The organism is Ureibacillus sp. FSL W8-0352, assembly GCF_038004345.1.
Lineage (GTDB): Bacteria > Bacillota > Bacilli > Bacillales_A > Planococcaceae > Ureibacillus > Ureibacillus thermosphaericus.
In genome coordinates this window covers 2,088,357-2,146,027 of sequence record NZ_JBBOQT010000001.1, presented here as the reverse complement: position 1 = coordinate 2,146,027, position 57,671 = coordinate 2,088,357, and the positions used below count along the sequence as shown (strand labels likewise).

The 57,671-nt window shown below is 38.3% G+C and carries 47 protein-coding genes, 3 rRNA genes and 2 riboswitches (2 of these 52 cut by a window edge); of the genes, 41 read left to right on the top strand and 9 right to left on the bottom strand.

Annotated elements, in window-relative coordinates; translation table 11 throughout:
• Positions 1–1,054, top strand: the 3' portion of a protein-coding gene (locus NST98_RS10910) for a sensor histidine kinase (RefSeq protein WP_445684042.1). It extends 74 nt beyond the left edge of the window; 1,054 of the gene's 1,128 nt are visible here — the last part of the coding sequence; its start codon lies beyond the left edge, outside the window; the stop codon is at positions 1,052–1,054.
• On the top strand, positions 1,054–1,662 hold the full coding sequence (locus NST98_RS10905; protein WP_026019112.1) for a response regulator transcription factor: 609 nt from the start codon (positions 1,054–1,056) through the stop codon (positions 1,660–1,662). Before NST98_RS10910 ends, NST98_RS10905 begins: the two co-directional genes overlap by 1 nt.
• A 52-nt stretch (positions 1,663–1,714) precedes the next feature.
• Here NST98_RS10905 and NST98_RS10900 read toward each other — a convergent pair whose 3' ends face one another.
• The 3 genes from NST98_RS10900 to NST98_RS10890 form a co-directional block, all read right to left on the bottom strand.
• Positions 1,715–2,692 (bottom strand): proline dehydrogenase family protein, encoded by a 978-nt coding sequence (locus tag NST98_RS10900; protein WP_016838951.1) that lies wholly within the window; start codon positions 2,690–2,692, stop codon positions 1,715–1,717.
• 82 nt (positions 2,693–2,774) lie between these two features.
• On the bottom strand, positions 2,775–3,548 hold the full coding sequence (locus tag NST98_RS10895) for an ABC transporter permease (protein WP_016838952.1): 774 nt from the start codon (positions 3,546–3,548) through the stop codon (positions 2,775–2,777).
• A 3-nt stretch (positions 3,549–3,551) separates the two neighbouring features.
• Positions 3,552–4,280 carry an ABC transporter ATP-binding protein gene (locus NST98_RS10890; RefSeq protein ID WP_016838953.1) on the bottom strand — a complete coding sequence of 243 codons (729 nt, stop codon included), beginning with the start codon at positions 4,278–4,280 and terminating at the stop codon, positions 3,552–3,554.
• Positions 4,281–4,506: 226 nt separating this feature from the next.
• Here NST98_RS10890 and NST98_RS10885 point away from each other — a divergent pair, with 226 nt between their 5' ends.
• From NST98_RS10885 to guaA, 7 genes are all read left to right on the top strand, one after another.
• Complete coding sequence (locus NST98_RS10885) at positions 4,507–5,967, top strand: nicotinate phosphoribosyltransferase (RefSeq protein WP_096549761.1); 1,461 nt, start codon at positions 4,507–4,509, stop codon at positions 5,965–5,967.
• Positions 5,968–5,977: 10 nt separating this feature from the next.
• Entirely contained in the window at positions 5,978–6,811 is an 834-nt protein-coding gene (gene nadE / locus NST98_RS10880) for an ammonia-dependent NAD(+) synthetase (RefSeq protein ID WP_168412405.1), read from the top strand.
• Positions 6,812–7,010: 199 nt separating this feature from the next.
• The gene (locus tag NST98_RS10875) at positions 7,011–7,358 is read left to right on the top strand and encodes a hypothetical protein (protein WP_096549759.1); all 348 of its coding nucleotides are present in this window, start codon (positions 7,011–7,013) and stop codon (positions 7,356–7,358) included.
• A gap of 370 nt (positions 7,359–7,728) precedes the next feature.
• On the top strand, positions 7,729–8,673 hold the full coding sequence (locus NST98_RS10870; protein ID WP_016838958.1) for an AAA family ATPase: 945 nt from the start codon (positions 7,729–7,731) through the stop codon (positions 8,671–8,673).
• Complete coding sequence (locus NST98_RS10865) at positions 8,670–9,854, top strand: DUF58 domain-containing protein (RefSeq protein ID WP_340715113.1); 1,185 nt, start codon at positions 8,670–8,672, stop codon at positions 9,852–9,854. The genes NST98_RS10870 and NST98_RS10865 overlap by 4 nt, the downstream gene beginning before the upstream one ends.
• The gene (locus NST98_RS10860; RefSeq protein ID WP_340715112.1) at positions 9,851–12,022 is read left to right on the top strand and encodes a transglutaminase TgpA family protein; all 2,172 of its coding nucleotides are present in this window, start codon (positions 9,851–9,853) and stop codon (positions 12,020–12,022) included. Before NST98_RS10865 ends, NST98_RS10860 begins: the two co-directional genes overlap by 4 nt.
• A gap of 67 nt (positions 12,023–12,089) precedes the next feature.
• Positions 12,090–13,637, top strand: coding sequence for a glutamine-hydrolyzing GMP synthase (gene guaA / locus NST98_RS10855; RefSeq protein ID WP_340715111.1), 1,548 nt, complete (start codon positions 12,090–12,092; stop codon positions 13,635–13,637).
• Between the two features lie 211 nt (positions 13,638–13,848).
• Here the strand turns inward: guaA and NST98_RS17330 are convergent, their stop codons facing one another.
• Positions 13,849–14,007, bottom strand: coding sequence for an S-layer homology domain-containing protein (locus NST98_RS17330; RefSeq protein ID WP_445684057.1), 159 nt, complete (start codon positions 14,005–14,007; stop codon positions 13,849–13,851).
• A gap of 439 nt (positions 14,008–14,446) precedes the next feature.
• A riboswitch (purine riboswitch) is annotated at positions 14,447–14,548 on the top strand.
• 133 nt (positions 14,549–14,681) lie between these two features.
• Here NST98_RS17330 and NST98_RS10850 point away from each other — a divergent pair.
• The 6 genes from NST98_RS10850 to NST98_RS10825 all read left to right on the top strand — a co-directional run bounded on the left by NST98_RS10850 (position 14,682) and on the right by NST98_RS10825 (position 24,470).
• Positions 14,682–16,013, top strand: coding sequence for an NCS2 family permease (locus tag NST98_RS10850; RefSeq protein ID WP_016838963.1), 1,332 nt, complete (start codon positions 14,682–14,684; stop codon positions 16,011–16,013).
• Between the two features lie 174 nt (positions 16,014–16,187).
• On the top strand, positions 16,188–16,637 hold the full coding sequence (tnpA, locus tag NST98_RS10845) for an IS200/IS605 family transposase (protein ID WP_096551201.1): 450 nt from the start codon (positions 16,188–16,190) through the stop codon (positions 16,635–16,637).
• Between the two features lie 457 nt (positions 16,638–17,094).
• Positions 17,095–18,647 (top strand): 16S ribosomal RNA (locus NST98_RS10840).
• Positions 18,648–18,951: 304 nt separating this feature from the next.
• Positions 18,952–21,878: ribosomal RNA gene (locus tag NST98_RS10835) — 23S ribosomal RNA — on the top strand.
• A gap of 48 nt (positions 21,879–21,926) precedes the next feature.
• Positions 21,927–22,042: ribosomal RNA gene (gene rrf, locus NST98_RS10830) — 5S ribosomal RNA — on the top strand.
• The 16S, 23S and 5S rRNA genes sit together here, the layout of an rRNA operon.
• Positions 22,043–22,817: 775 nt before the next feature.
• Positions 22,818–24,470: an IS1182 family transposase gene (locus tag NST98_RS10825; protein WP_340714120.1), complete on the top strand. Its 1,653-nt coding sequence runs from the start codon at positions 22,818–22,820 to the stop codon at positions 24,468–24,470.
• Positions 24,471–24,629: 159 nt separating this feature from the next.
• On the opposite strand, the gene NST98_RS10820 is transcribed toward NST98_RS10825, so the two are convergent.
• Positions 24,630–25,640, bottom strand: coding sequence for a S66 peptidase family protein (locus NST98_RS10820; protein WP_340715110.1), 1,011 nt, complete (start codon positions 25,638–25,640; stop codon positions 24,630–24,632).
• A 442-nt stretch (positions 25,641–26,082) separates the two neighbouring features.
• Here NST98_RS10820 and NST98_RS10815 point away from each other — a divergent pair, with 442 nt between their 5' ends.
• From NST98_RS10815 to purD, 13 genes are all read left to right on the top strand, one after another.
• Positions 26,083–26,304 carry an NETI motif-containing protein gene (locus NST98_RS10815; RefSeq protein ID WP_340715109.1) on the top strand — a complete coding sequence of 74 codons (222 nt, stop codon included), beginning with the start codon at positions 26,083–26,085 and terminating at the stop codon, positions 26,302–26,304.
• Positions 26,305–26,361: 57 nt separating this feature from the next.
• Positions 26,362–26,461: riboswitch (purine riboswitch) on the top strand.
• 154 nt (positions 26,462–26,615) lie between these two features.
• Positions 26,616–27,104, top strand: coding sequence for a 5-(carboxyamino)imidazole ribonucleotide mutase (gene purE / locus NST98_RS10810; RefSeq protein WP_016838771.1), 489 nt, complete (start codon positions 26,616–26,618; stop codon positions 27,102–27,104).
• Positions 27,101–28,225, top strand: a complete 1,125-nt coding sequence (gene purK / locus NST98_RS10805) for a 5-(carboxyamino)imidazole ribonucleotide synthase (RefSeq protein ID WP_016838770.1) — start codon at positions 27,101–27,103, stop codon at positions 28,223–28,225. Before purE ends, purK begins: the two co-directional genes overlap by 4 nt.
• A gap of 18 nt (positions 28,226–28,243) precedes the next feature.
• On the top strand, positions 28,244–29,542 hold the full coding sequence (gene purB, locus NST98_RS10800; protein WP_173662433.1) for an adenylosuccinate lyase: 1,299 nt from the start codon (positions 28,244–28,246) through the stop codon (positions 29,540–29,542).
• A 55-nt stretch (positions 29,543–29,597) separates the two neighbouring features.
• Positions 29,598–30,308 carry a phosphoribosylaminoimidazolesuccinocarboxamide synthase gene (gene purC / locus NST98_RS10795; protein ID WP_016838768.1) on the top strand — a complete coding sequence of 237 codons (711 nt, stop codon included), beginning with the start codon at positions 29,598–29,600 and terminating at the stop codon, positions 30,306–30,308.
• Position 30,309: 1 nt separating this feature from the next.
• Entirely contained in the window at positions 30,310–30,558 is a 249-nt protein-coding gene (purS, locus tag NST98_RS10790; protein ID WP_016838767.1) for a phosphoribosylformylglycinamidine synthase subunit PurS, read from the top strand.
• A gap of 2 nt (positions 30,559–30,560) precedes the next feature.
• Positions 30,561–31,238: a phosphoribosylformylglycinamidine synthase subunit PurQ gene (purQ, locus tag NST98_RS10785; protein ID WP_016838766.1), complete on the top strand. Its 678-nt coding sequence runs from the start codon at positions 30,561–30,563 to the stop codon at positions 31,236–31,238.
• Positions 31,231–33,456, top strand: coding sequence for a phosphoribosylformylglycinamidine synthase subunit PurL (gene purL / locus NST98_RS10780; protein WP_340715108.1), 2,226 nt, complete (start codon positions 31,231–31,233; stop codon positions 33,454–33,456). Before purQ ends, purL begins: the two co-directional genes overlap by 8 nt.
• Complete coding sequence (gene purF / locus NST98_RS10775) at positions 33,432–34,856, top strand: amidophosphoribosyltransferase (RefSeq protein WP_340715107.1); 1,425 nt, start codon at positions 33,432–33,434, stop codon at positions 34,854–34,856. Before purL ends, purF begins: the two co-directional genes overlap by 25 nt.
• A 12-nt stretch (positions 34,857–34,868) precedes the next feature.
• Positions 34,869–35,927 carry a phosphoribosylformylglycinamidine cyclo-ligase gene (gene purM, locus NST98_RS10770; RefSeq protein ID WP_340715106.1) on the top strand — a complete coding sequence of 353 codons (1,059 nt, stop codon included), beginning with the start codon at positions 34,869–34,871 and terminating at the stop codon, positions 35,925–35,927.
• Positions 35,924–36,493, top strand: coding sequence for a phosphoribosylglycinamide formyltransferase (gene purN, locus NST98_RS10765; protein ID WP_096549748.1), 570 nt, complete (start codon positions 35,924–35,926; stop codon positions 36,491–36,493). Before purM ends, purN begins: the two co-directional genes overlap by 4 nt.
• 35 nt (positions 36,494–36,528) lie before the next feature.
• Positions 36,529–38,055: a bifunctional phosphoribosylaminoimidazolecarboxamide formyltransferase/IMP cyclohydrolase gene (gene purH / locus NST98_RS10760; RefSeq protein ID WP_016838761.1), complete on the top strand. Its 1,527-nt coding sequence runs from the start codon at positions 36,529–36,531 to the stop codon at positions 38,053–38,055.
• A gap of 125 nt (positions 38,056–38,180) precedes the next feature.
• Positions 38,181–39,437 (top strand): phosphoribosylamine--glycine ligase, encoded by a 1,257-nt coding sequence (gene purD / locus NST98_RS10755; protein WP_016838760.1) that lies wholly within the window; start codon positions 38,181–38,183, stop codon positions 39,435–39,437.
• Positions 39,438–39,519: 82 nt separating this feature from the next.
• On the opposite strand, the gene NST98_RS10750 is transcribed toward purD, so the two are convergent.
• On the bottom strand, positions 39,520–39,978 hold the full coding sequence (locus NST98_RS10750) for a hypothetical protein (RefSeq protein ID WP_016838759.1): 459 nt from the start codon (positions 39,976–39,978) through the stop codon (positions 39,520–39,522).
• A 165-nt stretch (positions 39,979–40,143) separates the two neighbouring features.
• Here NST98_RS10750 and NST98_RS10745 point away from each other — a divergent pair, with 165 nt between their 5' ends.
• From NST98_RS10745 to gatB, 10 genes are all read left to right on the top strand, one after another.
• Positions 40,144–41,877, top strand: coding sequence for an adenine deaminase C-terminal domain-containing protein (locus NST98_RS10745; protein WP_339287788.1), 1,734 nt, complete (start codon positions 40,144–40,146; stop codon positions 41,875–41,877).
• Positions 41,878–41,894: 17 nt separating this feature from the next.
• A complete protein-coding gene (locus NST98_RS10740) occupies positions 41,895–42,947 on the top strand; it encodes a DUF3048 domain-containing protein (RefSeq protein WP_340715105.1) in 1,053 nt (350 codons plus the stop codon).
• A gap of 16 nt (positions 42,948–42,963) precedes the next feature.
• Complete coding sequence (locus NST98_RS10735) at positions 42,964–43,281, top strand: YerC/YecD family TrpR-related protein (protein ID WP_016838756.1); 318 nt, start codon at positions 42,964–42,966, stop codon at positions 43,279–43,281.
• Between the two features lie 269 nt (positions 43,282–43,550).
• A complete protein-coding gene (locus NST98_RS10730; protein ID WP_340715104.1) occupies positions 43,551–44,243 on the top strand; it encodes a heptaprenylglyceryl phosphate synthase in 693 nt (230 codons plus the stop codon).
• A gap of 65 nt (positions 44,244–44,308) precedes the next feature.
• Positions 44,309–46,561, top strand: a complete 2,253-nt coding sequence (gene pcrA / locus NST98_RS10725) for a DNA helicase PcrA (protein WP_340715103.1) — start codon at positions 44,309–44,311, stop codon at positions 46,559–46,561.
• A 35-nt stretch (positions 46,562–46,596) separates the two neighbouring features.
• Positions 46,597–48,600 carry an NAD-dependent DNA ligase LigA gene (gene ligA / locus NST98_RS10720; RefSeq protein WP_340715102.1) on the top strand — a complete coding sequence of 668 codons (2,004 nt, stop codon included), beginning with the start codon at positions 46,597–46,599 and terminating at the stop codon, positions 48,598–48,600.
• A 14-nt stretch (positions 48,601–48,614) separates the two neighbouring features.
• The gene (locus tag NST98_RS10715) at positions 48,615–49,763 is read left to right on the top strand and encodes a CamS family sex pheromone protein (protein WP_340715101.1); all 1,149 of its coding nucleotides are present in this window, start codon (positions 48,615–48,617) and stop codon (positions 49,761–49,763) included.
• Between the two features lie 396 nt (positions 49,764–50,159).
• A complete protein-coding gene (gene gatC / locus NST98_RS10710) occupies positions 50,160–50,453 on the top strand; it encodes an Asp-tRNA(Asn)/Glu-tRNA(Gln) amidotransferase subunit GatC (RefSeq protein ID WP_016838752.1) in 294 nt (97 codons plus the stop codon).
• A gap of 104 nt (positions 50,454–50,557) precedes the next feature.
• Positions 50,558–52,018, top strand: coding sequence for an Asp-tRNA(Asn)/Glu-tRNA(Gln) amidotransferase subunit GatA (gene gatA, locus NST98_RS10705; protein ID WP_168412277.1), 1,461 nt, complete (start codon positions 50,558–50,560; stop codon positions 52,016–52,018).
• A 2-nt stretch (positions 52,019–52,020) separates the two neighbouring features.
• Positions 52,021–53,466, top strand: coding sequence for an Asp-tRNA(Asn)/Glu-tRNA(Gln) amidotransferase subunit GatB (gatB, locus tag NST98_RS10700; RefSeq protein WP_340715100.1), 1,446 nt, complete (start codon positions 52,021–52,023; stop codon positions 53,464–53,466).
• A gap of 323 nt (positions 53,467–53,789) precedes the next feature.
• Here the strand turns inward: gatB and NST98_RS10695 are convergent, their stop codons facing one another.
• The 3 genes from NST98_RS10695 to NST98_RS10685 are packed head-to-tail and all read right to left on the bottom strand — an operon-like array spanning position 53,790 to position 54,710.
• The gene (locus tag NST98_RS10695; protein ID WP_340715099.1) at positions 53,790–54,077 is read right to left on the bottom strand and encodes a hypothetical protein; all 288 of its coding nucleotides are present in this window, start codon (positions 54,075–54,077) and stop codon (positions 53,790–53,792) included.
• A 32-nt stretch (positions 54,078–54,109) separates the two neighbouring features.
• A complete protein-coding gene (locus tag NST98_RS10690; RefSeq protein ID WP_340715098.1) occupies positions 54,110–54,382 on the bottom strand; it encodes a hypothetical protein in 273 nt (90 codons plus the stop codon).
• Positions 54,372–54,710, bottom strand: coding sequence for a PadR family transcriptional regulator (locus tag NST98_RS10685; protein ID WP_340715097.1), 339 nt, complete (start codon positions 54,708–54,710; stop codon positions 54,372–54,374). Before NST98_RS10685 ends, NST98_RS10690 begins: the two co-directional genes overlap by 11 nt.
• Before the next feature lie 215 nt (positions 54,711–54,925).
• Between NST98_RS10685 and NST98_RS10680 the strand changes: the two genes are divergently transcribed.
• The 3 genes from NST98_RS10680 to NST98_RS10670 all read left to right on the top strand — a co-directional run.
• Positions 54,926–55,489 (top strand): thioredoxin family protein, encoded by a 564-nt coding sequence (locus tag NST98_RS10680; RefSeq protein WP_096549739.1) that lies wholly within the window; start codon positions 54,926–54,928, stop codon positions 55,487–55,489.
• 142 nt (positions 55,490–55,631) lie between these two features.
• Positions 55,632–56,546 (top strand): diacylglycerol kinase, encoded by a 915-nt coding sequence (locus tag NST98_RS10675; RefSeq protein ID WP_339287793.1) that lies wholly within the window; start codon positions 55,632–55,634, stop codon positions 56,544–56,546.
• Between the two features lie 228 nt (positions 56,547–56,774).
• Positions 56,775–57,671: the 5' portion of a cytochrome ubiquinol oxidase subunit I gene (locus NST98_RS10670; RefSeq protein ID WP_340715096.1), read on the top strand. Its footprint extends 453 nt past the window's final position; 897 of the gene's 1,350 nt are visible here — the first part of the coding sequence; the start codon lies at positions 56,775–56,777; the stop codon falls past the right edge of the window.

The following is a 57,671-nucleotide window of genomic DNA, read 5'->3' as shown; positions in this document are numbered from 1 at the left end:
GCCTTTCTATTTTCTTGTTCGTACATTATCTCACATCCAGATTTTTTTCGGCGTAGTCATCATTTTACTCTATTTTTTATTTTATTATTTTTCCTTCCAGTCGAAAAACGGACTCTTATATATGTGGGTCAGCTTTGACATGGTGCTAAATATCATCATGACCTTATTTTATGGTTATGTGTATTTAGCTATATTTACCTCTTTCTTTATTGGGAATATAAAAAGTACTGTCGGATTTTATATCATGTACGGTTTACATATTGGGTTTACGATTGTGTCAATTGTTGTTGGCTATTTCATTGAATTGGAGTCTTTCCTCGACCAAACGCCATTTATTATTATCGCAGTAGTTGGGGTAGTTATTTTGCCGATTGCCATTTATAACCGAAATAAGCAGGAAAACTTGGAAGGCGAGTTAGAAAGTGCGAAAGAGAGAATTGCAGAACTTATAATCCATGAAGAAAGGCAGCGAATTGCAAGGGATTTGCATGATACATTAGGGCAAAAACTATCCATGATTGGATTAAAGAGCGACCTAGCAAGTAGGCTTGTTGAAAAAAATCCGAAAGCGGCTATTCAAGAAATTAAAGAAATACGACATACGGCGAGAATTGCATTAAAGGAAGTACGGGAGCTCGTTTCCAATATGAAAGCGGTGAAGTTGAGCGATGAATGTATACGTGTAGAGGAAATGTTACAAGCTGCTGAGATTCACTATCAGTTGATTGGGGATGTCCATAAACTGAAAATACCGATATTAGTCGAAAATGTGTTAAGCATGTGTTTAAAAGAGGCAGTAACAAATATCGTAAAGCATAGCGGTGCAAAACATTGCAAAATCGAAATTCAACAAAATGAAAATGAAGTGATGATGATGATAGAAGATGATGGGAAAGGACTCAATAAAAAAGTTGGATATGAAGGGAATGGATTAAAAGGGATACGAGAACGATTAGAATTTATTAACGGCACGTTAACTATTGAAAATAATCCAGGAGCTAAATTAACAATTACCATTCCCCTTACTATTACTCATCAGGAAGGAAGTGTATGATGATTCGAATCGTGATAGCTGAAGATCAAGGGATGCTACTTGGAGCGTTGAGCTCACTATTAAACATGGAAGATGATATGGAAGTAGTTGGGCGTGCAAAAAATGGTGAAGAAGCAGTGCGACTTGTCAATGAATTAAAACCAGATATTTGCATTATGGACATTGAAATGCCAGTAAAAACCGGTTTAGATGCTGCTGAAGAATTAAATGGAAAAACAGATTGTAAAATTATCATTTTAACGACTTTTGCAAGACCTGGTTATTTCGATCGAGCAAGAAAAGCGGGAGTAAGAGGATATTTACTAAAAGATAGTCCGATTGAAGAGTTAGTAAATGCAATTCGAGTCATTATGGAAGGAAGAAGAATTTATGCTCCAGAACTCGTTGATATTGTATATGATGAAGAAAGCGAAAATCCATTAACTGAACGAGAAAGCCAAGTGCTAGAGCTTGTTGCAGAAGGAAAAACAACAAAGGAAATTGCTGCCGAACTATATTTATCAACAGGAACTGTAAGAAACTACATTTCCACTATTTTAGATAAGCTTGGGGTTGGAAATCGAATAGAAGCCATTTCTCGCTTTAAAGAAAAAGGATGGAATAAATAAAAAATGAAGGACATAACAACGTTTTGCTTGTTATGTCCTTCATTATATTTAATTATTTATTTTTCTTTGTAACGCGGCCTAATGCAAAGGCAGCAGCCATTAAACCAATAATTGTGTTTGTCTTTTTATTGAATACTTGTCTTGTTACAAGGTTGATGTTTTGTGGACGTTCCGCAAGTCTGCGCATGAAGTATCCGTACCAGTCTGAACCAAATGGAACATAAGTACAGAAATTATAGCCTTCTTTAGCCAATTCTAACTGCATATCTTTACGGAATCCATAAAGCATCTGGAATTCGAATCTATCTTTTGGAATATTATGGTCTTTCACAAATTGTTTAACATGATTAATTACGTTATGGTCATGAGTTGCAATTGATGTAAATTTGCAATTCAACAAGCTGTATTCAATGATTTCAATAAAGTTTAAATCAATATCTTTTTTATCTTGATAAGCAACAGTTGGAGATTCTTTATAAGCACCTTTTACAATACGAAGGCGGTAATTTTTATATTTTTCCGCGTATTCATTTGATTTAAAGAAATATGCTTGAATAACAGTACCTACGTTATCATAAGTTTCTGATACTTTTTCCATTAAGTCGAATGTTGGTTGAAGTAAATCGTGAGTTTCTTGGTCAAAATTCACGTGCATATTATATTTGTGTGCAGTTCCAACAATTTCCATGATATTATCATAACAGAAATCGAAGTCAATTTTTAAACCAAGTTGAGAAGGTTTAATTGAGATATGTGCATCAACACCATGTTCATGGATAGCTTCAATTGTTTCGATAATATATTCTTTTGCTTTAATCGCTTCTGAACGTTCGTTAACAAACTCACCAAGTACATCCACAGTACAAGAAATGCCGTGAGCATTTAGCTCTTTAATACTTTCAATAACTTCAGGGATATTTGTACCAGCAACAACGCTTTGTGCACCGAGTTTTAAACCGTATTTTTGTGCGGCTTTATTTAAAAGTTGATTTTCTGATAATGCGATGAAAAAATCTCGTAAAACTGGCATAGATGATCTCCTCTTTTCATATAAGTTGTAGTTTAAGTTCATTATATCACACAAGAATTATAATACTTTCAGTTAATACTTGTTAATCATTATTTTTTTGTGACAAGTTATGTGTGATAAATTGCATTCGTTCATTAAATAACGTTGGATAACTTAAGAAACCAATTAAAATGCTGGACAAAGTCGCTGTTGTAAGTAAGCCAAATAAAATTAATAGTTGGAATTGCACTGCTTGCACTGGATCGGCACCACCGATAATCTGACCGCTCATCATTCCGGGTAGTTGTACTAAGCCAATCGTTTTTTGACTTTCAATGGTAGGGATTACGCTTGTTTTAATAGCATTTATCAATTGATTGTGAATGGCTTGCTTAGGAGTGCCACCAAGAGATAATATCAGTTCTATGATTTCTACATTTGCCTCAATTTCTGCTGTAAACCGGTTTAAAAATAAAATGGACAACACCATGGAATTTCCTAGCAACATCCCGCTGATTGGAATAATGTATTGGGCGGTAGGCGGAATAATTTGAAAACCAATCAAAATCCCTTGAGTCACTATTTCAATAACAATCAACGTAAAAGCAATTTTCCATGTAATTCCTTTGATATTTTTTCCTTTTTTACGGGCGTTTAGTGTAGCTACCGTGATCATCAATAGCACCATTAAAATAATATAAAAAAAACTCTCGGAATCAAAGACAAATTTTAATACATAACCGACAAAAAATAGTTGGATAACAGATCGAACGGTTGCGATGATTGTGTCCTTTTCCAAACCTAATTTTAATGTTTTGGAAAGGATGAGTGGGATGAGTACAAACGCAAGAGTCAATGCGAGGGAAGTATATGTCATGTTTTACGCCTTCCCCTCTACGAATTGTTGAATTCGTTTGTTTGTACTATGATCAAGCAAGCTGCTTTCTCCACTTTCAACGAGCTCCCCACCCATCATCACCCAAGTATAGTCACCAACTCTTTTTGCCTGCCCCAAGTTATGTGTGATCCAAATGATTGTCACGTTATATTTCCTATTAATGCTTAATATTAGTTGTTCAATTTCATTTGTTGATGTTGGGTCGAGAGCGGATGTGATTTCATCTAATAAGAGTATTTTTGGTTGGTTCATTAATGTTCTAGCAATCGAAACTTTTTGTTTTTGTCCACCAGATAAATTATGGACATCTCTGTATAAAATATTCATATCTAATGAAACGTCTTCTAAGGTTGAGATCGCTTTCTTTTCCGATAACAATTTGTTTTGTAAAGTCATTGGTAAAGCTAAATTATCATATACTGTTCCTCTAATTAAAGGAGCATTTTGAAGGGCAATTCCAACATATTGACGCAAGGAAGTCGGGCTGAACTCATTAATATTCTTGCCATCAATTATAATATCCCCTGATGTTGGTGAAATTAATCCATTGCACATTTTCAGAACGGTAGTTTTTCCTGCTCCAGATGGACCTACGATCGTTGTAATTTTTCCCTTGTAAAAATCGCCGGTAACATCTTTTAATATGAAAGAACTATTTTTTTCGTAATGAACGTGTTCAAAATGAATGGTAACTTCCAAAGGTTGCGTCATAACAATCTCCTATCCAAAATATTGATAAGGGTTAATAAGTGAAAAGCGAAGATGATAAGGTCATTATAACTTTTATATAGAACAAATGAGAAATAATTACAAATTGTACATGTGTTATTACAATAAGGATGTTTATAATAATTAAATATAATTTATTTAAAATTTCGATTAGAATAATGGAATAGTGTATACTAGGACTAATGAATAATGGAAGAAGGAGTTCCTAATGAAAGAAATATATAAGGATGATTCATTAACTTTGCACACAGATTTATATCAAATCAATATGGTGGAATGTTATTGGGCAGACGGTATTCATGATAGAAAAGCTGTATTTGAAATTTTTTTCAGAAAACTTCCTTTTGGGAATGGATATGCCATCTTTGCAGGGCTTGAACGGATTATTGAATACTTAAAGAATTTCCGTTTCACTGAAACAGATTTGGCCTATTTACGAGAGTTAGGATATGATGAAGAATTTCTTAATTATTTAAGTTCTTTACGTTTTACAGGTTCCATGTATTCAGTAGTTGAAGGGGAAGTTGTTTTTGCTAATGAACCGATTGTTCGCATCGAAGCTCCCCTAGCAGAAGCTCAACTAATAGAAACAGCCCTACTAAACATTATTAATTTTCAAACATTAATTGCAACAAAAGCGAGCCGTATAAAGCAAATTGTAAAGGAAGAAGCTGCTGCAGAATTTGGTGCTCGCCGTGCACAAGAGATGGATGCAGCTATTTGGGGAGCACGGGCTGCAGTCATTGGCGGTTTTGAATCAACTTCCAATGTTCGTGCAGGGAAAATATTTAATATACCTGTATCTGGTACCCATGCTCATGCGTTTGTCCAAGCTTATAAAAATGAATACGATGCTTTTAAAGCCTATGCAAGACGTCATAAAGATTGTGTATTTTTAGTAGACACTTACAACACGTTAAAATCAGGCGTACCAAATGCAATACGTGTAGCTAAAGAATTAGAAGGGCAAATCAATTTCGTAGGAATTCGTCTTGATAGCGGTGACATTGCCTTTTTATCAAAAGAAGCGAGACGTATGCTAGATGAAGCTGGCTTTACTAATACGAAAATTATTGCATCCAATAATTTAGATGAATACACCATCCTAAACTTAAAAGCTCAAGGGGCTAAAGTGGATTCTTGGGGAATTGGAACGAAACTCATAACTGCCTACGATCAGCCGGCATTAGGTGCTGTATATAAAATGGTCGCGATTGAGAATGAGCTAGGTGAGATGGAAGATACATTAAAAATTACTTCAAATGCTGAAAAAGTAACGACACCAGGATTAAAAAGAGTGTTTCGCATTGTGAATAAAGAAAACGGAAAAGCAGAAGGGGACTATATTACAATGGCGGATGAAAACCCGCAAGAAGAGAAGCGTTTAAAAATGTTCCACCCTGTGCATACGTTTATTTCAAAATTTGTTACAAACTTCGAAGCGAGAGAATTACATAAACAAATCATCGATGAAGGTGCCATCGTATATGAAAGTCCTTCAGTGATGGAAATGCAACAATATGCAAAGGAAAGTCTAGAATTATTATGGGATGAATATAAACGCTCTCTGAATCCTGAAGAATATCCTGTTGACCTTAGCCAAAAATGTTGGGATAACAAAATGCAAAAGATTCAAGAAATTCGCGATGCGATTGAAAATATCGAATAATTTAGGGGGGATGCTCTTGGAAAGTTTACAAAAACAAATTATTGAAGAGTTGCGTGTACTTCCAAAAATAGATCCAGCAGAAGAAGTTCGAAAATCCATTGATTTTTTGAAGGAATATGCAAAGAAACATCCGTTTGTTAAAGGATTTGTCATCGCAATTAGCGGTGGGCAAGATTCAACACTAGTTGGAAAACTGACTCAAATCGCAGTGGATGAGTTAAATGCTGAAATTGGCGAGCAAATCTATTCTTGTTACGCGGTTCGCCTTCCCTACGGTGAACAAAAGGATGAACAAGATGCTCAAGATGCGTTAAAGTTTATCCAACCTACTAAAGTTATTACAGTTAATATTAAAAAGGCGGTAGACGCTAGTATTGAAGCGTTGAAAGAAGCGGGAATTATTTTGAGCGATTTTGCAAAAGGAAATGAAAAAGCACGTGAACGAATGAAAGTGCAATATTCCATTGCGATGATGACAAACTCGGTTGTTGTTGGTACGGATCATGCCGCTGAAGCAATAACAGGTTTTTACACAAAATATGGCGATGGTGGAGTCGATCTAGTTCCGATTTTCCGATTAAATAAGCGCCAAGGAAAACAGTTGCTTAAATATTTAGGGTGTCCTGAACATTTATATATGAAAACACCTACAGCCGACTTAGAAGATGAAAGACCACTATTACCAGATGAAGAAGCTCTTGGGGTTACTTATGAAATGATTGATGATTATTTAGAAGGAAAAGCTGTTCCGGAGGATGCAAAAAAAATAATTGAAGGCCACTACTTACGATCAAAACATAAACGTCATTTACCTATCACAATCTTTGATGATTTTTGGAAGTAAATGAACATCATTTTATGAAGAGAATTCGCATACATTATTTGTAGCGAATTCTTTTTTATATGCATTAAATGTATTGGAACGAAAAAATAAAAATATAAATTTAGTACAAATTTCATATTGTAAAATTTCATTTTAATCAATTTATTCCGATAATATAATAAAAAAGTTGGTAAATAAACAGGGAATGGAGGTGAGCGCATTGAGAACTTCTCGTATTCAACCTGTTGCGAGTAGCACTTATTCGAAGCAATATTTACACACAAACAATGAACAAGTATTTCGAGTGATGGATGAAGGAAGAGGAAATCATCCGTTTTCGAAGAATCCTCGAGAACAGCGGAAAAATCGAAGTAAAAGTAGTGCTGTTCAATCACGCTTATCCAATACGGTTTTAAATCGCAACGCAAAAAGAATGTTTATTGTAGGGCAACAATTTGATGGTGAATCGATGGAAAAAATGCGAAAAAGATTATTACAACATAAAGAGAAAATCAAGAGGGCAAGAAATAAGAAAGTTCTCATCCGCGCTTACCGCACTTCTATTTGAAAACAAGATATAAAATAAATGGAAGAGCAATGTTTTACAGCCAGTAACAAAGATATGAAACAATGGTGAAATTTTAGATTTGGAAGGATTTATCCATAAAGTATAAACGTTCCATCACCTCGCGTCTTTTATAAATCTTTGCTCCTTCTGTAGTTGCTATCCTTATCGCAAATGGGCCGTCTCAAAATCATTTCAGACGGTCCATTTTTTTTGTTTAATTTTTCGGTAAAAGGTGGAAACTATACTAATGTATAATCTTAACTTTTTTAAATTGTAATTAGTTGTCTTTTAACTGAAGGTTCGTTTATGCTTTATTTATGTTATTTTGTGTAAATTCTGACTTTTACACAAAGATCAGGAGGATTTATGTATGCATCCAAAAATTGAAATGATAATCAAAAATATTGAGAAAGTAATGATTGGAAAACGAGAAGTCGCAGAATTGAGCATTGTCGCATTGCTTGCTAGTGGACATGTACTGCTTGAAGATGTGCCAGGAGTAGGAAAGACAATGATGGTGCGTGCTCTTGCGAAATCCGTGAGCGCAGATTTCAAAAGAATTCAATTTACTCCTGATTTGTTACCTTCTGATGTCATTGGCGTTTCAATCTATAATCCAAAATCATTGCAATTTGAATTTAGACCAGGTCCGATTGTTGGAAATATTATTTTAGCAGATGAAATTAATAGAACTTCTCCTAAAACGCAATCGGCTTTACTTGAAAGCATGGAAGAATCATCAGTGAGCATCGATGGAGAAATGTTTGAGTTACCGAAACCGTTTTTTGTCATGGCTACACAAAACCCGATAGAATACGAAGGCACATTTCCTTTACCAGAAGCACAGTTAGATCGTTTTTTAATGAAAATTCATATGGGCTATCCAACAGCACTAGAAGAAATAGAAATTTTAAGAAGAGCTGAAAAATCAGCACCGATTCAAAATTTAGAACCAGTGATTACAATAGATGAATTGTTAGCGATACAAGACGAAGTGAAAAACGTCTATGTAGATGATTCGGTAAAAGGCTATATTGTTCAGTTGGCTAGAGCCACTAGGGAAGAACCAAATGTATATTTAGGAGTTAGTCCAAGGGGAACTCTTGCATTAATGCGAGCATGTCAAGCATATGCGAAAATACACAATCGGGATTTTGTAAAGCCTGATGATGTACAATACTTAGCTCCCTTTGTTTTCAGCCACCGCATTATTTTAAAACCGGAGGCACGCTATGAAGGATTGACGGTGGATGAAATTCTAAACAATATCATTACAAAGTCTGTCATCCCTATTAGAAGGTTTGTAGAAAAATGAGTTATTGGAACAGAATATTCAGCAAGATCGGTCGCTTTATCGTCAATATCTTATTAATTCTAATTACCTTCAGTTATGCCATGTTTCAAGGTGGGTTTGTCAGTTGGTTTTTATTTTACACATTAATTCCATTTTTGCTTTATTCCTTAGTTCTCAACTTTATTCCTGTACGCATAGAGGAAGTTAAGAGGGAAATCCACCCTACCAAACTAGTGAGAGGCGATGGAGCGTCCGTCACAATTCATTTTAAAAATAAAACATGGTTTCCATTAGCATTTGTAACAGTAAGGGAGATTGGACTGAAAGATGATATTGTTGCAAAGTCTAAAGGGTGTTCAAACATTTTTTTTGCGGGATTTAAAAGAAGCTTTCATTGGACGTATGAGATACCTGAATTAGAGCGAGGAGTTATTGAATTTTCAACATTACAATTTACTTTTACCGATTTTTTTGGTTGGACGGTACGACATAAATTTGTAGATGTAAAACAAAAGGTAATAGTATATCCAAAAATAACGGAAATGAAATATCGCCAATTCCAACGGCATATTGATCAAGGTGGAGTGTTAGCTCCTTTTGCTTTCTTGAAAGATACTACTTTGGTTTCAAGCATTAGAAATTATCAAGCTGGCGACCGGTTTTCTTGGATTCATTGGAAGTCATTTGCGAAGGATGAAACGTTAAGGACGAAAGATTTTGAAGTGCGGCAAAGCCATGAAGTAATGCTTGTGTTAGATGCTACTGTGAAAAGACATTTTGAAGAAGTGGTGGAATTAGCAGCATCAGTCTTGCAAACCATTGTAAAAAATCATGGAGAAGTATCATTTTTCATTGCAGGAGATGAACAAGTTTTTTATCCACAACTGAAACAAAGTCAATTCGGGAATATTATGAAACAACTATCGTTGGTGGAAGCGAGTGATTCAAAAAATATAGAATGGATATTAACAAGAGAGGGCAAGACACTCGATTCTTTCATGCTGCTTTTTACAGGTGAATTAACAGAGTCGTTAAGAAATTTCTTTATGAATCATTCGAAAAAGACAAAAGGAATTATTTGTTTTGTCTTGTCATCCCAACAAGAAATAGGACAAGCGAGGGAAGAGTTTTTCAACGTAACTATTATACCAATTACAAAAGAGAGGTTTAGTGATGTCTTCACGGAGGTGATAAAACCGTGAAAAATGGAGCTTATAAAACAATAGAACTTGCACTATATTACGTTCTTATTTTTTTTATATTACGGGAATGGTTGACGCCTATCATGAGCATTACAGGAATAGGGTATGTGGATTTAATCTTGTTATTTATTGCTCTGTGCCTCGCTATTAGTTTGTTCCGTTTACCAATTTTTATTTCATGGATTATGAAAATATCTTATATTTCATGGTTTATCGTTTATGTGTATAGTGATTTATCGATTTTTTCAAATGAAGGCATTCAGTTTCTGTTGAATGAATTATTGTACAATTTTGCTTTGATGTTTCAAGGAGAATTTTTTCATATAACGAACTCTTTCCAATCTATTTTATTTTTTATTCTCATTTGGATGCTTGTTTATTTAGTACATCATTGGTTAACGGTAAGAATGAATATTTTTTACTTCCTTGTGTTAACGGTAGTATTCATTGGTATTTTAGATACATTTACTGATTACGATGGGACGACGGCCATTGTTAAAGTCGTGCTGCTTGGATTATTAATGATGGTATTTTTGTTTGTGAAAAGGCTCATGTTGCAATCAGGTATATCGTTCAATTGGTATAACTATTTAAAACTTGCATTACCTGTTCTGCTGATGATAGGAATGGTTGTATTGGTAGGGGCGTTATTGCCGAAAGCATCCCCACAATGGCCAGATCCTGTTCCGTATATCAAAACTATGGCAGGACAAGGAAATGGGTTGGGCGGCCCTGTGAAAAAAATCGGTTATGATGAAGATGACTCCCAACTAGGAGGATCGTTCGTTGGGGATGATACAGTTGTTTTTATTGCTCGTGCTACGACAAAGCAATATTGGCGGGTTGAAACAAAAGATGTATACACGTCAAAAGGTTGGGAGACGTCGCATTCAGATGAATTGGCATCCATTCCACTTGGGGAGCCGATTCATCATTTTCACTCATTGCCAGTGGGACCTGATGAAAAAAGGCAATTTGCCCATATAGAACTAAGATACCCATACGATTTTATTATTCAACCGTATGGACTTATTTCCATCGATGCAAGAACAGACGTGGAAAACCCAATTCGTCTGATTGTGAATCTTGAAACGGAGAAAATATCTACAGATTATGCTGGGGAGTTTTTGTATCACGTTGAGTATAGCACTCCGGAGTATTTATATAGCGATTTGACTTCAACAATTCAACAACCCATTGATTCTAGCATTCAGGAAAAATATTTACAGTTGCCAGAATCCCTACCTCAAAGAGTCATTGATTTGGCAAAGGAAATTGTTGAGGGGAAAGAAAGTGATTATGATAAAGCTCGCGCAATCGAAAGCTATTTTCGTTTAAATGGCTTCCGCTATGAAACGGAAGGGGTGCCTGTTCCTGATGAGGGCCAAGATTACGTTGATCAATTTTTGTTTGAATCAAAAATCGGTTATTGCGACAACTTCTCAACAGCGATGGTTGTCATGCTGAGAGCGGTGGGGATTCCAGCTCGTTGGGTTAAAGGGTTTGCTGGAGGCGAAGTGATTGCAAGTGACGGTGATTTAAAAACATATGAAATTACAAACAACGATGCTCATTCTTGGGTAGAAGCATATATTCCAAAGGTTGGATGGGTTCCATTTGAACCAACAATTGGTTTTACTACAAATCGTAACATTCATTACGATTTTGAAACGGATGCTTATCAGGATGATATGTTAACAGTAGATGAAAATACGGAATCTGACAAACTAAAAGATGAACAAAATGAGGAAATGAAACAACATAATGCTGAGTTTACAAGTTTTAAGAATTGGCTTAACCATATCGGACCTATATTAAACATTGCCTTTATTGGAATAGTTATGGTGAGTATACTATTATTTATTTTCCGCAAAAGATGGATGCCGAAATTGTATAGTCGGTGGCTGAAACATCAAACTATTAATGAAGCAACTTTTGAAATCATTTATTTGAGACTGTTGAAAGTGTTGGAATTAAACGGATTGCAGAGGAAAGAAGGTCAAACGTTACAATCTTTTGCGAAAGAAGTTGATGAAATATTTTCTTCTACACATATGTCACAGATTACGGATGCCTACGAAAATTATATCTATGGTAATAAACAGCAAATTGACTACGGAAAAGTGAAAGAATGTTGGGAAAATTTAATCAATCGCACTAGTAGTTGATTTTATATATGAGTAAGAGTAAAATTTAAAAAATTATAAGGCAGTAAATATAGAAGAGGTGTAAATCGTGACGACTCAATTAAAAGAACAAGAAAAAATCGTTGTTCTCGACTTTGGAAGTCAATACAATCAATTAATTACCCGACGAATTCGTGAATTTGGTGTATTTTCGGAGCTCTTGCCTCACACACTTTCTGCTAAAGAAATTAAAGAAATGAATGCGGTAGGGATTATTTTTTCAGGTGGTCCAAATTCAGTATATGACGATAATGCTTTTAAAGTCGATGAAGAGATTTTTAATTTAGGTTTACCGATTTTAGGAATTTGTTATGGTATGCAATTAATCGCCCATACTCTTGGCGGTAAGGTAGAAAGCGCAAATACTCGTGAATATGGTAAGGCAGAAATTGAAATTACAAAAGACAATCCATTGTTCGGCGACCTTCCAAAAGAGCAAGTGGTTTGGATGAGTCACGGCGACCTTGTAACTCAATTACCTGAAGGTTTCGAAACAATTGCAACGAGTCCAAGTTGCCCAATTACTGCAATGCAAAATGAAGAACGGAAATTATATGGCGTTCAATTCCATCCAGAAGTGCATCATTCTGTTCATGGAAATGATATTTTACGTCATTTCGTATTTGATATTTGTGGCGCAAAAGGCGATTGGACAATGGAAAATTTCATTGATTTACAAATCAAAAAAATCCGCGAACAAGTAGGCAACAAAAAAGTATTATGTGCCCTTTCAGGTGGTGTGGATTCATCTGTTGTTGCGGTATTAATTCATAAAGCAATTGGAGACCAATTGACTTGTATGTTTGTCGACCACAACCTTCTTCGTAAAGGTGAAGCGGAGAGCGTAATGGAAACATTCGAAGGTAAATTCGGAATGAAAGTCATTAAAATCGACGCTCGTGAACGCTTCATGAACAAATTAAAAGGAGTAACAGACCCTGAACAAAAACGTAAAATCATCGGAAATGAGTTCATCTATGTATTCTCCGATGAAGCAAGCAAATTGAATGATATGGATTTCCTAGCACAAGGAACTTTATATACAGATATCATTGAGTCTGGTACAGCAACTGCTCAAACAATTAAATCTCACCATAATGTTGGTGGCTTACCAGAAGATATGAAATTTGAATTAATTGAACCATTAAAAACATTGTTCAAAGACGAAGTTCGACAACTAGGTACTCAGCTTGGTTTACCGGATGAAATTGTTTGGCGTCAACCCTTCCCAGGTCCAGGTCTTGCTATTCGCGTATTAGGAGAAGTAACAGAAGAGAAACTAGAAATCGTTCGTGAATCCGATGCAATTTTACGTGAGGAAATTGCAAAAGCGGGCCTTGATCGTGAAATTTGGCAATACTTCACTGTGTTGCCTAACATTAAATCTGTAGGTGTTATGGGAGACCAACGCACATATGATTATGCGGTTGGTATACGTGCGGTGACTTCCGTTGACGGTATGACTAGTGATTGGGCACGCATTCCTTATGACGTGTTAGAAAAAATTTCTACTCGTATCGTAAATGAGGTGCCACATGTAAACCGCGTACTTCTTGACATTACATCTAAGCCACCTAGCACAATTGAGTGGGAGTAAACAGAATACCTGCTTTATGAATCAACAATCGACTTTCCTTTATTCAGTTCTTCATGGATAAAGGAAAGTTTTTTATGTTTTTTATTGCTTGTATAAAGCAGAAAAAGATTTGGCCATGCATGAATATAGTATTGATATTTCTTATTTACATCGCAAAAAAATAAAAAGGATCATCCAATCCAGTGATTGAATAATCCTTCAAATGCGGTCTTTATTTCGAAGATGCATTCAGCGAACGCATGATGAACGTTGCAAATTGTTGTCTCGTTACAGGAGCGTACGGATCAAAAGTTGTCGGAGTTGTTCCTGTTGTAATTTCATGATGGTAAAGTACTTCGATGTTTTTGTATTGCTCATATGAAGGGGAGATGTCTGTGAATGGAAGATCACTTTTCCCCTGTAATTGGAATGCTTTAGTTCTTTTGGAAATTATTGGTGAAAGACGGAGGAAAATGTTTGATCAACTCATTCGGTCAAAAGTGTAATGGCTCGTGGATAACGATCAGAAAATTATCGAAACTTTAGCGATGAACTTAATAAACAAGCATTTGAGATATGATTAAAGGATATCATAATTTCACGAAGTACAAATATATCTCCAAAAATTGAAATGCTCCCTAATAGGTGGATAAGTGAAAAATCCAACCTATCAGGGAGTTTTTTTATTGTCCATAAAAAACTTATAAAAGAAAATAGAGAACATAATTTTTGGGAAAAGTGGAATGAATTTCACGAACTTTATTTTAAAAATATAAAAAAATGTTCGTGATTAGGGTTGAAAAGCGAAAAATAAGATGATATATTACAGGAGTAAAAATTAAAAAAAACGTCGTATAATGTCGAGGATATGGCTCGATAGTCTCTACCAAGCTACCGTAAATAGCTTGACTACGACTTTATAGATAGAATTCATGCTTCTATGAATTCGTTTATAAAAGTTGTAGTCATGCACTTGTTGCATGACTTTTTATTTTTCGTATGTTATTCGAAAGGTAGGACATACTGAAGCTATCTGGACATAGGCGACGAGAGACGGAGGAAAATATGAAAAAATATTTTCAATTTGATGAACTAGGAACATCTTATAAGCAGGAGATTATCGGTGGTATTACAACCTTTCTAGCGATGGCGTATATTTTGGTTGTAAACCCATTAACGCTAACGTTGGCAGATATTCCTGATTTACCAGATGAATTAAGAATGGAATACGGTGCGGTATTCGTTGCAACTGCAGTTTCTGCTGCAATAGGATGTTTCATCATGGGGATTTTTGCAAAATATCCGTTGGCTTTAGCGCCTGGCCTTGGGTTAAACGCATTTTTTGCTTACACTGTTGTATTATCTCACGGAAGTCCATGGCAACATGCATTAGCAGCTGTATTCATTTCATCTGTTTTCTTCTTTATTTTAACTTTAACTGGTTTACGTGAAAAATTGATTAATGCCATCCCGATGGAATTGAAACTTGCGGTAGGTGCAGGTATCGGTTTATTTATCGCGTATATCGGATTGAAAAATGCAGGAATAATTGTAGCGAATGGAGCAACAGTTATTGGGATGGGGAATTTAAAAGATCCTCAAGTGTTGTTATCTATTTTTGGAATCTTAATAACAGTAATATTAATGGTTAGAGGATCTAAAGGCGGCGTTTTCTATGGTATGGTCATCACGGCTATCGTTGGTATGATTTTTGGACTTATAGATAAACCTGCGTCTATTTTATCAGCTCCTCCAAGTATTGCGCCAACATTCGGTAAATTATTTACAGCATTTTCTGATCCAAGCTTTTATTCATTATCAATGCTTTCAGTAATCTTAACATTCTTATTCGTTGACTTTTTTGATAATGCAGGAACGCTTGTTGCGGTAACAAACCAAGCTGGATTTGTAAAAGATAATCGTTTGCCACGTGCGGGCAGAGCGTTGATTTCAGATTCAATCGCGTCAATGATCGGTTCTATTTTCGGTACATCAACGGTAACATCTTATATTGAATCATCATCAGGTGTAGCAGCAGGTGCAAGATCCGGATTTGCTTCTGTAGTAACAGGATGTTTATTCTTATTGGCATTGTTTATTTCTCCAGTATTATCTGTTATTACAAGTGCGGTAACAGCACCGGCATTAATTATTGTAGGTATTTTGATGGCTGCTTCATTACGTGAAATTGAATGGAATAAATTCGAAATCGCAGTACCATCTTTCTTAACAATGTTTATGATGCCATTGTCTAGTTCGATTGCAACAGGTATTGCGGTAGGCTTCATTTTCTATCCGATTACAATGATCCTTAAAGGGAGAGTTAAAGAAGTTCATCCGATTATGTATGTATTTGCTATACTCTTCTTATTATATTTAACGACATTGTCAGAATAACCTATGAGGGAAAGCAGAGAAGCTGCTTTCCCCATTTTTTGTGTAAAAAAGAAAACCCCCTGCTAGGCAGGGGGTTCCGTATAGCTTACAGCGAGGTATTAAAAAAGATCCCACTTGATGCTAAAATAAATTTCGGTTCGCCAACCAAATTTTAGTACCAAGGAGGGACCTATTATGTCTTCTGACACAAATAGTTTAGCACATACCAAGTGGAATTGTAAGTATCACATTGTATTTGCACCAAAATATAGAAGACAGATAATTTATGGAAAGATAAAGAAAGATATTGGACAAATATTAAGACAACTATGTGAAAGAAAAGGCGTAGAAATAATTGAAGCTACCGCATGCAAAGACCACATACATATGTTGGTCAGTATCCCACCAAAATTAAGTGTTTCATCATTCGTGGGATATTTAAAAGGAAAAAGTAGTTTGATGATATTCGATCTATTTTGGTGTAGAGGATTTTATGTGGATACGGTAGGCAGAAATAAAAAGGTAATTGAAGAATATATTCGAAATCAAATACAAGATGATATCATTGCAGATCAACTCAGTATGGAAGAATTCATCGATCCATTTACAGGTGAAGAGATAAAGCGAAAACCTAGGAAAAAATAAAAGAGACCCTTTAAGGGTCAGCTGGAAAAGTAGTGCAGTTGGCGAACCATTCGATGCCCCTTTAGGGGTTGGCCAGTAATAAAGGCTTCTAGCCACAGAACAAACCACCCGTTCACACGGGTGGTTTTGATTTTATTCATATCTAATGAATGAATAAGTTTTTAATAGTAAAAATAATATGAATTGTTTTTTTATTCATCAGATGCTTGCAAAATAAAAATGAAGATGTTATATTAATAAACGCTGTTGCTGATAATAAAAAACAGCAAAAAATAATAAAAAACATTGTTGACAATCGATTTTAGATTTGTTAATATAAAAAACGCCGCTGTTAAAGCGATTGAAAATGAACCTTGAAAACTGAACAACAAAACGTTAATGCAATAATTTATCTAGTTGTTAACCCTCGTTGACAAACTAGATTCGGACATTAAATTTTGAGCAAATCAAATTTTCTTTTATGGAGAGTTTGATCCTGGCTCAGGACGAACGCTGGCGGCGTGCCTAATACATGCAAGTCGAGCGAACCAATTGAAAGCCTAGCTTTCATGAGGTTAGCGGCGGACGGGTGAGTAACACGTGGGTAACCTGCCCTATAGACTGGGATAACTCGCGGAAACGCGTGCTAATACCGGATAATACATCAAAGTGCATGCTTTGATGTTGAAAGATGGTTCTGCTATCACTATAGGATGGGCCCGCGGCGCATTAGCTTGTTGGTGGGGTAACGGCCTACCAAGGCGACGATGCGTAGCCGACCTGAGAGGGTGATCGGCCACACTGGGACTGAGACACGGCCCAGACTCCTACGGGAGGCAGCAGTAGGGAATCTTCCACAATGGGCGAAAGCCTGATGGAGCAACGCCGCGTGAGCGAAGAAGGTCTTCGGATCGTAAAGCTCTGTTGTAAGGGAAGAACAAGTGCAGTAGTAACTGGCTGCACCTTGACGGTACCTTACTAGAAAGCCACGGCTAACTACGTGCCAGCAGCCGCGGTAATACGTAGGTGGCAAGCGTTGTCCGGAATTATTGGGCGTAAAGCGCGCGCAGGCGGTTTCTTAAGTCTGATGTGAAAGCCCCCGGCTTAACCGGGGAGGGTCATTGGAAACTGGGAGACTTGAGTGCAGGAGAGGGAAGCGGAATTCCATGTGTAGCGGTGAAATGCGTAGAGATATGGAGGAACACCAGTGGCGAAGGCGGCTTCCTGGCCTGTAACTGACGCTGAGGCGCGAAAGCGTGGGGAGCAAACAGGATTAGATACCCTGGTAGTCCACGCCGTAAACGATGAGTGCTAAGTGTTAGGGGGTTTCCACCCCTTAGTGCTGCAGCTAACGCATTAAGCACTCCGCCTGGGGAGTACGGTCGCAAGACTGAAACTCAAAGGAATTGACGGGGGCCCGCACAAGCGGTGGAGCATGTGGTTTAATTCGAAGCAACGCGAAGAACCTTACCAGGTCTTGACATCCCGCTGACCGCTATGGAGACATAGCCTTCCCTTCGGGGACAGCGGTGACAGGTGGTGCATGGTTGTCGTCAGCTCGTGTCGTGAGATGTTGGGTTAAGTCCCGCAACGAGCGCAACCCTTGTCCTTAGTTGCCATCATTCAGTTGGGCACTCTAAGGAGACTGCCGTACAAATACGGAGGAAGGTGGGGATGACGTCAAATCATCATGCCCCTTATGACCTGGGCTACACACGTGCTACAATGGACGGTACAAACGGTCGCGAAGTCGCGAGACGGAGCCAATCCGAAAAAACCGTTCTCAGTTCGGATTGCAGGCTGCAACTCGCCTGCATGAAGCCGGAATCGCTAGTAATCGCGGATCAGCATGCCGCGGTGAATACGTTCCCGGGCCTTGTACACACCGCCCGTCACACCACGAGAGTCTGTAACACCCGAAGTCGGTGAGGTAACCCTTTCGGGAGCCAGCCGCCGAAGGTGGGACAGATGATTGGGGTGAAGTCGTAACAAGGTAGCCGTATCGGAAGGTGCGGCTGGATCACCTCCTTTCTAAGGATATTTACGGAAGCATTAGCGTTTTGTGTTCAGTTTTGAAGGTTTATGACCTTCAAAGTTATAGTGTTGTTCTTTGAAAACTGGATAAACGACATTGAAAGCAAGATATTTACTGTAAAGCGTAAACAACTAGGCTAACACGACGTAAATGCGACGTAGATTAAAAGCCGTAAGGGTTGCGAGACGCAAGCAAGACAAGGAAATGAGCGAGTGAGAACCGGAGTGTACTATATGCGTACATGAGGATTCGAACGAGCGAAATTGACGAAGTATTGCGCAGCGTATCGAAAACCGTAAAGGTTAAGTTGTTAAGGGCGCACGGTGGATGCCTTGGCACTAGGAGCCGATGAAGGACGGGACTAACACCGATATGCTTCGGGGAGCTGTAAGTAAGCTTTGATCCGGAGATTTCCGAATGGGGGAACCCACTGTTCGTAATGGAACAGTATCTTAACGTGAATCCATAGCGTTAAGAAGGCACACCCAGGGAACTGAAACATCTAAGTACCTGGAGGAGAAGAAAGAAAAATCGATTCCCTGAGTAGCGGCGAGCGAAACGGGAACAGCCCAAACCAAGAGGCTTGCCTCTTGGGGTTGTAGGACACTCTATACGGAGTTACAAAAGGATGGGTTAGATGAACCGTTCTGGAAAGGACGGCCAGAGAAGGTAAAAGCCCTGTAGTCGAAAATCCATCCTCTCCTGAGTGGATCCTGAGTACGGCGGAACACGTGAAATTCCGTCGGAATCCGGGAGGACCATCTCCCAAGGCTAAATACTCCCTAGTGACCGATAGTGAACCAGTACCGTGAGGGAAAGGTGAAAAGCACCCCGGGAGGGGAGTGAAAGAGAACCTGAAACCGTGTGCCTACAAGTAGTCAGAGCCCGTTAACGGGTGATGGCGTGCCTTTTGTAGAATGAACCGGCGAGTTACGATTACGTGCAAGGTTAAGCAGAAAATGCGGAGCCGCAGCGAAAGCGAGTCTGAATAGGGCGTTTTGAGTACGTGGTCGTAGACCCGAAACCAGGTGATCTACCCATGTCCAGGGTGAAGGTGAGGTAACACTCACTGGAGGCCCGAACCCACGCACGTTGAAAAGTGCGGGGATGAGGTGTGGGTAGCGGAGAAATTCCAATCGAACTTGGAGATAGCTGGTTCTCTCCGAAATAGCTTTAGGGCTAGCCTCGTGTGAAGAATACTGGAGGTAGAGCACTGTTTGGACTAGGGGCCCACCTCGGGTTACCGAATTCAGACAAACTCCGAATGCCAGCTATTTATACACGGGAGTCAGACTACGAGTGATAAGATCCGTGGTCAAAAGGGAAACAGCCCAGACCACCAGCTAAGGTCCCAAAGTAATCGTTAAGTGGAAAAGGATGTGGCGTTGCTTAGACAACCAGGATGTTGGCTTAGAAGCAGCCATCATTTAAAGAGTGCGTAATAGCTCACTGGTCGAGTGACGCTGCGCCGAAAATGTAACGGGGCTAAACGATTCACCGAAGCTGTGGATTCGTGCGTTGCACGAGTGGTAGGAGAGCGTTCTAAGTGCGTCGAAGTCAGACCGGAAGGACTGGTGGAGCGCTTAGAAGTGAGAATGCCGGTATGAGTAGCGAAAGATGGGTGAGAATCCCATCCACCGAATGACTAAGGTTTCCTGAGGAAGGCTCGTCCGCTCAGGGTTAGTCGGGACCTAAGTCGAGGCCGAAAGGCGTAGACGATGGACAACAGGTTGATATTCCTGTACCACCTCCCCGCCGTTTGAGTGATGGGGGGACGCAGGAGGATAGGGAATGCACGCCGTTGGTCGAGCGTGTCCAAGCAGCAAGGCGTGGAAGTAGGCAAATCCGCTTCCTAATACGCTGAGCTGTGATGGGGAGCGCGTTACGCGCGAAGTTCCTGATTTCACACTGCCAAGAAAAGCCTCTAGCGAGGCGGGAGGTGCCCGTACCGCAAACCGACACAGGTAGTCGAGGAGAGAATCCTAAGGTGAGCGAGAGAACTCTCGTTAAGGAACTCGGCAAAATGACCCCGTAACTTCGGGAGAAGGGGTGCTCATTGGGGTGCAAGCCCTGATGAGCCGCAGTGAATAGGCCCAGGCGACTGTTTAGCAAAAACACAGGTCTCTGCAAAACCGTAAGGTGAAGTATAGGGGCTGACGCCTGCCCGGTGCTGGAAGGTTAAGAGGAGGAGTTAGCGCAAGCGAAGCTCCGAATTGAAGCCCCAGTAAACGGCGGCCGTAACTATAACGGTCCTAAGGTAGCGAAATTCCTTGTCGGGTAAGTTCCGACCCGCACGAAAGGCGTAACGATCTGGGCACTGTCTCAACGAGAGACTCGGTGAAATTATAGTACCTGTGAAGATGCAGGTTACCCGCGACAGGACGGAAAGACCCCGTGGAGCTTTACTGTAACCTGATATTGAATTTCGGTGCAACTTGTACAGGATAGGTAGGAGCCGTAGAAGGGGGAGCGCCAGCTTCCCTGGAGGCGCCCTTGGGATACTACCCTGGTTGTACTGAAATTCTAACCCGCAAGCCTGATCGGCTTGGGAGACAGTGTCAGGTGGACAGTTTGACTGGGGCGGTCGCCTCCTAAAAGGTAACGGAGGCGCCCAAAGGTTCCCTCAGAATGGTTGGAAATCATTCGCAGAGTGTAAAGGCATAAGGGAGCTTGACTGCGAGACCTACAAGTCGAGCAGGGTCGAAAGACGGGCTTAGTGATCCGGTGGTTCCGCATGGAAGGGCCATCGCTCAACGGATAAAAGCTACCCCGGGGATAACAGGCTTATCTCCCCCAAGAGTCCACATCGACGGGGAGGTTTGGCACCTCGATGTCGGCTCATCGCATCCTGGGGCTGTAGTCGGTCCCAAGGGTTGGGCTGTTCGCCCATTAAAGCGGTACGCGAGCTGGGTTCAGAACGTCGTGAGACAGTTCGGTCCCTATCCGTCGTGGGCGTAGGAAATTTGAGAGGAGCTGTCCTTAGTACGAGAGGACCGGGATGGACACACCGCTGGTGTACCAGTTGTCTTGCCAAAGGCACCGCTGGGTAGCTATGTGTGGACGGGATAAGTGCTGAAAGCATCTAAGCATGAAGCCCCCCTCAAGATGAGATTTCCCATTGCATAAGCAAGTAAGATCCCTCAAAGACGATGAGGTAGATAGGTCCGAGGTGGAAGCACGGTGACGTGTGGAGCTGACGGATACTAATCGATCGAGGACTTAACCAATCATTTCAATGTCGTTATCCAGTTTTGAGAGAACAACCTCTCATATAGTGAAGTGACGATGGCGAAGAGGTCACACCCGTTCCCATACCGAACACGGAAGTTAAGCTCTTCAGCGCCGATGGTAGTAAGGGGCTTCCCCTTGTGAGAGTAGGACGTCGCTTCGCAGAAGGCACCACAATAATGGTGCTTTTTTTATTGCAAAAATTGAAGCCCCTTACTAACAAGGACTGAAAGTCCGATCGGCGCGAAACAGAAACCACATGCTAAACAAAAGTAAAATAAATATTTGAAGGAGACGAGAAGCACGGGGACCAAGAAGTTCAAGGAAGCGAGGCAGCCCGGAGCGGAGCGTACTATGTACGTGAGCACCGGACTGCCGAAGCTGACACAGAAATTCACTGGTCAACGTGCTTCGGAGTTAGCGCCGATGGTAGTTAAGGGGTCCCCTTGTGAGAGATAGACGAGCGCTTCGCAAAAAGGCACCACAATAGTGGTGCTTTTTTATTGCAAAAACTGAAGCCCCTTACTACCAAGGACTGAAAGTCCGATCGGCGCGAAACAGAAACCACATGCTAAACAAAAGCCAAACAAATATTTGACGGAGACGAGAAGCACGGGGACCAAGAAGTTCAAGGAAGCGAGGCAGCCCGGAGCGGAGCGTACTATGTACGTGAGCACCGGACTGCCGAAGCTGACACAGAAATTCGCTGGTCAACGTGCTTCGGAGTTAGCGCCGATGGTAGTTAAGGGGTCCCCTTGTGAGAGATAGACGAGCGCTTCGCAGAAGGAGGCTGGGACAAAACCCCCTCTAAAATGGAAACAGCTCATGATATTTTGGAATGAAATTTCATGAGCTGTTCTTCATTTTTTCAATAAAAAATAAGGACCTCTTCTGTTAAAATTAAGTTACCACCAAAACTAACAGAAAGAAGGGTCCTTATGTTTAAATATTATAACATGAATCAATTAGTTTTACCTCTAGATTTAGAAATAAAATTACAAGAAAATGATATTGCCTTCCATATTCACCATTTAGTTGAAAGTATTCCAGATGAAGCCTTCCAGCCGTTTCTTCGAAATACAGGTTGTCCTGCTTATCATCCACGCATGATGCTAAAAATTATTTTGTGTGCCTATTCGCAGTCTGTCTTTTCAGGTCGAAAAATTGAAGCGCTATTAAAGGACAGTATACGAATGATGTGGTTGGCACAAGGATATGAACCAAGTTATCGGACGATCAATCGTTTTCGTGTGCATCCGGAAGTAAAAGAATTAATTCGTCAATGTTTTGTCCAATTCCGTTGCCAACTGGTGGAAGAAAAGTTAATCGATCAAGAAGCCATTTTTATCGATGGTACGAAGATTGAAGCGAATGCCAATAAATTTACTTTCGTATGGAAGAAATCCATTGAAAAATACAACCAAAACTTAATTGAAAAGTCCAATCAGTTATACAACGAACTATTAGAAAAAGAAATCATCCCTGAAATGGAGCGGGAAAATGAGGGAGAACTGTCCGTAGAAGAACTCGCTCAAATGGTGCAACAAGTCGATGAAGTCATTAAGGAATATGACCAAAAGATAGAAACATCGCCCGATGCCACAGAACGAAAAGCATTAAGAAGCGAACGAAAATATCCAAAACAAGCGTACAAACAATTAATAGACTTCATTCTACGAAAACAAAAATACCAAAAAGACTTGGACATCTTGGGGGAACGGAACAGTTATTCCAAAACAGATCAAGATGCGACGTTCATGCGAATGAAAGACGACTATATGAAAAACGGTCAATTGAAAGCTGGATACAATGTACAAATCGCAACAGAAGGTCAATACGCACTAGCTTATAGCATCTTTCCAAATCCTACTGATACACGTACATTAATTCCGTTCTTGAATAAGATAGAAAAGGATTATTTTCCGTTACCAAAGTATATTGTCGCAGATGCTGGTTATGGTAGTGAACAAAACTATGAAGACATCCTTTCGAATCGAAAATGTGAGGCACTCATTCCATATACCATGTATGAGAAAGAACAAAAGAAGAAATATAAACAAAATCCATTTCATCCAGACAATTGGATGTACGACGAAGAAAGTGATACCTACATTTGTCCAAATCAGCAGCGAGTAACCTTCCGTTATCGTTCTGTACGTACAGATAAGACTGGTTTCAAACGAGAATTGAAAATCTATGAATGTGAAAACTGTTCAGGATGTCCATTTCGTTCATCATGCACAAAAGCAAAGGAAGGCAATCACCGAAAGGTCATGGTGAATGAAAAATGGGAACAACAAAAAGAATATGTAAGAGCGAAGCTTTCAGAAGAAAAAGCTGGTTCTATTTTCCGTCAACGTAAAATAGACGTAGAACCAGTTTTTGGATTCTTGAAGGCTAATTTGCGTTTCACTCGATTTTCCGTTCGAGGAAAATCGAAAGTGGAAAATGAAATGGGCATTGCCTTAATGGCCGTGAATTTACGAAAATACACGGCCAACAAAGATCAACTAACAAAAAATAATGGGTATAAATGGAAAAAGGAGAATTTGAGCCAACTCAAATTCTCCTTTTTCCTATCTAGAAGCTAGTTTTGTCCCAGCCCCTTTTTTTATTGCAAAAATTGAGCTCCTTACTACCAAGGACTGAAAGTCCGATCGGCGCGATAGAGAAGTGGCAATTAAAACGAAAGCAAAACAATTATTTGGAGGAGACGGAACGTGGACGGGAGTTAACAACTTCTTCCAACTCTATTGTACTGAGTTTTCACAAAATAAAATATTGACATTATTGTTAGACGCTTCAACTTCTACATCAATACCGTTTGGAATTGTCATCATTGGATCCGTGTGTCCAAAATCAACATTATACACAATTGGAAAATCATATCCTTTAGTAGCCTGACAAATGATATCTATAAATGTATAATCTTGTGAAAATTCTACTTTTGGATGAAAACGTCCGACCACTATTCCATTAATTTTTTCAAAAACCCCCATATGCCGTAACTGAGTTAAATAGCGATCGATAGTACCAGGATTTTCTTGTTCATCTTCTTCTAAAAATAGTATTTTGTTATCAAAGGATGGAAGAAACTCTGTTCCTGCTAATAGTAACATTGTCCCCATATTGCCAGCTAAGATACTTCCCCTTGCTCTTCCTTCTTTAATAATAAGAGGTCCTTCATTTTTAGTAAGTTGTCGTGGTCGATCATCCTCTATATCCCAAGCTAAAAATTCGCTTGTCCAATATTTACTAGGAGGAATGCGTATTTCATCATTTTGGGTCATTAAAACGTCTTTAAATATTTTCTTTGTGTATTCTAACATTCCACCATATTCACCAAATTGAGGTAATAGTGCGGGTCCCATAAAGGTTATTAGTTCAGATTTTTTATGAATAGCTAATAGAATAGCAGTGAAATCACTATAACCCAATATTATTTTTGGATTTTGCTTTATAAGATTATAATCAATGTATTCTAATAGTTGGTGCGAATTGTAACCACCTATTGTATTAATAATAGCTTTTACTTCGTGATCTTGAAACATTTCATGTAAATCCTCTAACCTTTCTTCAACGGTTCCTGCTAAATGCCCAATGCGTTTCAGAGCATTTTTCCCTATTTTCACCTTAAAACCCATACTCTCTAATTCAGAAATTCCTCTTTGAAATCTATTAGGGCAAGCTGCTGCAACTGGAGATGAAGTAGATATGATTCCTACAGTATCCCCCGGTTTTAATAATTTTGGTTTAATCATAAACATAACCTCTCTTTACCCAGTTTATTATTGAATGATTAAATTTATCATAATATCCTTCATGTCTATGTCAATTGTTCGGATGTATGTATCGTATGTAACTGTTTTAGTACATCAAAACCATGCAATTCGGGCAATATTAAATCAAAAAGAATTATCATATTCACTCTCCTGATTTTTAATTAAACCTTCAGTTTTAGTATTCGCTACATCAGTAATTTATCCTTCAAACTCAAGATCCATTTAATACTCGGACATTAATCAAAAAATAAATTCTTATGTTCCATAAATAGCATTAGTTTTTACAAATAATATTGATTAAAGAATTACACACGAAAATAATAAGAATTTACTAATTAGTTATTGAATCTTCCATATAATTCATTATTTTTCTTTATGTATAATAGGAGAATAAAATGTTTTTCATGAAAGGATGAATTATTTGGCTAAAAAAACAATCTGGGTGGAAATGGAAGAAAATGAAACGCCTGAACAATGTATAACAAGAATAGAACAAATGGGGTACAAGCCAATTGTTCGAAAAGAGGAGCCAGTCTTTCAATATATTAATGGTGAGATTACGTATTTTCGTCAAAAAGTTAAATTTAAGGCGGAATTACTTGAAGAAAAAACAAATAATGAGAAAAACACGAACATTAAATAGTGGTATTTTATAATCGTTCGCATTTTTTGATTGATTTTCTTCTTCACCCTTGCTACAATGAACAGAGGAAAACTCCCTCATATATGCTAGAGAATATGGCTCTAGTGTCTCTACCCGACACCGTAAATGTCGGACTATGCGGGAAAGCAACTTTTGGATGATTCGGTAGGTTGGAAATAAATTACCTCAACCTTCTGTTTTGCTATGTCCTCAAGTACTCTGCTTTCTACCGTGTAGCGAAGGCGGGCTATTTGAGGATTTTTTTACGAATACATGTAAATACATTGTTAACTTAAAAAGGAGCGTTATTAATGAATCCTAAAATCGGCGTCATAATGGGAAGTTCCAGTGATTGGGATACGATGAAACATGCTTGTGACATATTAGACGAGTTAGAAGTGCCATACGAAAAGAAAGTTGTATCAGCTCATCGAACTCCTGATTTGATGTTTGAATATGCCGAAACTGCCCGTTCACGTGGTATTGAAGTCATTATTGCCGGAGCGGGAGGAGCAGCTCACTTACCGGGGATGGTTGCAAGTAAAACAACTTTGCCAGTCATCGGTGTACCTGTACAATCAAAAGCTTTAAATGGACTTGATTCATTGCTTTCCATTGTGCAAATGCCTGGTGGTGTTCCTGTAGCGACAGTTGCTATTGGCAAAGCAGGTGCCACAAATGCTGGACTCTTAGCAGCACAAATTTTATCCATTACAGATAAACAAATAGCAGAAAAACTGGAAGCAAGACGTGAACAATTAAAACAAAAAGTATTAGAAAGTTCAGGTGACTTGAAGTGACAAAAACAATATACCCCGGTCAAACGATTGGCATCATCGGGGGTGGACAGTTAGGACGAATGATGGCTCTCAGTGCAAGAGAAGCAGGTTTCAAAATTGCAGTTCTTGATCCGACAATGGATTCACCATGTGGTCAAGTTGCAGATATACAAATTGTAGCTCCGTATGATGATGAAGCTGCACTTGAAGAATTAGCGGAAATAAGTGATGTCATCACTTTTGAGTTTGAAAATATAGATTATGAAGGACTAAAACGATTAACAGAGATTGCCTACGTTCCTCAAGGCGCGGAAATTATTCGCATTACTCAAAATCGAGTAACGGAAAAGGAAGCTATTGTAAATGCCGGTTGCCCTGTTGCACCGTATATTGTTTGCGAGAGCTATGAGGAACTTGTTGAAAAAATAGATCAAATTGGTTTTCCGAGCATTGTGAAAACTGCCCGTTTTGGTTATGACGGAAAAGGTCAACAAAAGCTTCTATCAAAAGAAGACTTGCCATTAGCTAAAAATTTATTTAATCACTCACAATGTATTGTGGAAGGATTTATCCCATTTGAGAAGGAAATTTCCGTCATTATCCAAAGGAATGGAAATGGAGAAACTTATTGTTTACCAGTTGGCGAAAATGTTCATATTAACCACATTTTACATGAAACAATTGTGCCTGCTCGAATTTCTACAGAAACAAAACAATTAGCGGAAGAAGCAGCACGAAAAATCGCTGAACATTTGCAATTAATTGGAACATTAGCAGTTGAAATGTTCGTATTAAACGATGGACAAATTATCATTAATGAACTAGCACCAAGACCGCATAATTCCGGTCATTATTCCATTGAAGCATGCAACATTTCTCAATTCGCGCAACATATCCGTGCTGTTGCAGGATGGCCATTGCGTGAACCAAAACTACATTCTCCAGTAGTGATGGTAAACGTATTAGGGCAGCATGTAGCGCCGCTTTCCAATTCCATTACTAAATATCCACATTGGTCGATTCACCTCTATGGAAAGAAAGAGGCAAAAGTTAACCGAAAAATGGGACATGTAACAATACTAACTGATAACATCGAAGAAACACTAATAGAAATTGAAGCTTCTGGCATTTGGTCAGAATGAGGAAAAGGAGATTTGAAAATGATTGAACGTTATACTCGTCCAGAAATGGGAGCAATTTGGACTGAAGAAAATAAATTTAAAGCTTGGCTTGAAGTTGAGATTTTAGCATGTGAAGCATGGGCTGAACTTGGAGTTATTCCAAAAGAGGACGTAGTGAAATTGCGTCAAAACGCTTCATTTGATATTAACCGTATTTACGAAATTGAACAAACAACGAAACATGATGTAGTAGCATTTACTCGCGCTGTTTCTGAGACGCTTGGGGAAGAAAGAAAATGGGTTCATTACGGACTGACTTCAACAGATGTTGTAGATACTGCCCTCTCTTATTTAATTAAACAAGCAAACAACATTCTACGAAAAGACATTCAAAACTTTATTGATGTATTAACAGCCAAGGCAAAAGAACATAAATATACGGTGATGATGGGGCGCACACATGGAGTACACGCAGAACCGACAACATTTGGATTAAAACTTGCCTTATGGCGTGAAGAAATGTTACGCAATCTAGAACGATTTGAAAGAGCAGCAAAAACGATTGAGACGGGTAAAATTTCAGGAGCTGTTGGAACATACGCCAACATCGATCCATTTGTAGAGCAATACGTTTGTGAAAAATTAGGTCTAACGCCAGCACCAATTTCAACTCAAACATTGCAACGTGATCGCCATGCAGAATACATTGCAGCATTAGCTCTAATTGCAACTTCCATTGAGAAATTCGCAACGGAAATTCGAGGATTGCAAAAATCCGAAACTCGAGAAGTTGAAGAAGGATTTGCAAAAGGACAAAAAGGTTCATCAGCAATGCCGCATAAACGCAATCCAATCGGTTCAGAAAACATGGCTGGAATTGCTCGTGTAGTACGTGGACATGTGATCACAGCTTACGAAAATGTTTCTTTATGGCATGAGCGTGATATTTCTCATTCATCAGCAGAACGTATCATTATTCCTGATACAACGATAGCACTTAACTATATGTTGAACCGTTTCAGCAATATCGTGAAAAACTTAACCGTTTTCCCAGAAAACATGAAACGCAATATGGACGCTACGTTCGGACTAATTTATTCACAGCGTATTCTTCTAGCATTAATCGATAAAGGATTATCTCGCGAAGAAGCTTATGATACTGTTCAACCATTAACGGCAAAAGCTTGGGATGAACAAAGACATTTCCGTCCGCTTGTTGAAGCAGATGAAAAAATCAGTTCACTTTTATCTAAAGAAGAAATTGATGATTGTTTCGATTACAACTGGCATTTGAAAAATGTTGATTTGATTTTTGAACGTTTAGGATTAAATGATTAATCGGTACAGTAAAAGGCGAAGCCATTGAAAAATTTAAATTATTGGGGGAACGGTTATGGAAAAAGGTGCGCTGTTATACGAAGGAAAAGCGAAACGCTTATATGCAACAGATGTGGAAGATGTTTTGTTTGTTGAGTATAAAAACAGTGCGACAGCCTTTAACGGGCTGAAGAAAGCAGAAATTGAGGGGAAAGGAATATTAAATAATAAAATTTCTACCCTGATTTTTGAAAAATTAAAACAGCATGGTATCGAATCTCACTTTATTAAGAGTGTATCTGAACACGAACAACTAGTAAAAAAAGTGGATATCATCCCCCTTGAAGTGGTTGTTCGCAATATATCAGCAGGTAGCTTCGCTGAAAGGCTTGGCATTGAAGAAGGAACAAAGTTAAAGCGTCCGATTGTTGAGTTTTACTATAAAAATGACGCATTAAAAGATCCTTTGATTAACAATGAACATATTGACATACTTGGGATTGCATCAAAAGAAGAAGTTGAAACGATTACTAACAATGCATTTAAAGTGAATGAAGCATTGAGGAAAATATTTGAAGAAATCGATGTAGTATTAGTTGATTTTAAATTGGAATTCGGTCGTGATAAAGAAGGCAACATCTTGCTTGCGGATGAAATCTCTCCAGATACTTGCCGACTCTGGGATGCGGAAACGAATGAAAAGCTGGATAAAGACGTATTTAGACGTGATCTTGGTAGTTTAACAGATGTTTATAACATTATTCTTTCTAGACTTGGAGGAAAGTGATATGAAAAAAGTTAAAATTTACGTTACGTTACGTGAAAGTGTATTAGACCCACAAGGCTCTGCAGTAAAAGGATCTTTAGTAAATATGGGATATAAAGAAGTTGAGGACGTACGTATCGGTAAATATTTAGAAGTATTAATTTCAGATACTGAACGTGATATTGACGCATTGGTAAAAGAAATGTGTGAAAAGCTGCTGGCAAACACTGTGATTGAGGATTATCGCTTTGAAGTCGAGGAGGCTAATTAATCATGAAATTTGCTGTACTCGTATTCCCAGGGTCGAACTGTGATATCGACATGTATCATGCAATAAAGGACGAACTAGGTGAAGAAGTAGAATATGTTTGGCACGATGCAACAGATTTAAGTAAATTTGATGCGATTTTAATTCCAGGAGGATTCTCATACGGGGATTATCTCCGTTGTGGAGCCATGGCAAGTCAATCAAATGTTATGAAAGCAGTGAAAAAGGCAGCAGAAGAAGGAAAACCAGTTTTAGGAGTTTGCAACGGATTCCAAATTTTAACGGAAGCGGGTTTGCTACCAGGGGTTTTACTTCGCAACCAAAACTTAAAATTCATTTGCCGAACAGTTCAATTAAAAGTTGAAAATAACAATACGCTATTTACAAATCAATATGAGCAAGGGCAAATCATTAATATTCCAATCGCTCATGGTGAAGGAAACTATTTCTGTGATGAGGAAACATTAAAAAAATTACAAGAAAAGAATCAAATCGTTTTCACTTATTCAGGTGAAAATCCAAATGGAAGTCTATCAGACATTGCAGGTATTGTGAATGAGCGTGGTAACGTTCTTGGTATGATGCCACACCCTGAACGTGCGGTGGATGCATTACTTGGCAGTGCAGACGGACTAGCATTATTCAAATCAATTGTGAAACAGTGGAGGGAATCACATGTCTAATTTAGAACCAACTGCAGAACAAATTAAGGAACAAAAGCTTTATCGTGACATGGGGTTAAGTGATGAAGAGTTTGCGATGGTTGAGAAAATTTTAGGCCGTCTTCCAAATTGGACAGAAACAGGTTTGTTCTCTGTTATGTGGTCTGAACACTGTTCTTATAAAAACTCAAAACCGGTATTGCGTAAATTCCCAACAAGCGGACCTCGCGTATTACAAGGTCCTGGAGAGGGTGCGGGGATTGTTGACATAGGTGATGAGCAAGCAGTTGTATTCAAGATGGAATCTCATAACCACCCTTCAGCGATTGAACCTTACCAAGGTGCAGCAACAGGGGTTGGAGGGATTATTCGTGACGTGTTCTCCATGGGTGCTCGTCCAATTGCACTGTTAAACTCTTTACGTTTCGGTGAATTAAAGTCGCCTCGAGTGAAATACTTATTTGAAGAAGTAGTGGCAGGAATCGCTGGATACGGAAACTGCATCGGTATCCCAACTGTTGGTGGAGAAGTTCAATTTGACCCTTGCTATGAAGGAAATCCTTTAGTAAATGCTATGTGTGTTGGTTTAATTGACCATAAAGATATTCAAAAAGGTGTGGCTAAAGGTGTAGGCAATACTGTCATGTATGTGGGTGCTAAAACAGGGCGTGACGGTATCCACGGTGCGACGTTCGCTTCTGAAGAATTAAGTGAAGAATCAGAAGAAAATCGTCCAGCAGTTCAAGTTGGGGACCCATTCATGGAAAAACTTCTATTAGAAGCTTGTTTAGAAGTTGTAAAATCAGATGCTCTCGTTGGTATACAAGATATGGGAGCTGCAGGTTTAACTTCCTCTTCAGCAGAGATGGCTTCAAAAGCAGGTTCAGGTATCGAAATGAATTTAGATTTAGTGCCGCAACGTGAGACAGGCATGACTGCTTATGAAATGATGTTATCAGAATCACAAGAACGAATGCTTTTAGTCGTGAAAAAAGGTCGCGAAGAAGAAATCAAACAAATCTTCGAAAAATACGGATTAGATGCTGTTGCAATCGGCCGAGTGACAGACGACAAAATGTTGAGGCTGATTCATAAAGGTGAAGTTGTAGCTGAAGTTCCAGCTGATGCATTAGCAGAAGATGCACCAGTTTATCATAAACCTTCTAAAGAACCTGCTTATTTTAGCGAGTTCCAAGCAATGGAAAACGCAGAGCCTGAAGTAAGTGACTTGAAAGAAACGTTGAAACAATTACTTCAAGCACCGACTATTGCTTCAAAAGAATGGGTTTACAATCAATTTGACTATCAAGTTCGTACAAATACAGTAGTAACTCCTGGTTCAGATGCGGCAGTATTGCGCATTAGAGGTACAAATAAAGCACTTGCTATGACAGCTGACTGCAACTCTCGCTACATTTATTTAGATCCAGAAACAGGTGGCAAAATCGCGGTGGCAGAGGCTGCTCGCAACATTGTTGCATCAGGTGGCGAACCGCTAGCAATTACAGACTGCTTAAACTTTGGTAATCCAGAAAAGCCAGAAATCTTCTGGCAATTAGAAAAGAGTGCGGATGGTATTTCTGCGGCTTGTACAGCTTTAGAAACTCCAGTGATTAGCGGTAACGTATCCCTTTATAATGAACATTCAGGTCAAGCTGTATATCCTACTCCAACAATTGGTATGGTTGGTTTAATTCAAGATTTATCACATGTGACAACACAACAAGTTAAACAAGCTGGTGACGTTGTTTATATACTTGGTGAAACGAAAACAGAATTCGGTGGATCAGAACTACAAAAATTAGTTCATGGCAAAATCTTTGGCAAAGCGCCAAGCATCGATTTAGAGGTGGAGGCAGCGCGCCAAAAAGCATTACTTTCTGCAATTCGTGCTGGACTTGTTCAATCTGCTCATGACGTATCTGAAGGCGGCGTGGCAGTTGCGTTAGCTGAAAAGACTTTCGGAACGGAAGGGTTAGGACTTCATGTGAGATTAGAAGGATCACCTGTAACTGCTTTATTCAGTGAATCTCAATCTCGTTTTATCGTCACAGTAAAAGAAGAAAACGTGAAGCAATTTGAAGAATTGATTACTAATGCAAAGAAAATCGGACTTGTTACAAATGATGGGAAAATCACAATTGAAGGCGAATCAGGCTTGTTAATTGAGGGGTCTGTGGAAGAATTTTGTTCTGCTTGGAAAGGAGCTATCCCATGCTTGCTGAAATCAGAGGCTTAAACGAAGAATGTGGTGTTTTTGGGATATGGGGACATGAAGCTGCAGCTCATTTAAGCTATTACGGTTTACATGCTTTACAACATCGCGGTCAAGAAGGTGCTGGCATCGTCGCTACTGACGGCCAGTACTTCAAAGTGGTAAAAGGTGAAGGCTTAGTAAATGAAGTATTTAATGAAGAAAAATTAAAAAGTTTAAAAGGCACTTCTGCCATTGCTCATGTTCGCTATACAACTGCAGGCGGCGGAGAAATAGAGAACGTCCAGCCGTTATTGGTTCGTTCCTCAACGGGCACGATTGCTTTGGCTCATAATGGTAATTTAGTCAATGCGAATCATTTGAAACAACATCTTGAACGATCAGGTAGTATTTTTCATTCTACTTCAGACACGGAAGTAATTGTGCATTTAATTAAAAAAAGCAAAAAGCCTCGCTTCCGTGAGCAAGTAAAAGAAGCTCTTTCTCTATTGAGAGGTGCATTCTCCGTCATTATTTTAACGAAAGATAAAATGATCCTAGCTCGAGATCGCAATGGTTTACGTCCACTGTCAATTGGTAAATTAGGGGGCGCTTGGGTGGCTTCGTCTGAAACTTGCGCCTTTGATTTGATTGGTGCGGAGTTTATACGGGAAGTGGAGCCGGGAGAATTAGTTGTTATTTCAGAAAAAGGTATCGAAGAAGATCGCTATGCTCAAATGGAACAAAGAGCAATGTGTGCAATGGAATATGTTTATTTTGCACGTCCTGACTCAAATATTGATTATGTCAACATTCACATGGCTCGTAAACGTTTGGGTAAACAATTAGCAAAAGAAATGGGTTCAATTGATGCGGATGTTGTAACAGGTGTTCCGGATTCCTCCATTTCAGCTGCAATTGGTTTTGCAGAAGAAATTGGCATTCCTTACGAAATGGGATTAATCAAAAATCGTTATGTGGGAAGAACATTTATTCAACCGACACAGGAATTGCGTGAACGCGGAGTAAAAATGAAATTATCTCCTGTCGTTCAAGTCGTTCGTGGAAAACGAGTAGTTATGGTGGATGATTCCATCGTTCGAGGAACAACTTCTCGTAGAATTGTCAAAATGTTAAAAGAAGCTGGAGCAAAGGAAGTGCATGTAGCAATCACTTCTCCTCCACTTTCGAATCCTTGCTTCTATGGAATAGACATTTCATCAGATGAAGAGCTAATCGCAACAGGAAAAACAATCGACGAAATCCGTAATGCAATTGGTGCAGATTCCTTAACATTTTTATCTCCAGACGGATTAGTAGAAGCAATCTCAAGACCTTTTGACGATGAGAATGGAGGTCTTTGCATGGCATGCTTTACTGGAAAATATCCAACTGAAATTTTTCCAGACACTGTCTTACCACATATTAAAGAACTTTCACATTAAGGAGGAAGAATCATGTCAAAGGCATATGAACAAGCGGGAGTCAATATTGAAGCTGGTTATGAAGCTGTTAAACGCATGAAATCCCATGTAGAAAGAACAAAACGAAATGGTATCATGGGAACGTTTGGTGGCTTCGGTGGCATGTTCGATTTATCTTCATTAAATTTAAAAGAACCTGTTCTAATTTCTGGTACAGATGGTGTCGGGACTAAGCTCAAATTAGCATTTATGGCCGATAAACATGACACGATTGGCATTGACTGCGTGGCGATGTGTGTGAATGACATCGTTGCACAAGGTGCAGAACCGTTATACTTTTTAGATTATATTGCAATTGGGAAAGCAGACCCTGAAAAGATCGAGCAAATAGTAAGTGGCGTTGCAGATGGCTGCGTTCAGGCAGGTGCTGCACTTATCGGCGGGGAAACTGCTGAAATGCCTGGTTTGTATGATGAAAATGAATATGATGTAGCTGGTTTTGCGGTTGGGGCTTGTGAAAAATCTCGTGTCGTTACTGGGGAAAAAATTGTTGAAGGGGATGTCCTTGTTGGACTTGCATCTAGCGGCGTACATTCCAATGGTTATTCCTTAGTTCGCAAAATCGTATTTGGTAATTGCGGCTATAAATATGATGAAGTAATTGAAGGTTATGAAGATTTGGGGCCAATTGGTGATGCTTTGCTTACACCAACGAAAATTTACGCCAAACCAGTTCTTGAGATGTTAAAGCAAGTGGACGTTCACGGCATGGCTCACATTACTGGTGGTGGATTTTATGAAAACTTGCCTCGAATGATGCCAGAAGGACTTGCAACAGAAATTGATTTAGAATCATGGGAAACTCTTCGAATTTTCGAATTTTTGAAGGATAAAGGTTCGCTATCAGACAGAGATTTATACAACGTTTTTAATATGGGGATTGGATTTGTTCTTTCCGTTTCTCCTGAAGATGCGGATAAAATTATTCAAATTGCAGAAGCCCACGGGGAGAAAGCGTATCAAATTGGGTGTGTTGTAAAAGGCGAAGGGGTTTTATTTAATGGAAAACACGATGGGAGCTTAAGCCAATGACAACGAAAATAGCAGTGTTTGCATCAGGAAGTGGATCGAATTTTCAAGCGATTCAAGAATCCATCGAACGTGGAGAATTAAATGCAAACATAGAAGTTGTAGTAACAGATAAACCCAATGCATATGTGGTTAAAAGAGCGGAGAAATTCGGCATCCCAGTTTTCGCATTTTCACCAAAAGATTATGCTTCAAAAGCTACATATGAATCTGAAATTGTAAAAATATTGAAACGAAAAGCGGTGGAATGGATTGTTTTAGCTGGGTATATGCGCTTAATTGGCGACACATTACTTACTGAATATCCTAATAAAATCGTTAATATCCATCCTTCTCTATTACCAGCTTTTCCTGGAAAAGATGCGATTGGACAAGCAATGGAACATGGCGTGAAAGTCACTGGGGTTACTGTTCATTATGTTGATGAAGGGATGGATACAGGTCCAATTATTGCACAAAGAGCGGTAGAAGTTGTGGATGGTAATCGAGAAGCAACGGAAGAACGTATTCACAAAGTAGAACATGAACTTTATCCAAAAACGTTAAAAAAATTATTTGAAAATAAATAATTGCAAAAATAGAGTATAAACTGGAGGCTTTAACTGTGGCAAAACGTGCACTTATTAGTGTTTCAAATAAAGATGGAATTTTAGAGTTTGCGAAAGAATTAGTTGCGCTTGGTTATGAAATATTATCTACTGGTGGTACGAAAAAGTTATTGCAAGAAAATAACGTACCGGTAACTGGTGTAGATGAAGTAACAAAATTTCCTGAAATTCTTGACGGACGTGTAAAAACATTAAATCCCATGATTCATGGTGGTCTATTAGGGAAATTTGATGATCCTTCCCACCAAGCACAAATGCAAGAACACGGAATTGAACCAATTGAAATCGTTTGTGTAAACTTATATCCATTTGTAGAAACAATTTCAAAACCAAATGTCACTTGGGAAGATGCAATTGAAAATATTGATATTGGTGGCCCTACAATGTTGCGTGCAGCTGCGAAAAATCATCAATATGTAACAGTAATCGTTGACAGCAATGACTATGCTACGGTTCTTGAAGAATTGAAAGCGAACGGTACAACTACTTTTGAAACGCGAAAAAAACTTGCAGCGAAAGTATTCCGCCATACAGCAAGCTATGATGCATATATTTCAAACTACTTAACAGAAGAATCATTCCCTGAAAGTTTAACACTTACTTACGAATTACAACAAACGTTGCGATACGGTGAAAATCCTCACCAAAAAGCTGCATTTTATAAAAAACGTTTAGGTTCAGATTTTTCTCTTGCCTATGCTACTCAATTACATGGAAAAGAATTATCCTTTAATAATATTCAAGATGGGAATGCAGCTCTTCAAATTGTAAAAGAATTTAAAATACCAGCTGCCGTAGCGGTAAAACATATGAACCCATGTGGTGTTGGTACTGGTAGCACGATTGAAGAAGCATTTGACAAAGCTTATGAAGCAGATCCAGTTTCAATTTTTGGTGGAATCATTGCGTTAAACCGTGAAGTAAATGCACCAACTGCAGAAAAATTAAGCAATATCTTCTTAGAAATTATCATAGCACCTTCATTTACAGAAGAAGCATTAGAAATTTTAACGAAAAAGAAAAACATTCGCTTGCTTACAATCAATTTCTCTCAAGAAAAACAAGATCCGTTCAAAGTTGTTTCCGTTGAAGGTGGTTTACTCGTCCAAGAAGACGATACATATGGCTTTAACGATGCCGATATAAAAGTTGTAACAGACCGTGAACCAACGGAGGAAGAATGGGAAGCCTTAAAACTTGGTTGGGCCGTTGTGAAACACGTGAAGTCAAATGCTATTGTCGTAAACAATAAACAAATGACATTAGGAATCGGTGCAGGTCAAATGAACCGTGTTGGAGCAGCGAAAATCGCATTAGAGCAAGCTGGTGAAAAAGCGAAAGGTGCGGTAATGGCTTCGGATGCTTTCTTCCCAATGCCAGATACAGTAGAAGAAGCAATCAAAGCTGGAATTACAGCAATCATTCATCCAGGGGGATCTATTCGCGATCAAGACTCCATCGATGTGGCGAACAAGGCTGGTATTGCCATGGTTACAACAGGAGTAAGACATTTTAAACATTAATGAATAAAGACGGCTCGTTTCGTAGCCGTCTTTTCTAAAGTTAAAATATTTTTTTGGAAGTTGCAATTATTTCTAACTTCATTTGAAATATATATGCCAATAATTTGTAGGAGGGCATCGATCGTATGAAAGTATTAGTAGTTGGTAGCGGTGGACGTGAGCATGCTATCGCAAAAAAATTCAGCATTTCTCCATCCGTAGAAAAAGTGTATGTAGCACCTGGAAATGATGGAATGCGTGATTGTGCAGAATTGGTTGCGATTGATTCAATGGATTTTGAAAGCTTGGCAAACTTCGCAAAAGAACAACGTATTGATTTAACTTTTGTCGGTCCTGAACAACCTCTTGCTGAGGGAATTGTGGATTATTTCCAAGAACGAGGTCTTGTCATTTTTGGACCAACAAAACAAGCAGCTCAAATTGAAGGTAGTAAGTCATTTGCAAAACAATTAATGAAAAAATACAACATCCCAACAGCAACTTATGAAACGTTTACTGAAATGGATAAAGCGATTGAATATATTAAACAACAAGGGGCACCGATTGTTGTAAAAGCAGATGGCTTGGCAGCTGGTAAAGGTGTAGTTGTTGCAATGACAGAACAAGAAGCGATTGATGCTGTAACGGATATGATTGGGAATCAACGCTTTGGTGAATCTTCATCAAAAGTAGTGATTGAGGAATATTTAGAAGGAGAAGAATTTTCCTTCATGTCCTTTGTACATAAAGGGCAAATTTATCCAATGGTGATTGCTCAAGATCATAAACGAGCTTATGATGGCGATACAGGTCCAAATACTGGTGGTATGGGTGCATATTCACCGGTTCCGCAAATTCCGCAAGAAATGGTATCTCGCGCATATACAGAAATTGTAGAACCAACTGTAAAAGCTATGGAAGAAGAAGGCGCATCCTTCACTGGAGTTTTATATGCAGGATTAATTCTTACGAAAGAAGGTCCAAAAGTTATTGAATTTAATGCACGTTTTGGCGATCCAGAAACACAAGTAGTGCTTCCTCGCATGACTTCTGATTTTGGATTATTCATGAAAGCATTAATGGAAGAAAAATTCTTTGATTTACAATGGTCTAATGAAGTAATGCTAGGAGTTGTCATTGCGGCAGAAGGCTATCCTGGAACAGTTGAAAAAGGACATCCACTTCCAAATTTAGATGAGCTTAGTAAAGAATATGAAGTATATCATGCAGGAACGAAACTTCAAGATGGACGATATGTAGGTAATGGTGGACGTGTGTTATTAGTGGCATCAAAAGCAGAGTCTTTAAAAGAAGCGAAAGAAAAAGTATATGCAGGAATAGATAAGTATTCTTGGGATCATTTCTTCTACCGCAAAGATATTGGATGGAGAACATTTAAATAATTTTTCCATGAGATAAAATGAAATAAAAAGCACAAACCAAGAGTAATGGGGTTTGTGCTTTTTCTGAGTTAAACATTTTTATTTATTTGGATTTCTTCTGATTTGCATTATTTGTAACACCTTGAATGGCTTTGGCAGCTTCCTCCATCATTGTGCCCGATTGGGTTGTGTTAGCAACTGTCTCTGCAACTTTAGCTGCAGTTTGTGTCATTTGTTGCATAGTGGAGCCATTGCCGCCATTGGAATTTTGATTTCCGCTATTATATCTTGAATTAAAAGCAGTCATTAAGCTATCGCCATCCATAAATTCTTGCATGGATGTTGTAACGGCATTTTTCACATTATTGCTGAACATTGCTTTGGTAGGGCAGTATAAAAAGATACCTTCAGCAATTTTTAATGAACCAGCTGTAATTGATAGCATTCCTAAAGTTTTGTTTCCGTTCTCTTTCACTAAATGACTAATTCCACAAGCTGTTAACCCAATGCCTAAAGCAAGTCGAACGAAGCCACTTTTTTCAGAAATATTTTCTTCCAACATCAAAATCACTCCTTTTCAAATGTGCTGATTGAAAGAACTTTAATTTAGTAAAGTGCTGTGTTACGATAAAATCAGATATGCTTGCTTTTCAGCATTGTTAGTATGTGCGAATAAAACTCGATTAAACGAAATAAATATTTTATATAATAGAAGGGAGTGTAACATATGCCAGAATCTATTTGGAAGATTCAAGAAATCCGAAATCAAATTGCTGTGATAGAAGGAAAGCTATCACCAACCATTGTTTTAAAAAATGCACGCTTTTTACATAGCATGTTAAAACAATGGGTTTTCGGTAATATTTGGGTTCATCATGATCGAATCGTATATGTTGGTAATGAAGTGCCAGAAAATTTACTAGATACTGAAGTAATAGATTTAGGGGGAAAAACGGTTGTACCAGGTTATATTGAACCCCATGTCCATCCGTTTCAATTATATAATCCTGTAACATTTGCAGATTACGCAGCACAATTTGGAACAACAATGTTTATAAGCGATAATCTACATTTTGCGTTACAACTCCCTAATACGAAAGCGTTTTCACTTCTAGATGAATTGAAAAAGATGCCGTTTTCTTATTATTGGTGGACTCGTTATGATGCGCAAACCGAATTGGGTAATGAAGATCAAATATTTACGAATAAATCTATTTTTGAATGGATTGGAAGAGATGACGTTTTACTTGGAGGCGAGTTAACTGGTTGGCCACGTCTTTTACGTGGTGATGACCAAATGCTTTATTGGATTCAGTCTTCAAAGAAGAATGGGAAGAAAATTGAAGGACATTTTCCAGGTGCATCTGATAAAACCCTTGTCAGAATGAAATTACTTGGAGCAGATGGTGATCATGAAGCAATGACGGTTGAGGAAGTTGAAAAACGGATTTTTCATGGTTATGGTGTAACGCTACGATATTCTTCCATCCGTCCTGATCTTCCAAATCTATTAAAAGGAATACTAGATAAAAAGTTAAATATATTTGACCATTTAATGATGACAACAGATGGTTCAACACCTTGTTTCCATCGTGAAGGTGTCATGAATTTATGCATCCAAATTGCACTTGAAGTAGGAGTCGACCCTATTGATGCATATAACATGGCTTCATATAATATCGCGAAGTATTATAATTTATCTCATTTACATGGTTTGATTGCGACAGGAAGATTTGCTACTTTAAATATTTTAAAAGATGAATTTACTCCAAATCCGGAATCGGTATTATCAAAAGGTGTTTGGTTAAAAAAAGATGGACAAAAAGTACAAACATTACCAGAAATCGATTGGAATAAGTATTATCCATCTCTTGAACTAGAATTTGAGTTAAACGAGGAAGATTTCCAAGTATCTACACCAATTGGAATTGAATTGGTTAACGATGTCATAACAAAACCATACTCTGTGAATTTCCAATTGCATAAAAATGAAATTCTTGTAAATTCCGATGAAAGTTTATTAATGCTTATAGATAAAAACGGAAAATGGCGAATTAATGCAATCTTAAAAGGTTTTGCAACAAATGTAAAAGGATTTGCTTCCTCGTACTCTAATACAGGGGATATCATTTTAATAGGTAAAAATGAGCAAGATATGATGCTTGCTTTTAATGAAATGAAAAAAATGAAGGGCGGCATTGTCCTTACAGAAGACAATGAAGTTATTATGTCTCTACCATTGACTGGAGCAGGTAACTTTTTCACTGGAAAGATGGAAGACTTAATGGAAAATGAGGCGGCATTAACAGCGGCATTGCGAGAAAGAGGTTATAAGCATAGCGATGCGATTTATACATTGTTCTTCTTACAATCAACTCATTTACCTTATATCCGAATCACACAAAATGGAATTGTTGATGTCATGAAAAAAGAAGTAATGATTCCATCAGTGATGCGCTAGCTGAAAGGATGAAGATTATGTTTCGAAAAAAAACATTGCTTTGTGTCTTAGCAAGTATCTCACTTCTTGCAGCATGTGGAGATGGTAGTGAAAAAAGCATAAGTGATAAACCAATTGAACCAGTTCAAGAAGAACCGAAAGAAATATTATATCCGACACCATTTACTGGAGAACTGATTTCTAATGAGATTACAATGAGGCCTGTTATTGCTACGATTAACAATCACCCTGCTGCCCGTCCGCAATCTGGTATTGCAAGTGCTGATGTAGTTTATGAAATGCTTGCAGAAGGGGATGTTACAAGATTTTTGGCATTGTTCCAATCGGAAATTCCTGAAAGCATCGGACCAATTCGTAGTGCAAGATCCTATTTTATTGAATTAGCGGATGGACTTGACGCCTTTTACATTGCACACGGTTTCAGTCCAGAAGCAAAACAGATGCTCGAAAATGGCATCGTTGATAACATGAACGGTATGTATTACGATGGTTCCTTCTTCAAACGTTCTAAAGATCGGGTTGCACCCCATAACTCATATTTTATGAGCGATAACTTAGAAGCTGCTGCAGAAAAAGTGAATGCTTCACTTCTCTATCAGAAAAAAGTATCGTATACTTATTATGATGATGAGGAAAGTGTAAAAGTAGGTGCGCAAGCAGATCGTATACATGTCCGTTATAGTAATAATGAAAACTTTAACAGCACCTATTCATATGATCCAGTGAACAACACTTATTCCCGCTCTTCTGGTGGAACGGTAACAACAGATTTATTGACGGGAGAACCGATAAAGTTATCCAATGTGTTAGTCTTGGAAATGAATCATCAGGTGATTGACAACAAAGGCCGTAGAGAGATTGATATTTATTCTGGTGGGAGAGCTTATATTTTCCAACAAGGGATGATGCGAGAACTGCGTTGGGAAAATATTGACGGCGTTTTAACAGCGGTAGAAATCGACGGCAGTGAAGCAAAACTTATGCCAGGTAAAACATGGATTCATTTTGTACCAACAAATCCGGGAATTGCTACTTCTGTAACTTATTCAAATTCTGAGCAGCAAAGTTGAAAGGATGAGGAAGAAAATGCAGGTAGATAAAATTCGTGGTCCTCAAACAGATCAGCTTTTTAGAGCGATATTAGAATTGAGAGACCTTGAAGAATGCTATAAATTTTTCGATGACTTATGTACGATTAGTGAAATTCAATCGATGGCTCAACGATTTGAAGTAGCTCATCTATTACGTTTGAAAAAAACTTATGAAACAATCAAAAAAGAAACCGGAGCTTCTACTGCAACCATTTCACGGGTGCGTCGTTGTTTCGATTATGGTAATGATGCTTATGAAGAAATGTTAAGTCGACTTTATCCAAATGAAAAACCATATGAACCAAAAAGATAAGTTTGTTAAAATTGGGATTGTTTAGAAGTAAAAATTATCACTCAGTTTAATTGGGTGATAATTTTTTGTTTGTCGATTTTCGATTTCGTGGATGCTTTCTTCATTCCTCATACTCTCTTTTTCGGTCAAGGCCAACTGAACGAGGATTGAGAAACGTTTCTTATATATGCAGCGCTCTCACTTACAGGAAAGTAGGTAGGAGTTTTCGGTAAAAGCTACTTTGAGATATACTTATAAGCACAAAATAAATAGGAATAGGTGAGGCCTTTATGGACTATAAAAATTGGAGACATGTATTTAAAATTGACCCTTCAAAAGAACTTTCAGATGAAGCATTAGAAAAGGTGTGCGAATCTGGCACAGATGTCATTTTAGTAGGAGGGACAGATGGGATTACTTTAGATAACGTGCTCGAACAACTCGTTCGAATCAGAAGATATTCTGTTCCAATTGCCTTAGAAATATCAACAATTGAATCTATTACCCCTGGATTTGATTATTATTTGATACCTACTGTCTTAAATAGTACGAATACAAAATGGGTAAAAGACCTTCATCATGCAGCCATTAAAGAATTTGGTGATGTCATGGTATGGAATGAACTAGTTGCAGAAGGCTACTGTATATTAAATCCAGATTGCAAAGTAGCAAAAGCAACGGAGGCCGATACAAATTTAACAAAAGAAGACGTAATTGCATATGCCCGACTTGCTGAAAATTACTTTAAATTGCCTATTTTTTATGTAGAATACAGCGGTACATATGGTGACGTAGAAATTGTTGCTGGGGTAAAAGAAGTATTATCAGAAACTCGACTATTTTATGGTGGAGGTATCCGCAACGCTGAACAAGCAAAAGAGATGGCCAAATTTGCAGATACTGTTATCGTTGGAAACGTCATTTATGAGGATTTAAAAGAAGCGCTAAAAACCGTTGAGGCAGTAAAAAGTGTAACAAGATAAACGGTGCGAAAATGATTTCTTTGTAGTATAATTGAGAACAAATGTTTGGAATAGTGAGGTGCACCATGGAACACATAACAAAAAATTTATTGGATGGAATGAATCCACAACAAGAGGAAGCGGTCAAAACAACGGAAGGTCCCCTTCTCATTATGGCTGGTGCAGGTTCAGGAAAAACGAGAGTGCTGACTCACCGGATTGCATATTTAATTGTTGAAAAACAAGTATACCCTTCAAATATTTTAGCGATTACCTTTACGAATAAAGCTGCAAGGGAAATGCGTGATCGAATTGATGCTTTACTGGGAAGCGGTATATCCGAAAGCATGTGGGTTTCTACATTTCACTCCATGTGCGTTCGCATATTAAGAAGAAATATTGATCGCATCGGTATCTCAAAAAACTTTACGATTCTTGACTCATCCGACCAATTAACAGCAATAAAAAACGTTTTTAAACAACTCAATATTGATACGAAACGATATGATCCAAGAACGGTTTTAAGCACGATTAGTTCTGCTAAAAATGAATGCATCACTGCAGAAGAATATAAAAAAATAATCAATTCACATAATCCTTACGAAAAAATCGTAGGAGATGTGTATGAGGAATATGAAAAAACCCTTCGTAAAAATCAATCCCTTGACTTTGATGATTTAATTATGATGACGATTACTTTGTTTGAACGCGTACCGGACGTATTAGAATACTACCAAAATAAATTTCAATACATTCACGTCGATGAATATCAAGATACGAACCATTCTCAATATAAACTTGTCAAAATGCTCGCTTCAAAATTTAAAAATATTTGCGTTGTAGGGGATTCTGATCAATCCATTTATAAGTGGCGTGGTGCAGACATTCGAAACATCTTATCTTTTGAAAAAGATTATCCGAATGCAAACGTTATTTTGCTTGAACAAAACTACCGCTCCACAAAGAGAATTTTGCAAGCAGCAAACGATGTCATATCCAACAATGAAAGCCGTTATCCAAAGAAGCTGCGCACAGATAATCCTGAAGGCGAAAAAATTGTATTCTATACCGCTCGTGATGAAAGAGATGAAGCGCAATTTGTAGTGAAAACAATTAAAAAATTAATGGAAAAAGAAGGGCGTAGTTTAAAAGATTTTGCTATACTTTACCGCACAAATGCCCAATCCCGTGCCATGGAAGAAGTTTTAGTGAAATCCAATTTGCAGTATACGATTGTTGGGGGTACGAAATTCTACGATCGTAAAGAAATTAAAGACTTACTTGCTTATTTGCGATTAATTGCCAACAATGATGATGATTTATCACTGGCCCGCATCATCAATGAACCGAAACGAAGCATCGGTCCATCAACTTTCGATAAAATTGCGACTTATGCAATTGAAAACGATATATCCATTTTTAAAGCATTCAATGACATTTCCTCCATCGGGTTAACACCTAGGGCAATGAACGCAATTGAAAAATTCCGTGAATTAATTGAAGGATTGACGAAAATGCAAGATTATTTATCTGTCACGGAATTGGTGGAAGAAGTCATTGAGAAATCGGGATATCGTGCAATGCTTGAGAAAGAAAATACGATTGAATCTCAAAGTCGATTAGAAAACATTGAAGAATTTTTATCTGTAACAAAAGCCTTTGAAGAAAGAAGCGACGATAAATCCCTCGTTGCATTTTTAACAGATCTCGCATTGATTGCAGATATTGATTCGCTAGATCAAGAAAGCGATTCAAAAGAGAGCATTGTATTAATGACGTTGCATTCCGCGAAGGGATTAGAGTTTCCGGTTGTATTCATTATCGGTATGGAGGAAAACATTTTCCCTCATTCCCGCTCAATTGGAGATAAAGCTGAAATGGAAGAAGAACGCCGCTTAGCTTATGTGGGAATCACACGGGCAGAAGAACGGCTATACTTAACTTGTGCCTCTTATCGCACGCTTTTTGGCCGCTCTAATTCAAACTTACCGTCCCGTTTCATCAAAGAAATTTCGGATGACATCATTTATCCAATTTCGAAATCATATAGCTTTGGTGATGTGGAAGAAAAATTGCCTTTCGCAGGTCAGCAGAGAGCTTCAAGTTACAAAAGAAAAATTGGTGTTGTTCAATCAAAATCGCAAATTGCTACTCTCCAATCGACTGGTGGAGAACAATTCCAATGGAAAGTTGGAGATAAGGCGATTCATGGTAAATGGGGTACAGGTGTTGTTGTTAGTGTAAAAGGTGAAGGTGACGATATGGAGCTGGATATTGCCTTTCCAGACAAAGGCATCAAAAGGCTACTTGCCAAGTTTGCCCCAATTACAAAAGGTTAAATAACATTTCACTTAACAATTAGTGGAGGATTACGATGAAAGACCTTGAAAAACGTGTAGCTGAACTAAATAAGCTTTTACATGAATATGCTCATGCCTACTATGTACTAGACAAGCCTTTAGTTCCTGATGCGGTGTATGATCAGCTAATGCAAGAATTAATGGCAATCGAAAAGGAACATCCGGAATTCATCTATCCGGATTCACCTACTCAACGGGTTGGTGGAAAGCCGCTTGAAGGGTTTAACAAAGTAACTCACAGATACCCGATGTTAAGCCTTTCGAATGCATTTTCCGAAGATGATTTGCGGGATTTTGATCGAAAAATTCGTCAAGCGATTGGCGATCGATACAACTATGTTTGTGAACTGAAAATAGATGGGCTTGCCATCGCATTAAGATATGAGAATGGAATATTTGTACAAGGCGCTACCCGCGGTGATGGTACAGTCGGCGAAGATATTACAGTAAATTTAAAAACCATTAAAGACATTCCATTGCGATTAAAAGAGCCGGTAACAATTGAAGTGCGCGGAGAGGCTTACATGCCTAAAAAATCCTTTGAAGAATTAAATAAACAGCGAGCGGAAAATGGAGAAGATCTTTTTGCTAATCCTCGGAATGCAGCTGCTGGATCACTGCGCCAACTCGATTCAAAAATCACCGCTTCTCGAAACTTAGCGACATTTATCTACTCAATTGGTGGAGATGGAGAAGCATACGGTATTGATAGCCATGCAGAAATGCTTGAATACTTAGATTCGATTGGTTTCCGTGTCAACAAAGAAAGAACAGTTTGTGAAACAATTGATGATGTATTAGCGTTTATAAATAAATGGACAGCGGAACGCCCAAACTTGCCCTATGAAATCGATGGTATTGTAATCAAGGTGAATCGATTTGCTCACCAACAAGAACTCGGATTTACAGCAAAAAGTCCTCGCTGGGCCATCGCTTATAAGTTCCCGGCGGAAGAAGCCATTACGAAAATCATCGATATTGAATTAACAGTAGGACGCACAGGTGTTGTAACTCCTACAGCAATTCTAGAACCTGTCAGAATTGCAGGTTCTACAGTGGGACGAGCTTCCCTTCATAACGAAGATTTAATACGTGAAAAAGATATCCGAATTGGTGATACGGTCATCGTTCATAAAGCAGGAGACATTATTCCGGAAGTCGTTAGCGTCATTTTAGAACAGCGGCCAGAAGGTACTGTACCATATAAAATGCCTGATCATTGCCCTGTTTGTGGCAGCGAACTCATTCGTATTGACGAAGAAGTAGCAATTCGCTGTGTAAATCCTGCCTGTCCTGCTCAAATTGCTGAAGGAATTAAGCACTTTGTTTCTAGAAATGCAATGAATATCGATGGTTTGGGAGAGAAAATAACGGAACAGCTTTTAAAAGAAAACTATATTCGTGATGTAGCGGATTTATATCATTTACAAGTGGAAGAGCTGGCGAAATTGGAACGTATGGGGCAACTTTCTGCAACAAATTTAGTCAATGCTATCGAACGTTCAAAAGAAAATTCATTAGAACGGTTATTATTTGGCCTTGGAATTCGCCATGTTGGTGAAAAAGCAGCAAAGCTCATTGCGGAAGAATTTGAAACAATGGATCGCATCATGGAGGCAACAGTAGAAGAGCTGACGAATATTCATGAAATCGGTGAAAAAATCGCTCAATCAGTTGTTTCTTATTTCCAAAAAGATGAAGCGAAACAATTAATCGCCCGACTCAAAGAAGCCGGTGTCAACATGATGTATAAAGGGAAGAAGAAGTCTCAAGCAGCAATTTCAGATAGCCCATTTGCAGGGAAAACGATTGTTTTAACTGGAAAATTGGAAAGATTGACACGCAATGAAGCTAAAGCGAAAATAGAAGAGTTGGGTGGTAAAGTGACAGGAAGCGTCAGTAAAAAGACAGATCTTGTTATTGCAGGAACAGATGCAGGCTCTAAACTTACGAAAGCACAAGAATTGGGTATAGAAGTTTGGGACGAAAACCGCCTTATTGAACAATTAGAAAAGTAAAGGGGATTCATACAATGAACCGATTTCGCTGGATAACGGCGATGGTCGTTGTCGCTGTGCTTAGCGGTTGTACGCCTTCTTTTCGAGAAGATACGGAAGTAGTAGGACCAAATAAAAAATCTGAAGCAGAAGTTGAAACGACTATCATCCCAAATATGCAACTGGACGAAAGATATTATAAAACATTGATTCCATATAAAGAGAGTGCAAGCAGAGGTCTCGTCGTATCAAATATTTATACGAAATACGACATTAAAGAAGCAGAAGAAGGGTTAATGCGTATTTCGCAAAACGAATTTAGCACAGATAAGTATTATTTCCAAGAAGGACAATATTTAGATAGTGATACGGTCACCAGTTGGCTTGCACGAAGCAACCAAACTGAAGATGGGTTAAATCCCCCTGCTGAAAAAGACATGGATCCTGTAAAACGGGCAAAAGAAGCGCCTGTATACTTAGCGCATATTATCGAGCAAAACTACTTAACAAAGACGAATGACAATAAAGTGACGCTTGGCGGAATCTCCATTGGACTAGCATTAAATTCCATTTATTACTATCAGAAAGAACAATATGGCGAATGGTATGATGAACCAATACCTCCTGCACAACTAGAGAAAAAAGGAAAAGAAATAGCGGAAGAGGTAATTCGTCGTTTACGTGCCCGTCCGGAGTTACAAGATATTCCTATTCTGATTGCATTATTTAAACAGGAAGCACGTAACTCCATCGTTCCGGGAACTTATTTTGCATATAGTCTATCCAAGCCAGGACAAAATAGTTTAGAAGAATGGACGTCTATCAATGAAAAATATGTAACGTTCCCTATGACAAATCCAGAGGATATTTATCGAGAAATCAATACAAACTTCCTAAACTTCAAACAAGATATTCAAGATTATTTTTCAAATTATACAAGCGTCATCGGTCGAGGATTTTACCAGAACGACCAATTAGTCAGATTAAATGTGGAAGTGCCGATTCAATTTTATGGAACGACGGAAATAATCGGTTTTACTCAATATTTAACAGGCGTATTAATGAAAAGATTCCCAAATAGCCTTGATATTGAAGTGAGCATTACTTCCATTAATGGACCGGAAGCACTTATTCTAAAAAATCGCAATGATCAGGAGCCATTTGTTCATATCTATGATTATTAATGAAAAAGGGGGCGTCTGAAAAGTCATTTTGAGACGCCCCCTTTACGGCTGTCGCACAAGCTTAGCCGCAGATAAATTGCGGCTGTCGCAAGAGCTTTCGCCGCAGATAAATTGCGACGAGGGGGCGCGTTTAATGTGACCACCGCAGGAGAGCAAAGTTTTTAAGAGAATATTACTATAAGAAGTAAGGCTGTTCAGAAAGTGTTCGACTTTCTGGACAGCCCCTTTCAAATTGTTTATTTTCTCTTTGATAGTGATGTTTGAAAATATGTAGTTTTTGGAGATAATTGAAAAGTAATATTTAACTGAAGGGAATTTCCTATAAAAGTGTGATTTTTCAATAAAAAAATGGTATTATTATTGCCAGGTTTACGAAATGTGGAGGTGTAATCATCAATGTCAAAATTGACGAAGGAAGAAGTAAAGCACGTAGCTCACCTTGCTCGTTTAGCAATTACAGAAGAAGAAGCTGAAAAATTTGCTGAACAGCTTGGAAAAATTACGGAATATGTACAAACATTAAATGAATTAGACACAACAAATGTAGAGCCAACGTCACACGTTTTACCGATCGTTAATGTAATGAGAGAAGACGTAGCTGAAAAAGGATTGGATCGGGAAAAAGTGTTATTGAATGTAAAAGAACATGAAGATGGTCTTGTTAAAGTTCCACCAATTTTAGAAGAATAAAAGTTAATGGATGGATTTGTTAATGGCAAAAGCCATTATTTTTTGTGTAAGTCACTAGCGAGGCTTACATTGTTCAATATACCCATATTAAAGGAGGGAACTTCATGACGTTATTAGAACGTTCATCTAAAGAATTACAAGAAGGTTTACATAATGGCGATTTTACAATTGTTGATTTAGTGAATGAATCTTATAAAAGAATCGAAGAAGTTGATGGAGATGTGCAAGCGTTTCTTGCTTTAAATAAAGAAAAAGCGCTTGAGGAAGCAAAAGAAAAGGATCAAGTACCAAAGAATGAACGCGGTCCATTGTTCGGTCTACCAATTGGAATTAAAGACAATATCGTGACTGAAGGACTTGAAACGACTTGTGCTTCTAAAATCTTAGAAGGTTTCATTCCAATCTATGACGCGACAGTTGTGAAGAAGCTTCGAGAAGCTGGCATGATTACAATTGGCAAGCTCAACATGGATGAATTTGCGATGGGTTCATCAACGGAAACTTCATATTACAAAAAGACGAAAAACCCTTGGGATCTTGAACGTGTACCAGGCGGTTCTTCAGGTGGATCAGCAGCAAGTGTTGCAGCAGGAGAAGTTCCATTCGCATTAGGTACAGATACAGGTGGTTCAATTCGTCAACCTGCCGCATTCTGTGGTGTAGTCGGAATGAAGCCAACTTATGGCCGTGTTTCCCGTTTTGGTGCAGTTGCCTTTGCATCATCTCTTGACCAAATCGGACCAATTACACGCAATGTGTATGATAATGCGTTATTACTAGAAGTGATTGCTGGCGTGGACCCTAATGACTCTACAAGTGCCGATGTGCCAGTGCCAAACTATGTATCTAAATTAGACGGAGATATTAAAGGACTTCGCATCGCAGTTCCGAAAGAATTTTTAGGTGAGGGTGTAAGTGAATCTGTACGCAAATCTGTTTTAGATGCTCTTGAAGTGTTCAAAGGACTTGGTGCAACAGTTGAAGAGGTTTCACTTCCTCACTCTAAATACGCTTTAGCAACTTACTACATCCTTTCATCTTCTGAAGCTTCATCTAACCTTGCTCGCTTCGACGGAATTCGTTACGGCTTCCGTGCAGAAGGCGTGAAAAACTTAATGGAATTATATAAAGAAACACGTGCACAAGGCTTTGGAGATGAAGTAAAACGTCGTATCATGCTTGGTACGTATTCACTTTCTGCAGGAACATATGATGCTTACTATAAAAAAGCACAACAAGTTCGTACATTAATTAAGCAAGATTACGATAAAGTATTTGAAGATTATGATGTAATCGTTGGTCCAACAACACCATCACCAGCATTCAAAATTGGTGAAAACATCGATGATCCACTGACAATGTATGCGAATGATATTTTAACAATTCCAATTAACTTAGCGGGTGTACCTGCAATTTCAATCCCTTGTGGATTTGACAACGGCTTGCCACTAGGTTTACAAATCATTGGTAAGCACTTTGATGAAGAAACAGTTTATCGCGCTGCTTATGCATTTGAAAAAGCAACAGATTTCCATAAACAATCTCCTAGATTGGGGGGTAAATAATCATGAATTTTGAAACAGTTATTGGTTTAGAAGTACACGTTGAATTAAAAACAAATTCTAAAATTTTCTCTGCAGCACCTAACCAATTCGGTGCAGAGCCAAACGCAAATACAACAGTTTACGACCTTGCTTATCCAGGAGTACTTCCGGTTTTAAATAAAACTGTTGTTGAATATGCAATGAAAGCTGCTCTTGCATTAAACATGAAGATTAATCAGCATACAAAATTTGACCGTAAAAACTATTTCTATCCAGACAATCCGAGCGGCTATCAAATCTCTCAATATGATAAACCTATCGGCTATGATGGATGGATTGAAATCGAAGTACCTGCAAAAGATGGACAACCAGGGTATACGAAGCGAATCGGTATTACACGTCTTCATATGGAAGAAGATGCTGGTAAATTATTACACGGAGATGGCTACTCACTTGTTGACTTTAACCGTAAAGGAACGCCACTCTTAGAAATCGTTTCTGAACCAGATATCCGTACTCCAGAAGAAGCGTATTTATACCTTGAAAAATTAAAGTCCATTATCCAATATACAGGCGTTTCTGATGTGAAAATGGAAGAAGGTTCATTGCGTTGTGACGCAAATATTTCCATTCGACCATACGGACAAAAAGAATTCGGTACAAAAACAGAATTGAAAAACTTAAACTCTTTCAACTTTGTTCGTAAAGGGCTTGAATACGAAGAAAAACGCCAAGCAGAAGTTTTAATGAGCGGTGGGGTAATCAAGCAAGAAACACGCCGTTTCGATGAAAAAACAGGAAAAACTATCTTAATGCGTGTAAAAGAAGCTGCTGAGGATTATCGTTACTTCCCAGAGCCAGACTTAGTTCATCTTGAAATTGATGATGAATGGTTGGAGCGCGTGAAAACTTCCATCCCTGAGCTTCCAGATGCTCGTAAAAAACGGTACATTGAACAGCTTGGTTTAACAGAGTACGATGCAAATGTACTAGTAGTAAATAAAACGATTTCAGACTTCTTCGATGAAATGGTTAAACTCGGTGCAGATGCAAAACTTTCTGCTAACTGGCTAATGGGTGACGTTTCCGCTTACTTAAACGCAGAACAAATTGAAATTACAGAAACAAAATTAACGCCTGAAAACTTGGCTGGATTAGTAAAACTTATTTCTGATGGTACAATTTCTTCCAAAATTGCGAAGAAAGTATTTAATGAGTTAGTGAAAAACGGTGGAGATGCTGAAAAAATCGTGAAGGAAAAAGGTATGGTTCAAATTTCTGATCCAAACGTACTTCTTCCGATTATTATTGAAGTGCTTGACAATAACCCACAATCTATTGAAGACTTTAAAAATGGTAAAGATCGTGCTATTGGCTTCTTAGTAGGTCAAATTATGAAAGCAACAAAAGGACAAGCAAACCCACCAATGGTTAATAAAATATTACTTGAAGAAATTAATAAACGATAAATAATATGTGCCGCATAAGCTTCTTTGGCTTATGCGGATTTTTATATTAGTGGTTACAGCATGAATGAGATGCTTGTGCAAAAGGGTGTCTAGTTGTGAAAATAGGGTTTCCATTTGTGTGGATGGGATGTACACTTGTGCAGATATGATTTCTACATGTACATAGGAGTGCTGCTTGTGTGTATAGAGAATGAACATGTGCGGATAGGAGTATCACTTGTGCGGATAAAGTGTCATTCGTGCGGATAGGAGTGCTGCTTGTGTGTATAGAGAATGAACATGTGCGGAAGGGGTGTCCACTTGTGTAGATAGGGCTTCTACATCTACAGCTTTACAAACAACATCACTACTAACTTATTATTTTTCTTTAATAAAATAATCGCATTGCTAATTAGCCCAAATCCAATCCCGATGATTCCTCCAATAATCATGCCAACTAGTACATCAATCCAACCTCCTGAAAAGAACATTTCTTTGCCGCCACTAGCTATAAATCCAATAAGAGTACCAATATAAACCCCTATAAACATAAATGCTGCATAGAAAAATCCAATTGCTTCATGATGGGCAATATCAAGATTTTCATAATACTCCTCAAATCTTTTCTTCAAATCAGTAGACTCAGTTGTTTCACTTCGAAATTTTAGTGCTTCCTTCGCCGTTCAAATGCCTCCTGCTCTGAAAGTCCTTCTTCGATTAAATCTTTCATGTAAAGAATCATGTCATTTTGAGCTTCCATTGACATATTTGATTGGCTTTTTAATTTTGAAAGTTTTGATGTAACTCTGCTGCGAATTTGACCAGTTTTATATTTCAGCTTTTCTAAATACGTCATCTCGGCTTCTTCCAAATAGTATTGGGATTGTTCCTTTGCAAACTGTTTTATTTTCCCTTTCATTTCATCACTAAAATTCATTTTCTTTTCCCTCCGATCTGATTGTTTGAATTCGGTCGCTTAAAAAATCCCATCTTGCCCAAAAATCCTCTAACTCTTCCTTTCCACGCTCGTTAAGAGTGTAGAACTTTCTTGGTGGACCTAATTCAGAAGGTTTTTTTGTAATGTTGACTAATTTATTTTTTTCAAGCCGAAGGAGCAATGCATATACAGAGGCTTCAGCCAATTCTTCAAAACCTAATGAACGCAGTTTTTTAGTAATTTCATAGCCATATATTTCACCGTGGCTAATGATTTCCATCACAATACCTTCCAAAACGCCTTTAAGCATTTCACGCATGTTTTCCAAATCCATCACCTCTTTTTGTACTCAATATTATTTGGTACATCTATATAATATTATAGAGTAGTAGAATGGTCAATTAAAATGTGCAAGATTTATTGGGGAAATGCAAAAGTCATAGCACTTCATTTTTTGCAGATGCAACATCCCTTTATATAATCAAAAACATTGTAATTCTAAACTTTTCCATGCAATATAGTAACAAAAGGGAGGTTGATGACATGAAAACAGAACAACAATATTTCGAACAGGGGATTTCCATGGCAGAATACATGGAGCAAATGAAAACAAATTTAAAAGAGGGAAGTTTTGAAATATATCACAACTTCAAAATCGATGAAAATGACGAACTGATCCCGCTGCTTAAAGAGAAAAAGCCACATATTTTAACTATTACGGAAGATTGGTGTGGAGATGCCATGCTCAATAATCCCATCATGCGTAAAATTGCTGAAGCAGCCGGGTTGGACATTCGATGTGTATTCCGAGACGAAGATACAGACTTAATTGACCGCTATTTAACAAACGGAGGAAGAGCGATTCCAATTTATTTATTCCTAAATGAAGAAGGACAAGTCATAGGAAAATGGGGACCTAGAGCTCCAGAGCTGCAACAATTAGTAGTGGAAGAAAGAGCAAAATTGCCGGCTAAAGATAACCCAACATTTGAAGAAAAACAAAAAGAGTTGTATACTACTTTGCAGGAGAAATTTGTAAAAGATCCACAATGTGCAAAGTGGGTATATGAAGATATGAAAAAAGTTATAATGGAAATGTTATCTTAATTTCAAACCAAAGTTTGTTAAACTAAGAAAATTCCCTTTCGTTGGATTGGGAATTTTCTCTTGTTAATTTCATTCATCATAAGGAACATTCAAAGATACATAAACGTTTTTAATTTAAAAGAATAAATAGGATGGCGAAAACATGAAAAGAGCGAGAATTATTTATAATCCAACATCAGGTAGAGAAACTTTTAAAAAGCACTTGCCTGAAGTGCTAGAAAAGCTGGAGATTGCTGGGTATGAAACATCTTGCCATGCAACAACTGGCGCAGGTGATGCAAAAGCTGCTGCAGAAAAAGCTGTTGAACGTGGATTTGATATAGTTGTTGCTGCTGGTGGAGATGGGACATTAAACGAAGTCGTTTCGGGAATCAGCTCTTTTGAAAAACGTCCAAAGCTCGGTGTCATTCCAATGGGAACAACAAATGATTTTGCTCGTGCCCTTCATATTCCTAGGAAAATTGAAGATGCGGTTGATGTGATTGTAAAAGGTGATACAATCCCAGTCGACGTTGGATTATTAAATGAGGAACGCTATTTTATCAACATAGCAGCAGGTGGACGCATCACAGAGTTAACCTATGAAGTACCAATAAAAATGAAAACGGTTTTAGGGCAACTAGCATATTACATCAAAGGAATTGAAATGCTTCCTTCCATCAAAGCAACCAATATGCGATTTGAAATGGACGGAGAAGTGTATGAAGGCGAAGTGATGGCCTTTTTATGTGCACTCACGAACTCAGTCGGTGGGTTTGAAAAAATTGCTCCAGATTCAAGTATTAACGATGGCAAATTTACGATGATGATTTTAAAAAAATGTAGTTTAGCTGATTTCATTAAAGTCCTTACGCTAGCACTTCGAGGAGAACATTTAAGTGATCCACATGTAATTTATCGTAAGGCAAATGTCGTGAAAGTATCATCGGATGAGGACGTGTTGATTAATTTAGATGGGGAATTAGGTGGAAAAGCGCCAGTAACATTTAAAAATCTAAAAAGACATATTGAAGTTTTTGTACCAATTGATGATATTCGCGAACAAGATCGCGTTTAGTTTGACTCGAAAAAAATGTGCTAAGAGTCCTTACACCTATGCAAATGCATGTTACATAAGCATTTGCATAGGTTTTTTTTATTTACACAAAATAACTCGAGATGAAAGGAGTTTATATGAAATGTATAAAAAGCAAGAAAAATGGTTGGTGTATTTAACTTTTGGTGTGGCTATCATTATGTTTCTTTCGATGATTGGAAGGATTTTCGGTAGTTAGGAGGATGACTTTTGATGAACGAGTCCGCTGTGTTTTGGAGTCGAATGTTAACGGAATTAACATTATCCTTTCATATTGTTTATGCAACCATTGGAGTCGGCGTTCCGCTTATGATTATGATTGCTCAATGGGTAGGGATGAAAAATAATGATGAGCATTATATTTTGCTTGCAAGGCGTATTACACGAGGGTTTGTCATTACGGTTGCAGTTGGCGTCGTGACAGGGACGGCAATTGGGTTGCAACTATCACTGTTGTGGCCGAACTTTATGCGATTGGCTGGACAAGTGATTGCGTTACCATTGTTTATGGAGACTTTCGCCTTTTTCTTTGAAGCTATTTTTTTAGGAATTTATCTATATACGTGGGATCGATTTGATAATCAAACAAAACATATGCTCCTCCTTATCCCTGTGGCGATTGGTGCATCGATGTCTGCCGTATTTATCACCGTTGTGAATTCTTTTATGAATACGCCACAAGGATTTGAATTGGTAAATGGTGAGCTAGTGAATATTCAACCGCTTGTTGCGATGTTTAACCCATCAATGCCAACAAAAGTAGCCCATGTATTAGCCTCTGCCTATATGACATCCGCCTTCTTACTAGCATCCATTGCCGCTTTTCGTCTACTTAAAGGTTCAAACCACATCTATTATAAAAAATCGTTGTTTTTGATGATGAAGTTGGGACTAATCTTTTCGATTGCTACGGCGGTGATTGGGGACTTTTCAGGAAAGTTTTTAGCAGAATATCAACCTGAAAAATTGGCTGCTGCAGAGTGGCATTTTGAAACAGAAGAAGCAGCATCACTTATATTGTTAGGATTTATGGATCAAGAGGAAAATATAAAGCTTGCCATTCGAATTCCTTACGCTTTAAGCATATTAGCTCATGGAAATCCAATG

Excerpts from the sequence above, each read along its gene's own strand:
- purM (WP_340715106.1), top strand. The coding sequence starts at position 34,869 with ATGTCAAAGGCATATGAACAAGCGGGAGTCAATATTGAAGCTGGTTAT.
- purD (WP_016838760.1), top strand. The coding sequence starts at position 38,181 with ATGAAAGTATTAGTAGTTGGTAGCGGTGGACGTGAGCATGCTATCGCA.
- NST98_RS10735 (WP_016838756.1), top strand. The coding sequence starts at position 42,964 with ATGCAGGTAGATAAAATTCGTGGTCCTCAAACAGATCAGCTTTTTAGA.
- pcrA (WP_340715103.1), top strand. The coding sequence starts at position 44,309 with ATGGAACACATAACAAAAAATTTATTGGATGGAATGAATCCACAACAA.
- purE (WP_016838771.1), top strand. The coding sequence starts at position 26,616 with ATGAATCCTAAAATCGGCGTCATAATGGGAAGTTCCAGTGATTGGGAT.
- NST98_RS10745 (WP_339287788.1), top strand. The coding sequence starts at position 40,144 with ATGCCAGAATCTATTTGGAAGATTCAAGAAATCCGAAATCAAATTGCT.
- purS (WP_016838767.1), top strand. The coding sequence starts at position 30,310 with ATGAAAAAAGTTAAAATTTACGTTACGTTACGTGAAAGTGTATTAGAC.
- NST98_RS10900 (WP_016838951.1), bottom strand. The coding sequence starts at position 2,692 with ATGCCAGTTTTACGAGATTTTTTCATCGCATTATCAGAAAATCAACTT.
- purF (WP_340715107.1), top strand. The coding sequence starts at position 33,432 with ATGCTTGCTGAAATCAGAGGCTTAAACGAAGAATGTGGTGTTTTTGGG.
- NST98_RS10820 (WP_340715110.1), bottom strand. The coding sequence starts at position 25,640 with ATGATTAAACCAAAATTATTAAAACCGGGGGATACTGTAGGAATCATA.
- NST98_RS10885 (WP_096549761.1), top strand. The coding sequence starts at position 4,507 with ATGAAAGAAATATATAAGGATGATTCATTAACTTTGCACACAGATTTA.
- NST98_RS10865 (WP_340715113.1), top strand. The coding sequence starts at position 8,670 with ATGAGTTATTGGAACAGAATATTCAGCAAGATCGGTCGCTTTATCGTC.
- NST98_RS10730 (WP_340715104.1), top strand. The coding sequence starts at position 43,551 with ATGGACTATAAAAATTGGAGACATGTATTTAAAATTGACCCTTCAAAA.
- NST98_RS10715 (WP_340715101.1), top strand. The coding sequence starts at position 48,615 with ATGAACCGATTTCGCTGGATAACGGCGATGGTCGTTGTCGCTGTGCTT.
- NST98_RS10870 (WP_016838958.1), top strand. The coding sequence starts at position 7,729 with ATGCATCCAAAAATTGAAATGATAATCAAAAATATTGAGAAAGTAATG.
- gatA (WP_168412277.1), top strand. The coding sequence starts at position 50,558 with ATGACGTTATTAGAACGTTCATCTAAAGAATTACAAGAAGGTTTACAT.
- NST98_RS10850 (WP_016838963.1), top strand. The coding sequence starts at position 14,682 with ATGAAAAAATATTTTCAATTTGATGAACTAGGAACATCTTATAAGCAG.
- nadE (WP_168412405.1), top strand. The coding sequence starts at position 5,978 with ATGCTCTTGGAAAGTTTACAAAAACAAATTATTGAAGAGTTGCGTGTA.
- NST98_RS10750 (WP_016838759.1), bottom strand. The coding sequence starts at position 39,978 with ATGTTGGAAGAAAATATTTCTGAAAAAAGTGGCTTCGTTCGACTTGCT.
- NST98_RS10905 (WP_026019112.1), top strand. The coding sequence starts at position 1,054 with ATGATTCGAATCGTGATAGCTGAAGATCAAGGGATGCTACTTGGAGCG.
- NST98_RS10825 (WP_340714120.1), top strand. The coding sequence starts at position 22,818 with ATGTTTAAATATTATAACATGAATCAATTAGTTTTACCTCTAGATTTA.
- NST98_RS10675 (WP_339287793.1), top strand. The coding sequence starts at position 55,632 with ATGAAAAGAGCGAGAATTATTTATAATCCAACATCAGGTAGAGAAACT.
- tnpA (WP_096551201.1), top strand. The coding sequence starts at position 16,188 with ATGTCTTCTGACACAAATAGTTTAGCACATACCAAGTGGAATTGTAAG.
- NST98_RS10680 (WP_096549739.1), top strand. The coding sequence starts at position 54,926 with ATGAAAACAGAACAACAATATTTCGAACAGGGGATTTCCATGGCAGAA.
- ligA (WP_340715102.1), top strand. The coding sequence starts at position 46,597 with ATGAAAGACCTTGAAAAACGTGTAGCTGAACTAAATAAGCTTTTACAT.
- NST98_RS10690 (WP_340715098.1), bottom strand. The coding sequence starts at position 54,382 with ATGAATTTTAGTGATGAAATGAAAGGGAAAATAAAACAGTTTGCAAAG.
- purQ (WP_016838766.1), top strand. The coding sequence starts at position 30,561 with ATGAAATTTGCTGTACTCGTATTCCCAGGGTCGAACTGTGATATCGAC.
- purB (WP_173662433.1), top strand. The coding sequence starts at position 28,244 with ATGATTGAACGTTATACTCGTCCAGAAATGGGAGCAATTTGGACTGAA.
- purL (WP_340715108.1), top strand. The coding sequence starts at position 31,231 with ATGTCTAATTTAGAACCAACTGCAGAACAAATTAAGGAACAAAAGCTT.
- purN (WP_096549748.1), top strand. The coding sequence starts at position 35,924 with ATGACAACGAAAATAGCAGTGTTTGCATCAGGAAGTGGATCGAATTTT.
- NST98_RS10740 (WP_340715105.1), top strand. The coding sequence starts at position 41,895 with ATGTTTCGAAAAAAAACATTGCTTTGTGTCTTAGCAAGTATCTCACTT.
- gatB (WP_340715100.1), top strand. The coding sequence starts at position 52,021 with ATGAATTTTGAAACAGTTATTGGTTTAGAAGTACACGTTGAATTAAAA.
- gatC (WP_016838752.1), top strand. The coding sequence starts at position 50,160 with ATGTCAAAATTGACGAAGGAAGAAGTAAAGCACGTAGCTCACCTTGCT.
- purC (WP_016838768.1), top strand. The coding sequence starts at position 29,598 with ATGGAAAAAGGTGCGCTGTTATACGAAGGAAAAGCGAAACGCTTATAT.
- NST98_RS10895 (WP_016838952.1), bottom strand. The coding sequence starts at position 3,548 with ATGACATATACTTCCCTCGCATTGACTCTTGCGTTTGTACTCATCCCA.
- NST98_RS10890 (WP_016838953.1), bottom strand. The coding sequence starts at position 4,280 with ATGACGCAACCTTTGGAAGTTACCATTCATTTTGAACACGTTCATTAC.